45 protein-coding genes, 1 tRNA gene and 2 pseudogenes are annotated in these 49,001 nt (G+C 62.7%); 33 read left to right on the top strand and 15 right to left on the bottom strand.

The window, feature by feature from the left end; translation table 11 throughout:
* Positions 1 to 189, bottom strand: a pseudogene (locus tag NKJ06_RS18680) (hypothetical protein); the annotation flags it as partial.
* Between the two features lie 168 nt (positions 190 to 357).
* On the opposite strand from NKJ06_RS18680, the gene NKJ06_RS18685 reads away from it, so the two are divergent.
* Complete coding sequence (locus tag NKJ06_RS18685) at positions 358 to 1,230, top strand: S1C family serine protease (protein WP_352632326.1); 873 nt, start codon at positions 358 to 360, stop codon at positions 1,228 to 1,230.
* Positions 1,231 to 1,238: 8 nt separating this feature from the next.
* Positions 1,239 to 1,874 carry a helix-turn-helix transcriptional regulator gene (locus tag NKJ06_RS18690; protein WP_352632324.1) on the top strand — a complete coding sequence of 212 codons (636 nt, stop codon included), beginning with the start codon at positions 1,239 to 1,241 and terminating at the stop codon, positions 1,872 to 1,874.
* 6 nt (positions 1,875 to 1,880) lie between these two features.
* On the opposite strand, the gene NKJ06_RS18695 is transcribed toward NKJ06_RS18690, so the two are convergent.
* Both NKJ06_RS18695 and NKJ06_RS18700 read right to left on the bottom strand, forming a co-directional pair.
* Positions 1,881 to 2,270, bottom strand: a complete 390-nt coding sequence (locus tag NKJ06_RS18695; protein ID WP_352632323.1) for a type II toxin-antitoxin system VapC family toxin — start codon at positions 2,268 to 2,270, stop codon at positions 1,881 to 1,883.
* Positions 2,267 to 2,533: a type II toxin-antitoxin system VapB family antitoxin gene (locus tag NKJ06_RS18700; protein WP_352632321.1), complete on the bottom strand. Its 267-nt coding sequence runs from the start codon at positions 2,531 to 2,533 to the stop codon at positions 2,267 to 2,269. The genes NKJ06_RS18695 and NKJ06_RS18700 overlap by 4 nt, the downstream gene beginning before the upstream one ends.
* 178 nt (positions 2,534 to 2,711) lie before the next feature.
* Between NKJ06_RS18700 and NKJ06_RS18705 the strand changes: the two genes are divergently transcribed.
* Positions 2,712 to 3,578: an SDR family oxidoreductase gene (locus NKJ06_RS18705; protein ID WP_352632320.1), complete on the top strand. Its 867-nt coding sequence runs from the start codon at positions 2,712 to 2,714 to the stop codon at positions 3,576 to 3,578.
* A 112-nt stretch (positions 3,579 to 3,690) separates the two neighbouring features.
* Here NKJ06_RS18705 and NKJ06_RS18710 read toward each other — a convergent pair whose 3' ends face one another.
* Together NKJ06_RS18710 and NKJ06_RS35825 are read right to left on the bottom strand one after the other, a co-directional pair.
* On the bottom strand, positions 3,691 to 4,209 hold the full coding sequence (locus NKJ06_RS18710) for a TIGR00645 family protein (protein WP_352632318.1): 519 nt from the start codon (positions 4,207 to 4,209) through the stop codon (positions 3,691 to 3,693).
* A gap of 304 nt (positions 4,210 to 4,513) precedes the next feature.
* Entirely contained in the window at positions 4,514 to 6,574 is a 2,061-nt protein-coding gene (locus tag NKJ06_RS35825; protein WP_502905632.1) for an OmpA family protein, read from the bottom strand.
* Between the two features lie 196 nt (positions 6,575 to 6,770).
* Between NKJ06_RS35825 and NKJ06_RS18725 the strand changes: the two genes are divergently transcribed.
* Entirely contained in the window at positions 6,771 to 7,217 is a 447-nt protein-coding gene (locus NKJ06_RS18725; protein ID WP_183462112.1) for a YcgN family cysteine cluster protein, read from the top strand.
* A gap of 267 nt (positions 7,218 to 7,484) precedes the next feature.
* Entirely contained in the window at positions 7,485 to 7,865 is a 381-nt protein-coding gene (locus tag NKJ06_RS18730) for a hypothetical protein (RefSeq protein WP_352810360.1), read from the top strand.
* 169 nt (positions 7,866 to 8,034) lie between these two features.
* Here the strand turns inward: NKJ06_RS18730 and NKJ06_RS18735 are convergent, their stop codons facing one another.
* The gene (locus tag NKJ06_RS18735) at positions 8,035 to 8,745 is read right to left on the bottom strand and encodes an SIMPL domain-containing protein (protein ID WP_352810362.1); all 711 of its coding nucleotides are present in this window, start codon (positions 8,743 to 8,745) and stop codon (positions 8,035 to 8,037) included.
* Between the two features lie 134 nt (positions 8,746 to 8,879).
* On the opposite strand from NKJ06_RS18735, the gene NKJ06_RS18740 reads away from it, so the two are divergent.
* A tRNA-Ile gene (locus NKJ06_RS18740) sits at positions 8,880 to 8,955 on the top strand.
* Positions 8,956 to 9,322: 367 nt separating this feature from the next.
* Here the strand turns inward: NKJ06_RS18740 and NKJ06_RS18745 are convergent.
* Both NKJ06_RS18745 and NKJ06_RS18750 read right to left on the bottom strand, forming a co-directional pair.
* Positions 9,323 to 10,591 carry a D-tagatose-bisphosphate aldolase, class II, non-catalytic subunit gene (locus tag NKJ06_RS18745; RefSeq protein ID WP_352632309.1) on the bottom strand — a complete coding sequence of 423 codons (1,269 nt, stop codon included), beginning with the start codon at positions 10,589 to 10,591 and terminating at the stop codon, positions 9,323 to 9,325.
* Entirely contained in the window at positions 10,591 to 11,577 is a 987-nt protein-coding gene (locus NKJ06_RS18750; RefSeq protein WP_352632307.1) for a tagatose kinase, read from the bottom strand. Before NKJ06_RS18750 ends, NKJ06_RS18745 begins: the two co-directional genes overlap by 1 nt.
* A gap of 65 nt (positions 11,578 to 11,642) precedes the next feature.
* On the opposite strand from NKJ06_RS18750, the gene NKJ06_RS18755 reads away from it, so the two are divergent.
* The 7 genes from NKJ06_RS18755 to NKJ06_RS18785 all read left to right on the top strand — a co-directional run bounded on the left by NKJ06_RS18755 (position 11,643) and on the right by NKJ06_RS18785 (position 19,061).
* Entirely contained in the window at positions 11,643 to 12,089 is a 447-nt protein-coding gene (locus NKJ06_RS18755; protein WP_352632305.1) for a hypothetical protein, read from the top strand.
* Between the two features lie 12 nt (positions 12,090 to 12,101).
* Positions 12,102 to 13,028 (top strand): ArsR/SmtB family transcription factor, encoded by a 927-nt coding sequence (locus NKJ06_RS18760; RefSeq protein ID WP_352632304.1) that lies wholly within the window; start codon positions 12,102 to 12,104, stop codon positions 13,026 to 13,028.
* 183 nt (positions 13,029 to 13,211) lie between these two features.
* Positions 13,212 to 14,723 carry an arabinosylfuranosidase ArfA gene (arfA, locus tag NKJ06_RS18765; protein ID WP_352632302.1) on the top strand — a complete coding sequence of 504 codons (1,512 nt, stop codon included), beginning with the start codon at positions 13,212 to 13,214 and terminating at the stop codon, positions 14,721 to 14,723.
* Positions 14,724 to 14,768: 45 nt separating this feature from the next.
* A complete protein-coding gene (locus NKJ06_RS18770; protein WP_352632300.1) occupies positions 14,769 to 15,860 on the top strand; it encodes an ABC transporter ATP-binding protein in 1,092 nt (363 codons plus the stop codon).
* A 19-nt stretch (positions 15,861 to 15,879) separates the two neighbouring features.
* Positions 15,880 to 16,797 (top strand): carbohydrate ABC transporter permease, encoded by a 918-nt coding sequence (locus NKJ06_RS18775; RefSeq protein ID WP_502905633.1) that lies wholly within the window; start codon positions 15,880 to 15,882, stop codon positions 16,795 to 16,797.
* The gene (locus NKJ06_RS18780) at positions 16,794 to 17,642 is read left to right on the top strand and encodes a carbohydrate ABC transporter permease (RefSeq protein WP_352632298.1); all 849 of its coding nucleotides are present in this window, start codon (positions 16,794 to 16,796) and stop codon (positions 17,640 to 17,642) included. Before NKJ06_RS18775 ends, NKJ06_RS18780 begins: the two co-directional genes overlap by 4 nt.
* Before the next feature lie 105 nt (positions 17,643 to 17,747).
* A complete protein-coding gene (locus NKJ06_RS18785; protein ID WP_352632418.1) occupies positions 17,748 to 19,061 on the top strand; it encodes an extracellular solute-binding protein in 1,314 nt (437 codons plus the stop codon).
* Positions 19,062 to 19,361: 300 nt separating this feature from the next.
* On the opposite strand, the gene NKJ06_RS18790 is transcribed toward NKJ06_RS18785, so the two are convergent.
* The 6 genes from NKJ06_RS18790 to NKJ06_RS18815 all read right to left on the bottom strand — a co-directional run bounded on the left by NKJ06_RS18790 (position 19,362) and on the right by NKJ06_RS18815 (position 26,173).
* A complete protein-coding gene (locus NKJ06_RS18790; protein WP_352632296.1) occupies positions 19,362 to 20,981 on the bottom strand; it encodes a GMC family oxidoreductase in 1,620 nt (539 codons plus the stop codon).
* A 52-nt stretch (positions 20,982 to 21,033) separates the two neighbouring features.
* On the bottom strand, positions 21,034 to 22,071 hold the full coding sequence (locus NKJ06_RS18795; RefSeq protein ID WP_352632294.1) for an extracellular solute-binding protein: 1,038 nt from the start codon (positions 22,069 to 22,071) through the stop codon (positions 21,034 to 21,036).
* 104 nt (positions 22,072 to 22,175) lie between these two features.
* The gene (locus tag NKJ06_RS18800) at positions 22,176 to 22,964 is read right to left on the bottom strand and encodes an ABC transporter permease (protein WP_352632292.1); all 789 of its coding nucleotides are present in this window, start codon (positions 22,962 to 22,964) and stop codon (positions 22,176 to 22,178) included.
* Positions 22,961 to 23,860 carry an ABC transporter permease gene (locus tag NKJ06_RS18805; RefSeq protein ID WP_352632290.1) on the bottom strand — a complete coding sequence of 300 codons (900 nt, stop codon included), beginning with the start codon at positions 23,858 to 23,860 and terminating at the stop codon, positions 22,961 to 22,963. Before NKJ06_RS18805 ends, NKJ06_RS18800 begins: the two co-directional genes overlap by 4 nt.
* Positions 23,857 to 24,951, bottom strand: coding sequence for an ABC transporter ATP-binding protein (locus NKJ06_RS18810; RefSeq protein WP_352810363.1), 1,095 nt, complete (start codon positions 24,949 to 24,951; stop codon positions 23,857 to 23,859). Before NKJ06_RS18810 ends, NKJ06_RS18805 begins: the two co-directional genes overlap by 4 nt.
* 91 nt (positions 24,952 to 25,042) lie before the next feature.
* Positions 25,043 to 26,173, bottom strand: coding sequence for a branched-chain amino acid ABC transporter substrate-binding protein (locus NKJ06_RS18815; RefSeq protein ID WP_352632286.1), 1,131 nt, complete (start codon positions 26,171 to 26,173; stop codon positions 25,043 to 25,045).
* Between the two features lie 193 nt (positions 26,174 to 26,366).
* Here NKJ06_RS18815 and NKJ06_RS18820 point away from each other — a divergent pair, with 193 nt between their 5' ends.
* From NKJ06_RS18820 to NKJ06_RS18860, 9 genes are all read left to right on the top strand, one after another.
* Positions 26,367 to 27,281 (top strand): branched-chain amino acid ABC transporter permease, encoded by a 915-nt coding sequence (locus NKJ06_RS18820; protein WP_352632285.1) that lies wholly within the window; start codon positions 26,367 to 26,369, stop codon positions 27,279 to 27,281.
* Position 27,282: 1 nt separating this feature from the next.
* Positions 27,283 to 28,458: a branched-chain amino acid ABC transporter permease gene (locus tag NKJ06_RS18825; RefSeq protein WP_352632283.1), complete on the top strand. Its 1,176-nt coding sequence runs from the start codon at positions 27,283 to 27,285 to the stop codon at positions 28,456 to 28,458.
* Complete coding sequence (locus NKJ06_RS18830) at positions 28,455 to 29,240, top strand: ABC transporter ATP-binding protein (RefSeq protein WP_352632281.1); 786 nt, start codon at positions 28,455 to 28,457, stop codon at positions 29,238 to 29,240. The genes NKJ06_RS18825 and NKJ06_RS18830 overlap by 4 nt, the downstream gene beginning before the upstream one ends.
* Complete coding sequence (locus tag NKJ06_RS18835; RefSeq protein WP_352632279.1) at positions 29,233 to 29,934, top strand: ABC transporter ATP-binding protein; 702 nt, start codon at positions 29,233 to 29,235, stop codon at positions 29,932 to 29,934. The genes NKJ06_RS18830 and NKJ06_RS18835 overlap by 8 nt, the downstream gene beginning before the upstream one ends.
* A 202-nt stretch (positions 29,935 to 30,136) precedes the next feature.
* A complete protein-coding gene (locus tag NKJ06_RS18840; RefSeq protein WP_352632277.1) occupies positions 30,137 to 31,411 on the top strand; it encodes a flavin-containing monooxygenase in 1,275 nt (424 codons plus the stop codon).
* A gap of 50 nt (positions 31,412 to 31,461) precedes the next feature.
* Positions 31,462 to 31,902 (top strand): RidA family protein, encoded by a 441-nt coding sequence (locus NKJ06_RS18845; protein ID WP_352632274.1) that lies wholly within the window; start codon positions 31,462 to 31,464, stop codon positions 31,900 to 31,902.
* A gap of 5 nt (positions 31,903 to 31,907) precedes the next feature.
* Entirely contained in the window at positions 31,908 to 32,582 is a 675-nt protein-coding gene (locus NKJ06_RS18850; RefSeq protein ID WP_352632272.1) for a DUF1028 domain-containing protein, read from the top strand.
* Positions 32,583 to 32,603: 21 nt separating this feature from the next.
* The gene (locus NKJ06_RS18855; protein ID WP_352810365.1) at positions 32,604 to 34,094 is read left to right on the top strand and encodes an aldehyde dehydrogenase; all 1,491 of its coding nucleotides are present in this window, start codon (positions 32,604 to 32,606) and stop codon (positions 34,092 to 34,094) included.
* Positions 34,095 to 34,143: 49 nt separating this feature from the next.
* Positions 34,144 to 35,100, top strand: coding sequence for a LysR family transcriptional regulator (locus NKJ06_RS18860; protein ID WP_352632267.1), 957 nt, complete (start codon positions 34,144 to 34,146; stop codon positions 35,098 to 35,100).
* A gap of 39 nt (positions 35,101 to 35,139) precedes the next feature.
* On the opposite strand, the gene argE is transcribed toward NKJ06_RS18860, so the two are convergent.
* Positions 35,140 to 36,306: an acetylornithine deacetylase gene (gene argE, locus NKJ06_RS18865; RefSeq protein ID WP_352632264.1), complete on the bottom strand. Its 1,167-nt coding sequence runs from the start codon at positions 36,304 to 36,306 to the stop codon at positions 35,140 to 35,142.
* Between the two features lie 276 nt (positions 36,307 to 36,582).
* Here argE and NKJ06_RS18870 point away from each other — a divergent pair, with 276 nt between their 5' ends.
* From NKJ06_RS18870 to NKJ06_RS35830, 11 genes and pseudogenes are all read left to right on the top strand, one after another.
* Positions 36,583 to 38,652, top strand: a complete 2,070-nt coding sequence (locus NKJ06_RS18870; RefSeq protein WP_352632260.1) for an oxidoreductase — start codon at positions 36,583 to 36,585, stop codon at positions 38,650 to 38,652.
* Between the two features lie 83 nt (positions 38,653 to 38,735).
* Positions 38,736 to 39,338 carry an ANTAR domain-containing response regulator gene (locus NKJ06_RS18875; RefSeq protein ID WP_352632257.1) on the top strand — a complete coding sequence of 201 codons (603 nt, stop codon included), beginning with the start codon at positions 38,736 to 38,738 and terminating at the stop codon, positions 39,336 to 39,338.
* Between the two features lie 2 nt (positions 39,339 to 39,340).
* Positions 39,341 to 40,579 carry a CmpA/NrtA family ABC transporter substrate-binding protein gene (locus tag NKJ06_RS18880; RefSeq protein WP_352632416.1) on the top strand — a complete coding sequence of 413 codons (1,239 nt, stop codon included), beginning with the start codon at positions 39,341 to 39,343 and terminating at the stop codon, positions 40,577 to 40,579.
* A 359-nt stretch (positions 40,580 to 40,938) separates the two neighbouring features.
* Positions 40,939 to 42,255: a CmpA/NrtA family ABC transporter substrate-binding protein gene (locus NKJ06_RS18885; protein WP_352632255.1), complete on the top strand. Its 1,317-nt coding sequence runs from the start codon at positions 40,939 to 40,941 to the stop codon at positions 42,253 to 42,255.
* Positions 42,256 to 42,352: 97 nt separating this feature from the next.
* Complete coding sequence (gene ntrB / locus NKJ06_RS18890; RefSeq protein WP_352632253.1) at positions 42,353 to 43,243, top strand: nitrate ABC transporter permease; 891 nt, start codon at positions 42,353 to 42,355, stop codon at positions 43,241 to 43,243.
* Positions 43,244 to 43,254: 11 nt separating this feature from the next.
* On the top strand, positions 43,255 to 44,052 hold the full coding sequence (locus NKJ06_RS18895; RefSeq protein WP_136620067.1) for an ABC transporter ATP-binding protein: 798 nt from the start codon (positions 43,255 to 43,257) through the stop codon (positions 44,050 to 44,052).
* A 399-nt stretch (positions 44,053 to 44,451) separates the two neighbouring features.
* Entirely contained in the window at positions 44,452 to 44,643 is a 192-nt protein-coding gene (locus tag NKJ06_RS18900) for a hypothetical protein (RefSeq protein ID WP_352632251.1), read from the top strand.
* A 113-nt stretch (positions 44,644 to 44,756) separates the two neighbouring features.
* On the top strand, positions 44,757 to 45,998 hold the full coding sequence (locus NKJ06_RS18905) for an MFS transporter (protein ID WP_502905634.1): 1,242 nt from the start codon (positions 44,757 to 44,759) through the stop codon (positions 45,996 to 45,998).
* 20 nt (positions 45,999 to 46,018) lie between these two features.
* Positions 46,019 to 48,469 (top strand): nitrite reductase large subunit NirB, encoded by a 2,451-nt coding sequence (gene nirB, locus NKJ06_RS18910; RefSeq protein ID WP_352632247.1) that lies wholly within the window; start codon positions 46,019 to 46,021, stop codon positions 48,467 to 48,469.
* 5 nt (positions 48,470 to 48,474) lie between these two features.
* The gene (gene nirD, locus NKJ06_RS18915; RefSeq protein ID WP_352632414.1) at positions 48,475 to 48,804 is read left to right on the top strand and encodes a nitrite reductase small subunit NirD; all 330 of its coding nucleotides are present in this window, start codon (positions 48,475 to 48,477) and stop codon (positions 48,802 to 48,804) included.
* Between the two features lie 3 nt (positions 48,805 to 48,807).
* Positions 48,808 to 48,885 (top strand): annotated as a pseudogene (locus NKJ06_RS35830) (hypothetical protein); the annotation flags it as partial.
* Positions 48,886 to 49,001: the final 116 nt, after the last annotated feature.

Consider the following 49,001-nt stretch of genomic DNA (forward strand, 5'->3'; position numbering starts at 1 on the left):
GACAGGCAAATGGGGGCCCCCCTCCCCGGCGGGCGCGAGGACGACCCCGCACCCGGGGCCCCCCGCCCCGCCAGTCCGGGCGATGCGGCAGAGGGCCGGGCGGATGCGGGCGACCGCAGCGGCGACCGTCGTCGAATAGGCATCGAGCAGCGTATCATCGGTTTGGAATTTGGCGGCGGCGAGGGCCATGGAAGGGCTCCGTGTGTTCAGGCTTGATCGTGACTATATGTGCGGAGCGGCTGGAACCGCCGCGACCTGACCAGATGGCCAGTCAAACCACCGACTAGCCGTCAGGCGAGTATCTCTAGGCGCGCTATCGAGCGATATCTGGGGCATGGATGAACCCAGGAGACCAATATGAGCGATTTCAATCTGAGTGCGTTTTCGGAAGCCATCGCCGATCTCGCCGCCAAGGCGGCGCCGGCAACGGCGAGTTTCGCCACGCATCATCACCGCACGGCAAGCGCCTTTCATTGGCGTGACGGTTATTTCGTCACCGCCGAAGAGGCTGTCGAGGCCGGCGAGGAGATCGAGCTGGTGCTGGCCTCGGGTGAGACGGTGAAGGCCGAACTTATCGGCCGCGATCCTTCGACCGGCGTCGCCCTGCTGAAGCCGGCTACTGCCGTCAACGCCGAGCCATTGGCCAGGGCTGGTGCGGTGCGGCCCGGCAACATCGCAATCGCCATCGGCAACAGTGACGGTTCCGCTCTGGCCGTATCGGGCTCGGTCGGCGAGGTCGGCCCGGCTTGGCGTTCGATGCGCGGCGGCACCATCGACAGGCGCATCAATCTTGCCGTCGGCGCTGGCGGCCGCTTCGAGGGCGGCCCGGTGCTCGACGCCAAGGGTGCGCTGATCGGTATGCTGTTGTTCGGGCCGCGCCACCGGGCGCTGGTGATGCCTTACGAGACAATCGAGCGGGCGGTTGCGACGCTGCGCGAAAAAGGTCATGTCGCGCGCGGATATCTCGGCGCCGGCCTGCATCCGGTGCGCGACCGCGACGCGCATGGCGCGATGGTGATGAGCCTCGACGAGGATGGCCCGGCCAAGGCCGCCGGCCTCTCGCTCGGCGACATCATCGTGGCGTGGAACGGCGAGGCCGTGCATGGCCCGCGCGACCTGATCCGCAGGCTCGGGCCCGACAGCGCCGGCGCTTCGGTGACGCTCGGCGTCATACGCGGCGGCGAACAGCGTGATGTCGCGCTGACGATCGGCGAAAAGCCACTTTCCTGAGAGGAGTGATGGACACGCTCACCAGCGACCGGATCATGACTGACGGTGCCGTCTCGCGGCGGCTGGTGGTGCTGATTGCGCTTGGCGATGCGTCACGCGCCGAGCGCCTGGCGGCCTCGCTAGCGGCGAGCGATGACCTGCTGCCGGTCGTGGCCGGCGCCGGCAGAGCCGACGTCGCCATCGTCGACGACAGCAGTGGCGACGCCGTGTCGGCTTCCATTCCACGGGTGCTGCTGTCGGGACGCGCCAATATCGAGCGGCCTGCCGGCGAGGTGTTGGCCGTTATACCCGCTGGCGCGGACGATTTGCTGATCGCTGCCGCGGCGCGGCTGGCAGCGGCCGGCTATCGCGTATCTGGCGACGGCAGAGGCGGGCGCCACGAGGATTTCCATGCCGGCGAGGGCGAGCCGTTCGAGGATGAAGCCTCCGACGAGCATGCCGCCCGCCCAACGCTGTCGCCACGCGAGGCGGAAGTGCTGGCACTGCTGGCCGAGGGCGCGCCAAACAAGGTGATCGCGCGGCGGCTGAACATTTCCGTGCACACGGCGAAGTTCCACGTCGCCGCGATCCTGATCAAGCTGGGTGCCGCCAACCGCACCGATGCGATTGCCATTGCTATGCGGCAAGGGCTGGTGCTGGTCTGATATCGATCACACCGCCGCTTCAATATCGGTGAGGCGGAAATCCTCACCCTTGAACAGCAGCGGCATGGCTTCGAGACGCGCCGTGGCGTAGGCGATGCAGTCGCCAAAATTCAGCGCCGCCGGATGCCGGCCCTTGCCGTAGCGCAGGAAGGCCTGGCGTGCGACGGCGGCATGGTCGGCGGTAAAGGCAACGGTCTCGATCGAGGCGGTGCGCAGGAAGTCGTCGAGGCGATCAAGGATTTCATCCTGCCTGCCGCCGGCGAGCACCATCGTCGTTTCAAGAAAGGTTGGCGCCGCCAACAGCCGCCTTTTGGCCTGTGCGATCGCCAACACCAAACGCTCGTGACCAGGCTCGGCGCGCAGGATAGCGACCAGGGCCGAGGAATCGACGATCATTTCGTCGGGATCCCGAATTCGTCGTAGCCGAGGATTTCGTCATCGGTCATCGCATTCTCGCGCTTGGGAACTTTTCCGGCGCTGTCGGCAATCGCCATCAACCGCCGAAACAAGTCATCGGTTTCGTCGCGCGGCACCAGCCGCTCGCGCGCAACTTCACGCTCAAGGCTCTGGCGGATCGCCTCCGTCACCGACACGCGGCGGCGGCGGGCGAGTTCGCGCGCCAGTTTTTCGACTTCCATGTTTTTGATCGACAGTGCCATTCTATAGTCTGCCCATTTGTATAGAATATATATCAGCCGACCGGCAAATCCAATGGGTTTCCTATCGCCACGCATGCCAGCCTCCGCAGCGTCACCACGGCGTCGCACCGCAAGCTCTTGTATCCGTGACCGCCACAGGCAAGGATTATGCAAGGAAAAATACGCAGGCGGAGGAAAAATGTCGCTCAAGGGAAAGACGCTGTTCATCTCCGGCGGGTCGCGCGGCATCGGGCTGGCGATCGCGCTGCGCGCCGCGCGCGATGGCGCCAATGTGACGATCGCGGCCAAGACCGCCGAGCCGCACCCGAAATTGCCGGGCACGATCTACACAGCGGCTGAAGAGATCGAGCAGGCCGGCGGCAAGGCGCTGCCTGTGCTGTGCGATATCCGTGAAGAGGCGCAGGTGGCCGAGGCGGTTGCAAAGACCGTGGAAAAGTTCGGCGGCATCGACATCTGCGTCAACAATGCCAGCGCCATCCAGCTCACCGGCACGCTGGAGACCGACATGAAGCGCTACGATCTGATGCACCAGATCAATACGCGCGGCACCTTCCTGGTCTCCAAAATGTGCATTCCACACCTGAAGTTAGCCAGCAATCCTCATATCCTGAATCTGGCGCCGCCGCTCGATATGAAGGCCAAGTGGTTCAAGAACCACGTCGCCTACACGATGGCCAAGTTCGGCATGTCGATGTGCACGCTGGGCATGAGCGCCGAGTTCGCCAAGGATGGCATTGCGGTCAATTCGCTATGGCCGATCTCGACCATCGATACGGCGGCGGTGCGCAATCTGCTCGGCGGCGCGACGGTGGCGGCGATGAGCCGTTTGCCCGACATCATGGCCGATGCCGCGCATGCCATTTTCATGCGGCCATCGCGCGAGGCATCAGGCAATTTCTACATAGACGAGGAGGTGCTGCGCGCCGAGGGCGTCAGCGACTTTTCGGTCTATTCGCCAGATGCGACCGGGCCTTTGGCCGGCGACTTTTTTGTCCCCGATGAGGTATTTGCCCGCACAGACAGCAAGATCAGGAATATCTACTAGACCCCGGCGTCGAGCCAAGCCATCCGCCACTCGTTAAGTCGCAGGAAAGCCTGCTCAAACAGGCGATAGGCATCGATCCTGCTGGAATGATCAACGCCGGCCGGCGCCTGCCTCACTCCACCTCGCCCTTCTTGCCTTTGCTCAGACCCATCAGCCGGTCGATATAGGCGAGCATGAACGCCGAGATGACGAAGGCGAGATGGATGATGGTCAGCCACATCAGCTGATCGGTCGTGTAGGACGACGAGTTCAGGAACACCTGCAAAAGGTGGATGGAGGAGATGGCGACGATGGTCGAGGCGACCTTGACCTTCAGCGACCCGACATCGATCGTGCCCAGCCAGTGGACGCCACCGTCCTGGTCGTCGAAGCGGCTGACGAAATTCTCGTAGCCCGAGATGATGACCATCACCACCAGCGAGGCGACCAGTGCCGCGTCGATGAGACCGAGCATCTTCAGGATGGTGTCGGTGTCGCCGAGCGTAAAGGCCAAGGTGATGAACTCGTAGAGCTTCTTGCCGAACGACAGCCCATAAATGGCCAGCGCCACACCCAAACCGAGATAGAAGACGACCAGCAGCCAGCGCGAGGCAAGAATGATCGATTCGATGGCGAGTTCGAGACGCTTCATGAGGTGGTTCCGGTTGGTTCTCTAGTCGGTCGGTCGTATTTCGGTCAGGCCACCGCAGTTTGCAAGACAAAAAAACCCCGCCGGAGAGGGTCCGGCGGGGCTCACTGCGTCCCGCTGGAGTCGGGACGGGGCAGGGAACGCCCAGCCTGAATCTGGGGTAGGTGCACCTTCGATTCAATGAGCCCGGTTGCATACCGGTACAATTCTTGTTGAACCCGGCACGTCGATCCATCCCCGGCAGGGCCGGGGATGGATGCTTCTCGTGCCGATTCCACAAACCAGGTCATGGTTTTGAAATCATGGCCTAATTGTTGCTGGCCACAGGCGCCACCAGCGAGGTGATGCGGCGGATGGCAACGCGCCGGTTTTCGCGGTTGGGGGCCGCCGTGTTGACCTTCAGGTACTCCTCGCCATAGCCCTGCGTGGTCAGGTTCTCCGGCGGTATGCCGAAGGCGTTGGTCAGCGCCTCCGCCACCGATTCCGCGCGGCGATCGGACAGAGCGAGGTTCGCCTCCGGTGTGCCGACCGCGTCGGTGTGGCCTTCGATCAGGAAGGTCTCGGCCGGGTTCTTCTTCAACAGCTTCTCCATGGCGGTGGCGACGCCCTCGAGCTTCTGCACCTCGGTGTCGGAAATAGAGGCCGAGCCGAATTCGAAGTTGAGCGTGTCGAGATCGACGCGGCGTGCGATGTCGCGCACGCGGGCCGATCGCTTGACCTCGTCTATCGAGTAGAGCCGCTGCACCCGTTCCACCGGCGGTTGTTCGAGGAAGGTGTAGTAGTCGTCCGGATCCTCTACATCCTCGGAGTCCAGGATGTACTCTTCGCGCGGAATGGTGAGCCGTATCGGCGGCAAGTCGTCGCCCGGATCGCGCCAGTCGCTGTCATCCTCATAGTGCCGCTCGTCGACATAGCTCAGCACATACTCGCGTCCATCCGGCGCAATTCGCGAACGCTGGATGACATCGCCGTAGCGGTTGCGGATGGTGACGATCTGGACACCGTTGTCACGCTCGACAATTTCCCGGGTGCGATCGCCCGACAGATCCTCATAGTACACGTTCCTGGCGCCGCGGTGCATGCGCGGAGCGTCATTGCTTTCCACGATCGTCTGGTTGTTGAACTGGAGGATGACGCGGTCGCCGAGTTCCCTGACGACGTCGACGCCTTTCGGACGCCGGCGGTCGCGGACGTTCTCATCTGGTGCACGCTCGACGCGTTTGCCCTTTTCCTCCGTCACAGGGGCGATCTTCTCAGGCTGGATTGCCTGCTGGGCCGACCTGTCGTCGGTGGGTGGTGGTCCCTGGTCGACCGGGGCGGGCTTTGGAGTCTGCGCCTGCTCGCCATTCTGCTGGGCAGGCTGGTTGGCCTGCTCGCCACTCGCATTCTCGCCTCCCTGCGGACCGTTCTTGCCCTTGCGCTTGCGCAGGACATCCTTCTGGCTGTCGAGGATGGGGGCTGCATTCTTCTCGGCCGGGGCTTCACCCTGGGCCGCATTTCCACTCTGGGCCGGCTGTTCACCTTGGGCCGGCTGTTCGCCGGTCACGGGCTGCCGGCCATTGGCGGGTTGTTCGGCCGTCGACGGTTGTTCTCCGGTGGCCGGCTGCTCTCCCGTCACCGGCTGTTCGCCGACAGGCTTCCTGCCGCGCTTCTTCTTTTCCTGAGGCTGCTGTTCGCCCTCGGCGGGCGCCGCCTGCTGCTCGGGCTGAAGCGGTTCGGCTTGCGGAACCGGCTCGCCGGCGGGCGCTTGCTTCCTGGCCGGCGCCTGTTCGGCGGGTGCGGCTTCGATCTGCTGGTCCTGCTTGTGCTTCTTGCGCAGGGGCTGTGGGTTGTTGTCGTTTGCCGGGGCCGCCTGCTCGGCAGGTTGTTCGGCCGGCGCCTGCTCAGTCTGCTGCCGCTGATCGCGCTTCTTCCTGCGCGGCTGCTGTTCCTCGGCGGGTGCGGCTTGTTCGGCCGGTGCCTGTTCGGTCTGCTGCTGCTGATCGCGCTTCTTCCTGCGCGGTTGCTGTTCCTCGGCTGGAGCGGCCTGTTCGGCCGGTGCCTGTTCGGTCTGCTGCTGCTGCTCGCGCTTCTTCCTGCGTGGCTGCTGCTCCTCGGCGGGCTGCTCGCTCTGGGCAGGCGCTGCCTGCTGTTCAGGCGCGGCCCTCTTGCGCTCGCGCTTTTGTTCCGGCTCCGCCTGCTGCTTCTGGGCGCAGGCTTCGGCCGATTCGCCCTCGGCGCACGCCGCTTGCGCCAAAATGAACGGGGCTGACGTGCGCTGGGTAGGGCCGAACGCGGCACTTTCCCGAAGCGGGAACGCGCCCAACGGCGCGGATGCCATAAGCAGGCCAAGTGCGGTGCCGGCCAGAATCCGTGGTTGGCGTTTCATCGAAAACTCTCCTTGTGGGGTCCCATCCTTGCCGAAACCGATCTTGCGTCGATTGGTTCCGGTTTGGCGTGAATAGAGGCCGTGCAGGGCGATTGGCCGGCCTTTTGAAGGCAACTTCGTGTCTTTCACCCGGTGCCGCCGCATTCGGTCCGTTGCCCCGCTTGACCTTGCCGGCGGCTAGGGCCACATGCCGGGAATGGAAACGCCATTCTGGAAAACCAAGACGCTGGAGGCGATGAGCCCCGCCGAGTGGGAATCGCTCTGCGACGGCTGCGGCAAATGCTGCCTGTCGAAGCTCGAGGACGAGGATACCGGCGAAATCTACTGGACCAGCGTCGGCTGCCGGCTGTTCGACGCGCAGACCTGCCGCTGTTCGGACTATGCCAACCGGCTGGCGCGCGTTCCCGACTGCGTCGGGCTGACGCCGCAGAATGTGCGCACCATCAGCTGGCTGCCCAGCACCTGCGCCTACCGGCTAGTGGCCGAGGGCCGCGATCTCTACTGGTGGCACCGGCTGGTGTCGGGCAGCGCCGAGACCGTGCATGAAGCCGGCATCTCGATGCGCGGCCGGGTCAAGGCGAGCGAGACCGATCTTGCCGAGCCTGAAGACTATTTTGACTACATGCTGGACGACGAGCCCTGAGGCTCGCGCCGGGACGACGAGCCGCAGGGGTCGGGTTGGGGCAGCTGATCTTCAGCCAATCCGCTGGATCGGAACCGGGTGCCGTGCCAACTTTTTGGTGCTCACCCACAGGCTGTGGACGATGGCGAATGGTCGCCAATTTCCTTTTTCCCGCCACATGAACCAGAGATGAACGTCAGGTTCGCAAAGAGTTCAGACAGGCCAGTGCATTCTCCCTCCATCGGTTCACGAGGACGGGCGAAAGCCCGCAATGAAGGAGAGAAGACAATGTTCACCACCATCAAGACGGCAGCCCTTTCGGCCCTGGTCGGTCTCGGCACGCTGACGGCCATCCCCGCTCATGCCGACAGCCTCTATCTCGGCTTCGGCAACAACAACGACCCGCGTTTCGGCGTCTATACCGGCGACGATGGCTATCGCCATCGCCGTGATGAACGCCGCGAAGACTGGCGTGATGAACGCCGAGGTGGCTGGCGTCGTGGCTGTTCGCCGGACCGCGCCCTCGACAAGGCCGAACGCATGGGCCTCTACCGTGCCCGCATCGTCGACGTCAGCCGTCGTACGGTGAAGGTGATGGGCCGCCGGGACGGCGACCGCGTCGTGGTCGTGTTTGCCAACGAGCGCGGCTGCCCGGTTATCTATCGCTGAGGCCGGGTTCGGCTTAGGGGCATGATCTTCCCGAACCTGCGGTTCGGAAAAGATCAGCCTGGGGCTCGAAAAAACCCCGCGGGAGCAATCCCACGGGGTTTTTTCATGCACGCTATTGGCTGGTGATTGTATCCGTGGCCGGGCAAGGCCGCTGATCGTTCAGTGCCGGTTACTTCAACTCGAAGGTTACGGTGACCTGCACATTGTAGGAATTCTCGCCGGCCTGCACCGGAGCCGCGGCACCTGCGGCGTCGAAGGCCTTGGCATTGATCGGCATCGGCGTCGGCGCGATGTTCTGGTCGGTGATCTCGAGCACCTTGCCAAGGCTGACGCCGGCGGCCTCGGCAAGCGTCTTGGCCTTGGCCATCGCATTGGCGACCGCCTTCTTGCGCGCCTCGGTGACTGTTGCCGCCGGGTTGTCATTGGTGAAGGCGATGCCGCCGCCCTGGTTGACGCCCAGCGACACCGCCTTGTCGAGGATCTCGCCGGTCTTGTCGACGTCCCGCACCCGCACCGAAAGCGTGTTGGTCACCTGATAGGCGACGAGTTCGGCTTCCTGGCTGCCGTCCGGCTTGTTGGTGTAGTTGTAGCGCGGGTTGATCTGGATGCCTGCGGTCTGCAGGTCGCGGTCCTTGATGCCGGCCGACTTCATCGCCGCGATCACGGCGGCCATGGCATCATTGTTGGCGTCGAGCGCGGCGCGCGCGGTCTTGGCCTCGCGCATGACGCTCAGCGTCAGGACCGCCAGATCGGGGGCTACGGTTGCTTCGCCTTCACCTGACACAATGATGCGGGGCGGCGTCGGCAAATCGGTGGCTCCAGCCATCGCCGGAAAAACGATTGCAGCGGCGAGCGCGAGGGGCAAAAGGTGTCTGGTCATGAAAATCTCCTTGGTCTGCGATCAAGTCGCAAAGGTCGCGTAGGGCGCGATTATGGGTTGATTTGGGCGATCTGCGGAAGCCCGTCGGGAAAGCCTTGTGCCGCGATGGGAAAAACATTAATCCAGCCGGCGTGGGGCCTGTAGCTCAATGGTTAGAGCCGGCGGCTCATAACCGCTTGGTTGGGGGTTCGAGTCCCTCCGGGCCCACCATCGTCTTCTAGACTCCTTGGAAATCCTGCAAATCTGTGTTTGCAAAGCACTTTCCGCCCTGTATGGCTGCAACATTTGGGCGGTTTGGGTGGCAAAAGTCGCTGGTCTGATACGAAAGAAGAGCGCGTATTTTTACTGTGCGCTGTGGCGTCACGCGCGAACAGCTTTTCGATGCCGCCCGGCTGCACCTCTACAATCTTGAGCGACGCAGCACCGATTGGGGAGAGACCGATCTAGAAGCAACGAGGGCTATCATCCATGCGGACTTGGCGAACATCGGTTCGCCGCACGAAGAGGGCAAACGGCTGCTCATGATCTCGGCCCTGCGCTGGAGCAATGTCGACATATCGCCGTCCATCGCGAAGGTTCAGGTGCCGCAAGCCCGAGCGTAGACCTCGATGCTTCGTTGGACGTGATCGATCGCGATCTCCTCGCCGTCGCAGGCGCGGCCGGCCCATGTGATTGCCCGAGGCAGGTGCTGGAGAAACAGCGTCACCGGCACCTTCCGGCCCTTCAACGTATCGAAGAGTCGGTCGCAGGCGGCACGGGCTTGCGGGGTCGCCCAATAGTATCGGATGCGATCGGAATAGGAGTAGTGGCGCAGTGTCCGCTTGTCGGCATCGCCGCCAGAATAGTGGCTTGCCCAATTCTTGGGGGCGCCGAGCATCAGCTCTTCCATGGCGTGGTAAAGTGGCCGCTCGCCATAGCCAGGCACCAGATCGGAAGCGATCAGGTCGAGCGCGTACAGTGCTTCGCGCAGTTTAAAGGTCAGCTCGGGGCCGACCTTGAGGATGGCGAAACCGTCCTCGACGAGTTCACGCAACGGCCTCTCGCCCTGATAGTCGGTCGAATGGGCTTCGAAAACGAGCGACGGCAATGTGTTCAGAGTTGCCGCCAGATCGCGGGCCTTCGCCCGATCGTAGAAAATCACATTCTGGTTGCCGAACTCCACGCCTGGCTGCACCACAAGGCCGACGATGCGGGAAAACGCGCTTTCGAGCCCGGCGGCCTGGAATGCTTTGGCGTGAATGGCATGTGTTTGGCGAGCCGCCTCCGGACCGGTCGGGGTGATCGCATCCAAGGCGTGATCGGCACCGCCGGGCGGCGGCACCTCCGTGCCGATGATGTAGACCGGACTTGCCCCGCTGCCCTGCGCTGCCGCCTGTTCCGCGACGCCCGCCAGCCTTGCCGCGCGCTCGGCCACCGTGTGGTCGTCGAGCGCCGCCGGCTCACCCGCGCAGCCCATCGAGGCATCGAGGTGGATCTTGCGGAAGCCGGCGCGGACATAAGCATCGACCATTGTCCCGGCCTGCGCCATCGCCTCCTCGGCGGGCCGGTCTTTCCAGGGGTTGGGTCCGAGATGATCCCCGCCAAGTACGATCAGTTCCTTCGGGCACTGCTCGGTCGCCGCGAGCGCTTCCACCATCGCCGCGAAATCGGCCGGCGTCATGCCGGTATAACCGCCCAGATGGTTGACCTGGTTGCACGTCGCCTCGATCAGCACGGTGGTGCCGGTCTCCCGGCCGTGGCGCAGTGCAGCTTTCAGCACCAACGGATGTGCCGAACACACCGAGGTCACCCCGATCTTCTTCCCTTCCCTGTGCAGGGCCGGCAAATCTTCGATCGCCACACGCATCAGCTTCTTCTCGCGGTTCTTGCCATGAAATCTTCCAGTTCGGCACGCGTGCCGGCTCCCTCCATCGGACCGAGACGCGTGACGTTGCGCGCCCCCGCCGCGTTGGCGAATTCGAGCGCCGTCCGCAGCGGCATGCCCAGCCGCCGGCATGCGACATAGGCTCCCCCGAAACAGTCGCCGGCGCCGGTGGGGTCCGTTTCCTCGACCATGAGGCCGGGACAGTCGGCACGGGCGCCGGTGCGTTGACGGGTCGACGCGCCATGTTTGCCGCGCTTGACAGCGATCTCCTTAACCCCTCGTTTGAACAGCGCCTCAATCGCGCGTTCCTCGTCGTCCATGTCGGCAGCCAGGAACAATTCGTCGCCCGACGGCAGCAGCAGGTCCGCTTTGTCCACCAGACCTGCGAATTTCTCCTCGGTCTGGCCGTGGGCCAGCAATTCCTTGCGCAGGTTCGGATCGAGCGACAGCGTGCCTCCGCGTGCCTTGATCAGGCGGATCGCGCGTTCCGTGATCGCCCAGGCGGCGGGGCTCGCGAATACCGTTCCCATGACATGGATATGCCCGCAACGCGCGATCAGCGCCTCAACCTGCGGGGTCCATTCCAGTAGGGCGGCGGCGGATTTGGCGATGTTGTAGACGAAATCGCGGCTTCCATCCTCGCGGTAGCGAACAAAGGCGCTGCCCGTCGGATGATCCGGGGAAACAGCGATAGCGGAAATGTCTACGCCGTCTCGTTTCAGGCGCTCGATGTTGACGAAGCCGAAATCGTCGTCGCCGACCGTGCCGACCATCGCGGCTGCTCCGCCCATACGCGCGCATTGATCGATGAAGATGGCGGGCGCGCCACTCGGAAAGGGACCGATTAGGTCGAGAGGTTCCCGCAAGCCTGCGCCTGTCTCCCTCGCGACGATCTCTACCAATATTTCTCCAATTGTCACGGTTGGTCCGAGCGAGTCCGGTGCCAGCGTTTCGGGGGTGTCGTTCATCAAGCGTCCAATCCTGGGTGCGGTGTCGTTCGCGGGTTCACGAAGCTGAGTCGGAAACCGCGTCCTTGTTGAGTATCTGGTTGTCGAGCGGCATGAAGCGCTGGTGCATCGAGCGCATTCAGCGTCGCCACCGAATTGCTCTGGCGGATCCTGCGAGGCGAGCTGCTGGCGAAGATTGCATGGTTCATGGCGGACTCCGGATGTTCGTTCCCAGCCTATACTTCAACCGAGCTTGTTTTTCCTCCGGCAACGCAAAGTCCTCAAACAATGGTTCGCCTGATGTTCAAGGCAAGCCGTTCCCCGCTGCGCCGGACGGACAGGAGGATGCCGCGAGCGGCATCCTCACCGTTGCAGCATCAATTGCCGACAAGCACCCTTGTCGACATTCTCGGAGGTCACGCCCTGCCGATCAATCGCGCGTGGTCCGAACCGAACTCACGGGTTCGGTCAGCGCATTGATTAAATCAGATACTCAGATATACAAGGTAATTTCGGATATGAATTTCGAATAGACTGGCAATTCCATGAGTCGCAATTTTCTGGTGATCGAACCTGAGGAAGGCATTGCCGTGCTCAAGGGGCTGGCCTCTTTGGCGCGCATTTCCATGCTGAAACTGCTGCATGAGAAGGGACCGATGAATGTCAACGACGTCGCCGCCGTGCTGTCGCTGCCGCAATCGACGGTCTCGACCAATATCCAGGTGCTCGAGGATGCGGGTCTGATTCGCACCGAGAACCAGAAGGCGAAGAAAGGCAGCCAGAAGATCTGTTATCCGACCGCCGAAGAAGTGCTCGTGGTGTTCAGGAGCGAATATCGTGCGGTCAGGAACAATGCGATCGAAGTGTCGATGCCGATCGGACTTTACACTGATTTCGAGGTGACGGCGCCATGCGGTCTCTGTTCGCCGGATGGCATCATCGGTCTGCTCGATGTGCCGAACACTTTCCTCGACCCAGACCGTATGAAAGCCGGGCTGCTGTGGTTCACACGTGGCTTTGTCGAATACCAGTTCCCCAACAATGCAAAGCTCGCCAATGCCGAGATCACTGAACTCGAAGTGGCAATTGAACTATCCTCGGAGGTGCCCGGCACCAGCGCCGACTGGCCCTCCGACATTACGCTGACAATCAATGGCGTCGATGTCGGCACCTGGACGTCGCCTGGCGATTTCGGCGATAAGCGCGGCGTCTTCACGCCGTCCTGGTGGAAGCTCAAGGGCTCGCAATATGGCAAGCTGAAGAATTGGCGAATTTCCGCCGACGGCACCTATGTGGACGGCGTCAGGATTTCCGAAACCAGCCTCGCTGTCCTCGACCTGAAGGGCCATCATTCGATCCGCATCCGTATCGGCGTCAAGGACGACGCCAAGCGCCCTGGTGGGATCAATATTTTCGGCAAGGGATTTGGAAATTACGATCAGGACATCCTGCTCAGGATCAAAACCGGTTGATATCATCAAACCGGGTTTCAAAAATAATGCAGTAATTTCAGGGATTTGGACCAAAAAATGGTAGAAGCTTACGTTCAATTGTCAGACATATGGCTGTTTTTAGCTTGACGAATGGCCGCTGGTTCCCTTTGATATCGAACAAGGTGATTTAAATCATCATTTGTGATATCAATGGAGGAATGCATGAAGGCAGCCGTCACGGCGCATCCGCGCTATGTTGTCTCGAAAATCGATCCGAGGCTCTATGGATCCTTTATCGAGCATCTCGGGCGTGCGGTTTACACCGGCATCTATGAGCCGGGCCATCCGACGGCAGATGCCAATGGCATGCGTCAGGACGTCATCGATCTGGTCAGGGAACTCAATGTTCCGATCGTCCGCTATCCCGGCGGCAATTTCGTGTCCGCCTACAATTGGGAAGATGGGGTCGGCCCCAAGGAAGAGCGTCCGGTGCGCCTCGACCTCGCCTGGCACACCTCGGAAAGCAACGAAGTCGGGCTGCACGAATTTGCCGACTGGTGCGCCTCCGCCAACACCGAGATGATGCTTGCCGTCAATCTCGGCTCGCGTGGCCTCGATGAAGCCCGCAACTTTCTGGAATACACCAATCATCCCGGTGGCAGCGAGTGGAGCGACAGGCGCATCGCCAATGGCCGCAAGGAACCCTTCGACGTCAAGCTGTGGTGTCTTGGCAACGAAATGGACGGCCCTTGGCAGATCGGCCACAAGACCGCCGACGAGTATGGCCGCCTGGCCCATGAGACCGCCAAGGCAATGCGCGCCTTCTCCAAGTCGCTGGAACTCGTGGTCTGCGGCTCTTCGAATGCCAGGATGCCGACCTATCCCGAATGGGAAGCGACCGTTCTCGACCACACCTACAACGAGGTCGATTACATCTCGCTGCACATGTATTTCGACAACGAAGCCAATGACGCGCCGAACTATCTCGCCATGAACGAGAAGCTCGACGACTACATCGTCTCGGTCGCCGGCGTCATCGACTATATCAAGGCCAAGAAGCGCTCCAACAAGCAGGTCTACATCTCGTTCGATGAATGGAACGTCTGGTACCATTCCAAGGAGCAGGACAAGAAAATCCTTGGCGGCAATGACGGCTGGCCCTTCGCCCCGCCGCTGCTCGAAGATATCTACAATTTCGAGGACGTGTTGCAGGTCGGTCTGATCCTCAACACCTTCATTCGTCGCTCCGACGTGGTCAAGATCGCGTGCATGGCGCAACTGGTCAACGTCATCGCGCCGATCATGACGGTTCCCAATGGCCCGGCATGGCGTCAGACGATCTTCTATCCCTATCTCTTTGCTTCGATCTACGGCCGCGGCAATGCGCTGGATCTCAAGGTGGAATGCCCGACCTACAAGTCCACCGTCGCGGCTGACGTTTCCTATGTCGACGTCACCGGCGTGCATGACACGCAAACCGGGCATGTCACCTTCTTCGCCGTCAACCGCCATTCGAGCGAGGCTATCGAAACCGTGATCGACATCGGCGGTTTCGGTGCGGCTGACATCGTTGATCACCAGTTGATGGCACACGCGGATCTCAAAGCCGTCAATTCGGCCGAGAACCCCGGTAATGTCGGTCCCAGGAGGGGGACGGGCGCCTCGGTTGCGGACGGCAGGCTGAGCCTGTCACTGCCGGCCTATTCCTACCAGATGATCCGCCTGAAGCTCTGATTTCAGCGGATTGTCGAAAGTGCATGCGCGAGGAGGAGCGTAGACGTGACGGCCGATATCGAGATCAGGAATGTGAACAAGCACTTCGGTGCCATGACGGTGTTGGAGGATCTGTCGCTCTCCATCAAGGCACGCGAATTCATTGTGTTTCTTGGACCGTCCGGCTGCGGTAAATCGACGCTTCTGCGCATGATCGCCGGCCTCGAAACCGTCGACAGCGGCGAGATCGCCATCAACAACGAGCGTATCGACCATCTGCCGCCGGGCAAGCGCGGCATTGCCATGGTGTTCCAGTCCTATGCGCTCTATCCGCATATGAGCGTGCGCGACAACATGGCCTTCGGGCTTGAAAACATAGGCATGTCACGCGAGGTCGTCGACGCACGGATAAACGAAGCCGCCCGCATCCTCGAAATGCCGCATTTGCTCGAACGCAAGCCCGGCCAGCTCTCGGGCGGCCAGCGCCAGCGTGTCGCCATCGGCCGCGCGATCGTCAAAGAACCGAAGGCCTTCCTGTTCGACGAGCCGCTTTCCAATCTCGATGCGGCCTTGCGGACCCGCACCCGCATCGAACTCGCTCAGCTTCACCAGCGCCTGCAATCGACGATGATCTTCGTCACCCATGATCAGGTCGAGGCGATGACGCTCGCCGACCGCATCGTCGTCATGAACAACCGCAGGATCGAACAGATCGGCACTCCCATGGAGATCTACGAACGCCCCGCGACCAAATTCGTCGCGGGCTTCGTCGGTGCACCGGCGATGAATTTTGTCGAGGCGACACTCGACAGATCGGCCGAGAACGCCACGGCCAGGTTTGCGGACGGTATGTCGGTTCACACCGAGATCGCCTCCAACCAGTTGGCCGATGGCGAATACACATTCGGCATCCGTTCGGAAGATGTTCGCATCGTCGCCGCCGGACAGGGCAATGCTGATGGCATGGTCGATGTGCTCGAGCGGCTCGGCGAACGCACCCTGGTTTATGCCCGGCTCGGCGATGGCCAACAGATTGTCGGCTCGGATGTCGGCAACAGCCGCGTCGCCGTCGGCCACAAGGTCGGGCTCGCTTTCGACGGCCAGAAATCGCATCTGTTCAACAAGAACGGCCGCGCCTGGCACGCGGGGGAGGCCTGATATGGCCGACCGGCTGACGATGCCGCAAACCGCGACGCCGGCCGCGAGCGTCAGGGCGCCCAGCGTCGATATCTACGCGCCGCAATGGCGAAACTTCATTTTCGTCGCGCCATTCCTGTTCTTCTTCACGACCCTGCTCATCTTCCCGCTGCTCTGGGGGATGTGGCTGAGCTTCCATAAGGCCGACACGTTCTCGTCCGGAAATTTCGTCGGGCTCGGTAACTATGTCAGACTGTTCCACGACAAGGTCTTCCTGCAATCGGTCTGGAACACCTTCTACTTCGTGCTTCTGACAGTGCCGACGCTGGCGCTGATCGGCCTTTTTCTCGCGCTTTGCCTCAACCGCCGCACGCGCACTGCCGCCGTGCTGCGGACCCTGTTCTTTTCCTCCTCGGTGCTGTCGGTCACCATCGTCACACTGATTTGGCGCATCGTCTTCATTCCGAATGTCGGCCTGTTGTCGACGGTCTACGGATGGTTCGGCGCCACCGCCCCGGCTTTCATTTCCGATCCCAGCCTTGCGATGATCGGCATCGCCATTGCCACCGTCTGGTGGTGCATCGGTCTGCCGATGATGCTCTTTCTCTCGGCCCTGCAGCAGATCCCGCAAGATATTTATGAAGCAGCAGCGCTGGACAATGCCAATCGCTGGCAGACGCTGCGCTCGATCACGCTGCCGTCGATCAAGCGCACCTTCATCCTGGTGATCATCATCCAGATCGTGTTGCAATTTCAGCTGTTCGGCCAGGCCTGGCTGATGACACGTGGCGGCCCGAATAACCTGACCAAGCCGATCGTGCTCTACATCTACGACACCGCATTCCGGCGCTGGGATCTGGGCTTGGGTGCTGCCGCATCGGAAATCCTGTTCATCCTCATCCTGATCGCGGCCATGGCCCAATACCTCGTTACACGCAACAAGGCGGACCGGGCATGAGAGCTTCAGCCACTTCCATCAGGGGGCGGGTGTTTGGCGACCGCGTGTTGCTGGCCCTCGTCATCCTGCTTTCGATCGTCATGACCGCGCCGGTGCTGTGGGTCATCGGCCTGTCGCTGAAGGAAAATGCCGAGCTGATGGCCGATCCGAATTCGGTGTTTCACGCGCCCTATACGCTCAAGAACTACATCAACACCATCGGCACCTCGTCGGTATTCGTCTGGGTGTTCAACAGCATCATCGTCTCGGGCGGACTGACACTCGGCACGCTGATCCTGTCGTCGCTCGCCGGCTATGGCTTTGCACGGCTGAACTTCCCCGGCCGAAACATCCTGTTCGTCATCGTGCTCTTCGGTCTGGCGGTTCCGGAACAGGCCGTGCTTGTCGCCCGCCACCAGATCTTCAGCATACTGAAGTTCCACAACACCTATCACGGGCTCATCCTCCCGGGCCTGTCGGCTTCGTTCGGCGTCTTCCTGATGACCCAATATTTCAAGGCCATCCCGAAGGAGCTGGACGAAGCCGCCATGCTGGACAATGCCAGCCGGTTCAGGATTTTCTGGAAGGTGCTGCTGCCGCTCACGGTGCCCGCACAGGCAACGCTTGGCATCTTCACCTTCCTTGGCGCGTGGAATGACTATTTGTGGCCGCTGATCTCGGCAACCAGGAAGGACATGTACACGCTCACCGTCGGCATGGCCTCGACACAGACCAATTTCGCCCAGTCCGAAGGCATCGGCTTCCTGATGGCGCAGGCGGTGTTCGCCGGCGCACCGATCCTGATCGTCTACCTCTTTTTCCAGAAATACATCGTCACCGCCGTCTCTGGCGCCGCGGTCCGATAACGAAAATTAAAATTGCAGGGCGGGGGAGTGCGCCGCAGCGATGGAAAGCATGACGCCAATCCGGTGTGGAGTGGCGGAAACTCAGTAGGAGGAACTGACATGAGAATGAAGAAAATACTGTTTGCCGCGGTCTCCGCGGGGGTAATGATGATCGCCAGCCCAGGCTTTGCAGCAACGGACCTGACGGTACAGCGCTTTTTCGGTGCCTGCGATGCCGATTTCGGCACCAACACCGATGTCACCAAGGCAGTTGGTGAATGCGGTATCATCACCTCCCTCATCAACAAGTTCAACGCCGACAATCCCGACGTGCATGTCAGTGTCAGCACCGTGGAATGGCCGGGCTATGACCAGTTGACCGCGCAATTCGCTTCGGGCGATGCCCCGGACATCGTCACCATCCATGAATCGGCGCTTTCGGACTACCAGTCCAAGGGCCTGTTGATGCCGCTCGACGATCTCTTGAAGTCGGTTGGCGTGACGCCTGACGCCTTTACCGATGCAGCGCGTAACGGCGCCACCAAAGACGGCAAGATCTACGGCCTGCCGATCGATAGCTGGACGATGCTTTATCACATCAACATGGATCTCTTCAAACAGGCCGGGCTCGTCAATGCCGACGGCACGCCGATGCTTCCGAAGTCGCCCGAGGAATTGCTCGCTCAGGCCGAACAGTTCAAGCAGAAGACCGGCAAGCCCTACTTCGTTCAGAACCTGGCCAATGAGACGGCACTCTACACGCGCAATCTCTACACCTATCTCTTTCAACAGGATTCCGACTTCTTTGCCGATCCGAAGCACGTGAAGCTGAATACACCGGAAGCCAAGAAGGTCGTCGAGATGTACAAGGCGATCTTCGACAAGGATTACACCACCAAGGATCTCGATTACGGCGGCGCGATCAACGCCTTCCTTGCTGGTGACGGTGGCGTACAGCTTAACGGAACGTGGGTTGTCGGCGACAACAATGCCCAGTCCGAAACCGCGGGCACGGCGCTGAACAAAGGCGGCTATGCGGTCTACCCGTATCCGCAGTTGTTTGGCGGTGCCCACGTGCAATATGCCGACGGCCACACCTGGGCGGTCTCCCAAAAGGACCGCACGCCTGAACAGACGGCAGCGATCGGCAAGTTCCTGAAGTTCTTCGCGGACAACGACTTCGAATGGTCGCGCACCGGTCACCTGCCGGCATACAAGGCCATCATCACCTCGGCTGCGTTCAAGGCCCTGCCGCATCGCAACACGATTGCCGCGGTCGCCGATCTCGGCAGACCGCTGCCGTCCGCGGTGCAGCGCCAGTTTGCGATCCAGGACATTGTCGGCGAGGAAATGAGCGCCGCAATCACCGGCCAGAAGGACGTCGATGCCGCGCTCGCCGACATGGAAAGCCGCGTCAACGAATTGCTCGCCAACATTTGACCGCGGGCTTCCCGGGATTCTCCCGATGCCCCGCGGCTGGAAAACAGTCGTGGGGCATTTTCCGTCACGTGATGAAGTGAGACCGTCGAACGATCGCAGCGCCGACGTCCGCAACTGTAGTGAGAAGGCAGGAGATAGCCCGATCGCGGAAGCATACGGAGCGACGCGGGAAATTTCCGATTTGGCTCACGAAAAAGATAATGAAATCAATGCTCCGGCGCATCCTTTTTTCCAAACGTCTCCAATTCCTTGGCATGGGCTTTCGCCCGAAGGCCGCGACGCTCTTTTTCTTGAATTGCGCTACAGCGACGATCCTCGGCCCAGGATCATCTCCGCGGCTCGCTGTCCGATCATCATGCTGGGCGCATTTGTGTTGCCGCCGATCAGCTTCGGCATCACGGACGCATCCGCGACTCGCAAGCCACTGATGCCGCGCACCTTCAGCGTGGCCGGATCGACGACGGCCATCGCGTCCGTGCCCATCTTGCAGGTCCCGACCGGGTGATACACGGTCAGCGCTTCGGCGCGCAGATAGGCGAGGATCTCGTCATCGCTGCGGACATCCTTGCCCGGCAGCATCTCCTTGCCTCTGATATCGTCGAACTCGGATGCGGCAAGGATTTGACGCGCAATCTTGATGCCTTCGACAAGCACCTTGGCGTCCTCTTCGTTTGAGAAGAAGCGATGATCGATCAGCACATCCCGGCTCGATGCCTGGCCTGACAGTTTGAGTTCGCCGACGCTTTTGGGCCGGAGCACGCAGGTGTGGATTGCGTAGCCATGGCCGTACTCCACCAGTCTGCCGCGATGGCTGCGATAGCCGGGCACGAAATGGAACTGGATGTCGGGAATGCCGTTCGCATACTTCGTCCTGGCGAAGCCGCCGGCCTCGACATAGTTGGTGGTGAGCATGCCCTTGCGACCGGCAAAATACTGAAAGGGCGCCGCCAGCATTCGGGGCAAATTGGGCAGCGAGAGGCCGAGCGTCTTCGTGCTCGAGGAGCGCACCGTGATCATGCCGTCGACATGGTCCTGCAGGTTTTTGCCCACGCCCGGCAGATCGACAACCGGCTCTATGCCGATTGCCTGAAGCTCGTCGGCGGGGCCGATGCCGGACGCCAGCAGGATCTTCGGCGAATTGATGGCGCCGGCCGAGAGCACGATCTCGCGGCGGGCAGATAGCGTCTTCTGCTCGCCCTTGTGCCGCACCCGCACGCCGGTTGCGCGCCCTTCGGCGATCGCTAGGTCGATGACCTCGCATTCGCTGAGGATCGTGAGATTCTTGCGGTCAAGCACAGGGCGCATGAAGGCGGCAAAACTGCTGAAGCGCTGGCCGCGATCCTGCGTGACATTGTAGATGCCGAGGCCGAACTGGCTTTCGGCATTGAAATCGCTGTTGGCCGGAAGGCCGGCATTGTTGCCTGCCTTGACGAACATCGACGACAGCATGTTGGGATCGCGCGGGTTGTCGACCAGCAACTCACCGCTGGTGCCGTGGTAGCGCGGGTCCTGCCCAAGCAGGTTGCGCTCGAGCTTCTTGAAGACGGGAAGCACGTCGCCGAACGCCCAGCCTGTGCAGCCGAGCCGCTCCCACTCGTCATAGTCCTGCGCGGCGCCCCTGATGTAGACCATTGAGTTGATCGAACTGGAGCCGCCCAACGCCTTGCCGCGATTGACCGGAATCCTGCGGCCGTTGAGGTTCGGCTGAGGCACGCCGACGTAGCAGTAATCATAGTTCGGGTTGCCGTAGAGCGAGAGAATGCCGGCAGGCACCTTGACACGCAGGCTGTTGTCGCTGCCGCCAGCCTCGATCAGGCAGACATTGCTGGATGGGTTGGCGCTCAGACGATTGGCCAGGACGCAACCGGCCGAGCCGGCGCCGATGACAATGTAGTCGTAGTCAGGATTTTCGGTCTGCACGGCCAGCCCCATTGAAAACTGATGCCGGGGCGACTCGCCCCGGCTGAGTGGCTCACTGCAGAAGCTGCGTCCAGACCTTGGTGACGAGTTCCTGTGCCGCCGGCGAGCAGGCCTGACCCATCTTGACGGGAACGGTCGGGAACAGTTCCGGGGCGTTTTCCTTGTTGTAGAGCGCCTTGCTCTCGTCGATCTTCACTGGCGAGGAGTGGCCGTAATAGTTGTACTGTGCTGTCGCATTGTCGAGCTGGGCCATGAAATCGATGAACTTCTTGGCGTTTTCGATATTGGCCGCGCCCTTCGGCACGACATAGGAATCCAGCCAGCCGACCAAGCCCTCCTTCGGCATCGCGTATTCGACATTGGCCTTGTCGTTGCGGCGAAGCCGCATGGTGTTGCCGTCCCACCAGAAATGGGCGGCAACCTCGCCGCTGCCGATGCGGTTTTCAATGTTGTCGCTGGAATAGGCCGCAACGTATGGCTTCTGCGCCAGCAAAAGATCGAGCACGCGCTTCATCTCTTGCGCGTCTTCGCTGCAATATTTGATTCCGAGATAGTTCTCCGCTGCCGGAATGACTTCGTCGGGCTGCGCCAGGCTGGCGATCTTGCCGCGCAGTTCCGCCGGCGGTTCGAAATAAGTCTTCCAGCTGTCGATCGGACCCTTATAGAGATCCCGGTTGACTGTATAGCCGGCATTGCCGAAGGCAAGCGGGATTGAATAATTGCCTGTCGTATCCCACCACGGTTTCTGCCAGTCCGGCAGGACTTGGCTGTAGGCCGCCATCGAGCTGGCGCCGAAATCCTCGAGCAGCCCGCTGTCGATCATGATCTTCACGAAGTGCTGCGAAGGCGTGACGATGTCGTAGCCCGACGAACCGGCTTGCAGCTTGGTCAGTAGATCCTCGTTGGAGGAGAAGGCGTCGACCGTCACCTTGATGCCGGTTTCCTTCTCGAATTTCGCGACCATCTCGGGCGAGATGGAATCGGCCCAGGCGTAGATGGCCAGGTTGCCCTCGGCGAGAGCCGGAGCGCAGAAGGCGAGGCTCGCGGCGCCGGCCATGGCGAGCGCTGCAATTGTGGTTCTTGTCGACATGTCATTCCCCTGTTTGTTGTTCTCCCAGGGGCGACGATAACAAACCGTCGGGCTCGATAAATTCGAATTGCCCGACGCCCTGATTAGGAAAAACTTCGCCGCTGCTACTGCCGCCGCTGGAGCAGGAAGGCCACAGTCGCCAGCACGAGCGAAACAACCATGATCAGGGTCGAGATCGCGTTGAGCTGCGGCGACACGCCCTGCTTGATCAGCGAGAAAATATAGACCGGCAATGTGGTGGCGCCGCCGGAATTCAACAGGTTGCTGGTGATGAAATCATCCATCGAAATGACGAAGGCGAGCATCGCGCCGGCGAAGACGCCCGGCAGGATGAGCGGCAGCGTGACGCGACGAAAGGCGACCCAGCCGGTTGAATAGAGATCGCGGGCGGCTTCCTCCAGGTCGAGGTCCATGCCCTGCAGGCGCGCGCGTATCGGCAGGAAGGCGAACGGGATGCAGAAGGTGGTGTGCGCGATCATCAGCTTCACCATTCCGTTGGCGAGCCCGACCTCGGAGAAGAGGATCAGGACCGCGACGGCAACGACGATTTCGGGCAGGAGCAATGGAAGGTTCACCACCGCTTCGGAGATGCGGCGGAATCTGACATTGCGGCCCCGCACCAGGACCAACGCCGCCATCAACGCGACAAGCGTCGAAGCGACGGTGGCGACCGCGGCGACGAGCAAGGAGGTCTTCACTGCCGTCATCAGGTTCGCGTTGGACAGGGCAGTGGCGTACCACTGCAAGGAGAAGCCGCCCCAGTTGGAGACGATGCGGTTCGCATTGAAGGAATAGAACACCACGACGGCGATGGGCAAATAGAGATAGGCGAAGAAGATCGTGCTGAAGAGACCGAAGCCCGGATAGCGCCTGACATCATTGTCCGCGTTCATGACGCGCGCTCCAGCCCTTCGGTGCGCATCGAGCGCAGACCCTGGAAGATCAGGAACACCATGACCGTGGCCATCAGAACGATGGCGATGGCGGCGCCGAGCGGCCAGTTGCGGGCGCCACCAAACTGCAACTGGATGAGATTGCCCATCATCATCGTCTTGCCGCCGCCGAGCAGGGTCGGCTCCAGCACCGCGCCGAGGCTCGGAACGAACACCAGTATCGCTCCGGCGATCATGCCGGGCCGGGTAAGAGGCAGGATAACGCGGCGCAAAGTGGTAAGGCGGTTGCCGTATAGATCATGCGACGCCTCGATGAGTGCAGGGTCGAGTTTCTCGATCGAGGCGAAGATCGGCAGGATCATCAGGGGAATGTAGCTGTAGACGAGACCGAGCAGCATGGCGGTGTTGCCGAACAGCAGCGAGTCCATATTGTCGACGAGGCCGAGACCCCGAAGGGTCTTTTCGATGACACCATCCTTGCCGAGGATGATGATCCAAGAATAGACGCGCACGATCATCGAAACCCAGAACGGCAGCGTGACGACATAGATCAGCAGGACTTTGATCGTCGGTCGCTGCAGCGCGATAAAATAGGCAACCGGAAAGCTCAGAAGCAGGCAGATCGCGGTCGTCACGGCCGACAGGACCAGCGTCCGCCCAACCACGATGAGATATTGCGGATTGAACTCCAGCTCGCCGGTCCAGCCTTCGTTGACCAACAGCTGCTTGTAAGGCGCGGCGGTGAACACATATTCGAACCCGCCATAAGGTCCACGCGTCGAGAACGACACGACGATGATGATCCCGATCGGGATGATCAGCGTCAGCAGCATGATGAGATGGGCCGGCAGCAGACCGAGGAGGTTCCAGCTCGGACTTTTTGTATATGCCTTCATGCACCGAGAATCCGCACGGATTCGGCCGTAAAGCCGACTTTCACCGACTGCCCGATCTCGAACATCTGGCCGCGGCTGATACTGTTGCGCTTGGAAATACGAAGCTTGGTGCCGCCCGCTTCAACGAGATAGTACGTGTAGCCGCCCAGGTAGTTGGTGCTCATGATCGTGCCATCGATAGCAATCGGATTGTCCTGGGCGGGCAGGCTGATTTTCTCCGGACGTATCGAGAGGAAGGCCTTCTGGCCGGCGACCGCTTTCTTGTGAGAGGCCGTCAAGGTCATGCCGAGCGGGGTCTTCACGGTTGCCCGCTCGCCGTCCACGGCAATCACGTCGGCGTCGAGGAAGTTGGTCTCGCCGATGAAGTCGGCGACGAAGCGGTTCGACGGCTCCTCGTAAATTGCGGCAGGCGTCCCAAGCTGCTGGATCTCGCCATCGCCGAGAACGCAGATGCGATCCGACAAGTCGAGCGCTTCTTCCTGATCATGGGTAACGAAGACGAAGGTGATGCCGGTCTTGCGTTGCAGGATGCGCAGCTCGTCGCGCATGGCCTGGCGCAGCTTCAGGTCGAGTGCCGAGAGCGGTTCGTCGAGCAGCAGGACTTCCGGTTCCGGTGCCAAGGCGCGGGCGAGTGCGACGCGCTGGCGCTGGCCGCCTGACAATTGCTGCGGCTTGCGCCTGGCAAATGCCTCCATATGGACGAGACGAAGCATATCGGCGACGCGCGCATCGCGGCGGTCTTTTGACCAGCCGAGGTTTTCGAGCCCGAAGCCGATGTTCTGTTCGACGCTCATATGCGGGAACAGAGCATAGCTCTGGAAGACGGTGTTGACCCGCCTCTTGTGCGGCGGCAGCCCCTGTATGTTCGAGCCGTGCAGGAAAATCTGCCCCGTAGTCGGCTGCTCGAAGCCGGCCATCATGCGCAACAGGGTGGTCTTGCCGCAGCCGCTCGGGCCGAGCAGCGTGAAGAACTCGTTGTCGTAAATGTCGAAGGAGACCGGCTTCAACGCTTGGTAGGTCCCGAACACCTTCGAGACGCCCTTGATCTCGACAGCCTTTCGAGGTGCGCGGTGGCCGGCCTCGTCATTCATGGTCTGGGCGCTCCGGTCAGGACTTTGCGAACTCGGCGATGAAGGATTTCAACGCCGCGCCACCAAATAGGGCGCGGCGTTGATCAGGTGACTACATCTTCTCCCATTTGCCGCTGCGCACGACGAACATGTCGATGTCGATGGCCATGTTGGTCTGTCCGTTCGCATCGAAGGAGACGGTTCCCAGAATGCCGTCGTGATGGATGTCACGAACAGCCTTGCTCAGCGCTTCCTTGTCGTCGAGGCCCTTTTCCTTGATGACCTCGAGCAGGATCTGCGTCGCCTCATAGGCATATTTGGCATAGGACCCGGCAGGATCGGGATAGGCCTTGGTTTCGTAGGCCTTGTTGAACTCTTCCAGCTTCGGGTTCGACTGCACCGCCGGGGTTCCGGCAATTGTGCCCTCGGCGGCAGCCCCCGCGATCTCGATGAACTTCGGATCGTAGATGCCTGAAATTCCGTACATCGGCAGGTTGCCCATGCCGAGGTCGGCCATCTGGCTGCGCACCAGCGCTGCTTCGGTGACGACGCCACCGAAATAGACCGCGTCAGGCGCCGCTGCCTTCGCCGTGGTCAGCATGGCGCGGAAATCGGTCGTGCCGACAGCCGCGGCGTCCGCAGAAACGATCTCGCCGCCGGCAGCCTTGAAGAAATCGCCGAACCATTTGGTGTTGGCCGCGCCATAGTCGGTCGTGTCGGAGATGATGGCGATCTTCTTGATCTTGCCTTGCTTGGCGATGGCTTCGGCCAGCGGCTTGTTCTCGTTGACCAGCGTCGGGGTTACGCGGGTCACGTTCGGGAAATTCTGCTCGGTGATCTTCGGGCTGACCGCGCCCCAGACGATGAAGGGCATCTGCGAGCGGTTGAAGACCGGGATTGTCGCCAGCGCGACCGAGCTGTTCCAATGCCCGGTTGCCGCGACCACCGAGGGATCGTTGACCAGTTTCTGCGCCGCCGAGACGCCGACGGCCGGATCGGAGGCGTCATCGAGAACGACGCCTTCCACCTGGTGCGGGTAGCCGCTGGCATTGGCCTGTTCGATGGCGAGCAGGAAGCCGTTGCGGGCGCCGAGGCCCTGCTGGGCGTTGCCGCCTGAGAGCGGTCCGATAAAGCCGAGCTTGATCCGGTCGGCCTGGGCCTGGGCGGCGCCCAGTGCGATGGCAAACAGAGACCCGGCCAGAATTGACGATACGCGGATAAGCGCACTGCGCCTGTTTTGCATGGTTCCACCTCAAATGGAATTATCTGCCGCCGTCGTAGCGACCCGGCCGATCGTGATCGTCGGCTGATCATCAATGTACGGGCGCGTATTCAGCGACGAAATTCGGAAATTGTGACTCGTGAGTTCGGAGATTCGTTCTGTCCGCCCGGCACGGCGGTTGATACCTGTCGGCTTCAATCGAGAGACGGACCGCATGGCGGAACTGCTTGTCCAGCAACTGGTGAACTGGATAACCCTTGGCTGCATCTATGCCTTGCTGGCGATCGGATTCAGCTTGATCTTCGGTGTCTTGAACGTCATCCATTTCTCGCACGGCGATGTCGCGATGACGGCGCCGTTCATCACGCTGGGGCTCGCCCAGGCGTTGGCGACGGCCCTTGGAGCGTCGAGCCCCGCTTGGCTGGTCCTTGCGGTTCCGGTCGCCGTCGCCGTCGGGCTGATCGGCGTCGTGCTGGACAAGGTGGTCATCAGGCGCTTCCGCGACGCACCTGCCATGATGGCGCTGGTGGCGACGGTGGCGCTCGGCATCGTCATTCGCGAACTGATCCGCCATCTCTATCCGCAGGGATCGAACCCGCATGCTTTCCCACGTCTGGTGTCGGGCATGGCTTTCGAAATCTCCGGCGTGGCCATCAGCTGGTTCGCGCTGCTGGTGGTGGTGCTCACCGTCGCACTGGTTGCCATGCTGTTTGTCTTCCTGCGCATGACGCCGCTTGGCCTGCGCATCCGGGCGGCCTCGGAGGACCGAGTCGTGGCGCGCATGATGGGCATCCGCGATGCGCGCGTCTTCCGGGCGACGTTCTTCATTGCGTCAGCGATCGGCGCCATCGCCGGCCTTCTGTTCGCAAGCTATGCCGGCGTGACCCGGTTCGACTTCGGCGTCATGGCCGGCCTGCTCGGCTTTTCCGCCGCGGTGATCGGCGGCCTCGGCTCGATGCCGGGGGCCATACTGGGCGGATTGATCATCGCCGGCATCGAGGTGCTGGCGCAGACATTCGTGCCAGACGGCGCTTCCTACCGGCTGGTCTTCGTCTTCCTGCTGGTCATCGCCGTGCTCATCTTCCGCCCTGCCGGCCTGCTTGGGCGCACCGTCATGGAGAAAGTCTAGCATGCAGCGTCGTGCTTCATCTGACGCGCCGGGCATAGCGGCGGCCTCGGCCTTCGCCATCGCCTCGCAGCTCATCGGGGCGGCTTTCCTGTACGTCATCCTCAGGGTCGACGGCGGCTGGCAGGTGGTCGGTCTGCTGGCTTTGCTCGGCCTTGGCTTTTACCTCTTGCAGAGGCTGCCTTGGATTGCCGACTACGCGTTGGCGAGCTTTGCCCGCGTTCCCCTCGTGGCGATGGTCACCGCTGCGGTCATCGTCCTGGCGTTCCCGTTCTTCGTCGGCTCGAACACCTACATCCTGCATCTGCTGATCGTCGCCGAGCTCTATGCGGTGCTGGCGCTGGCGCTCAATTTCCAGCTCGGCAGCGCCAACATCCCGAACTTCGCTACCGGCGCTTCCTATGGCATCGGCGCCTATGTGTCGGCACTGCTGGCGATCAATTTCGGCGTCAGCTTCTGGCTGACGCTGCCGGTCGCGGCGCTGGCGGCAACCCTGTTCGGTTTCATCATCGGCATTCCGTCGATGCGCACGCGTGACACCTATCTGGCGCTTGTCACCATCGCCTTCGGTGTCGTGGTTCAGCAATTGTTGAACAATTTGAGCTGGACCGGCGGACCCAACGGACTGGTCGGCATTCCGGCGCCCAGTCTGTTCGGCCATTCCTTCGCCGATCCGCTGGTGATCTTCGGCTGGAAGCTGCCGAGCCAGGCGAACTTTTACTATCTGTCAGCCGCATTGGTCGTCGTCGCCATCGTCACGGCGCATCGGCTGCACGGCTCGCGTATCGGGCTGGCCTGGAACGCGCTGCGCGCCGACGAGATCGCGGCCAAGGCGCAAGGCATCAATGTGGCGTGGTTCAAGGTGCTGGCGTTCGCGGTCGACGCCTTTCTCGCCGCCTTCGCCGGCACGATCTACGCCTTCTACGTCTCCTACATTTCTCCCGACAATTTCACCTTCCTGGTCTCGGTCACCATCATGACCATGGTCATCGTCGGCGGCATGGACAATATTTTCGGCGTCATCGTCGGTGCGTTCCTGCTGACCATCCTGCCCGAAAAACTGCGCGCCTTCGCCGACTACCGCCTGCTGTTCTTCGGCGTCGTCATCATCGGCTTCCTGATGATCCGGCCGCAGGGTCTGTTCCCGCAACGCATGCGGCGCTACGGAGGCGAGTTGTGAGCGCGCTTCTCAAGGTCGAGAATTTGACGATGCGCTTCGGCGGCCTAGTCGCGCTCAACGATGTCAGCCTGTCGATCGACAAGGGCGCGGTGCTCGCCGTCATCGGTCCGAACGGCGCCGGCAAGTCGACGCTGTTCAATGTCGTGACCGGCGTCTACCGGCCGACCTCCGGCCGGGTGACCTTCGACGGCGCCGAGATCACCGGCCGCCCGTCCTACGAAGTCGTCGACCGCGGCATTGCCCGCACCTTCCAGTCGTCGCGGCTGTTCTCGGACCTCAGCGTCCTCGACAATGTCATCATCGGTATGCACACCCGCACCAGGACCGGCGTGCTGACCGCGCTGTTTCGGCCTGGCGCGTCGCGCCGCGAGATGGCGGCCTGCGTGGAAAAGGCCGAAACCCTGCTCAAGCTCGGTTCGGGCGACCTGTTCGAACAACGCTACCGGCCGGCGGGCACGCTGGCGCAGGCCGACAGGCGGCGGCTGGAAATCGCCCGCGCGCTCGCCTCGCAGCCAAAGCTGTTGCTGCTCGACGAGCCGTCGGTCGGCATGGACGACACGGAAACCGACGCGCTGGTGGCCGACATTGCGCGGCTGCGCGCGCAGAACCCCGAATTGTCGGTGGTGCTGATTGAGCACGACATGCGGGTGGTTGAGGCTTTCCCGCACCATGTCACTTGCATCGACTATGGCAGCAAGATTGCCGAGGGCGACTTCGCGGCGGTGCGCGCCGACCCACGCGTCCAGGAAGCCTATCTCGGGAAGGCGGTCGCCCATGCTTGAGCTGAAGGGTGTCGATACCTCCTATGGTGCCGTGCCGATGCTGCGCGGTGTGGCGATGAGCGTGCATGCCGGCGAACTGGTCTGCCTGCTCGGGCCGAATGGCGCCGGCAAGACGACCACCTTCATGACCGTCTGCGGCGTCGTGCGGGCGCAGCGCGGCAAGGTCGAGGTGATGGGCCGGGACATGGCGACGTTAGGCACGGAAAACCTGGCGTCGCTCGGTGTCGGCCTTGTTCCGGAAGGGCGCCGGCTGTTCCCCGGCCTGACCGTGAGCGAGAATTTGCGCCTGGGCTATGACGCGGTGTCGGGCCGAGGGCCCAACTTCGCGGAGCAGCTGGACAAGATGTGCAAACTGTTCCCGCGCATCCAGGAGCGCCTGCGCCAGGTCGCCGGCACTCTGTCGGGCGGCGAACAGGCGATGGTCGCACTGGCGCGCGCGCTGATCGGCGAACCAAAGCTGGTAATCATGGACGAACCCTCGCTCGGTCTCTCGCCCAAGCTCATCGGCGAGTATTTCGAGATCACCCGGGAGATTCACCGCCGCGGCACGACCATCCTGTTGATCGAACAGAACGCGGAAATGGGGCTGGGCATCGCCGATCGCGGCTATGTCCTGGTCAAGGGCAAGGTCGCTCAGGAGGGGCCGGCAAAGGAGCTGCTCTCATCCAAGGCGGCCAGAAGCCTTTATCTCTGAACCGCCCCATTGCGTCTCTCCGACTGCGATATCCATGCCCTGCGCTCCACATCTTCGGTCATGCTTCCCGGCATTTAGGGACAAGCTAACCACTGCCACATGAAATCGTAATTTTCGCTGTCCGGTCCCTCCAGTAAACCAACGATCAGAACTCCGCCGCATCCGCAGAAACTCTCGGGGAGAGCCAGAAAGGGCCGCTGAAATGCCAGTCGAAACAGTAGACACGCTTGTTGTTGGCGGCGGCCAGGCTGGGTTGGCCATGAGCGAGCATCTGAGCAAGTGCGGCGTGCCCCATCTCGTGCTCGAGCGGAGCCGCATTGCCGAACGCTGGCGCTCCGAAAGATGGGACTCGCTGGTTGCCAATGGTCCGGCCTGGCATGACCGGTTTCCGGGCATGGAATTTCCGGATGCCGGTCCCGACACCTTTGTCGCCAAGGAGAAGGTCGCGGATTATTTTGTCGCTTACGCCGACATGATTGCTGCCCCCATCCGTTGCGGCGTGGAGGTCAGGAAAGTACAAAGACTTGTCGGCCGTCCCGGCTTCCAGGTCGAAACCTCGGATGGCACGATCGAGGCCAGGAGCGTGGTTGCCGCCACCGGCGCTTTCCAGCATCCCGTCATCCCGGCGGTCGTTCCCGGGGATGCCGGACCGATGCAGATCCATTCCAGCGCCTATCGCAATCCCGGCCAGCTGCCCGAAGGGGCAGTGCTGGTGGTCGGTTCGGGGTCTTCGGGGGTGCAGATCGCCGACGAACTCCAGCGGGCCGGACGGCGTGTCTTTCTCTCGGTCGGGCCGCACGATCGACCGCCGCGGGCCTATCGCGAGCGTGACTTCTGCTGGTGGCTGGGGGTTTTGGGCAAGTGGGACGCCCAGGCGCCTGCACCCGGCACCGAACATGTCACCATTGCTGTCAGCGGTGCGCGTGGCGGCCAGACGATCGACTTCCGGCGCCTTGCAGGGCAAGGGATGACGCTGGTCGGCCGGACGGAATCCTACAAGGACGGTGTCATGGCCTTCGCACCCGATCTGGCCAAAAATATCGCTCGCGGCGATGCAAACTACATTTCGGTGCTGGACGAGGCCGACGCCTATGTCGCCCGCAACGGCCTCGACCTTCCCGAAGAGCCCGAGGCCCGCAAGATCGGGCCGGACCCACAATGCATGACCGATCCCATTCTCAAGCTGAACCTGGCTGAAGCCGGAATAGGTTCGATCATCTGGGCGACGGGATTCACCGTCGACTACAACTGGCTGAAGGTCGATGTGTTCGACGAAAAGGGCAAGCCCAGGCACCAGCGCGGCGTGTCGACCGAGCCCGGTATCTATTTCCTCGGACTGCCGTGGCAATCGCGCAGGGGATCGAGCTTCATCTGGGGCGTCTGGCACGACGCCCAACATGTCGCCGACCATATTTCCACGCAGCGCAAGTATCTCGCCTACCATGCGTCCGCGAAGCGCGAGACCAAGGTGGCATAGAAACGGCAACTGAGCCGGATGTCCTCGAGCCTGATCCGACGGAGACCAAGATGGCGCATACAAGAATTCGCAAGTTCAACACCAAAGACACCTATCCCGAGCAGAAACTCGACAATGATCTGTGCCAGGCGGTTGTTACGCGTGGCGGCAGGACCGTCTATCTGCGTGGCCAGTGTCCGCAGGATCTCGACACGGCCAGGAATATCGACAGCCACGATCCCGTCGAGCAGACGCACAAGGTCATGCAGAACATCCGCCAGCTGATCGAGGAGTGCGGCGGCACCATGGAGCACCTAGTCAAGGTGGTCGTCTACATCACCGATGTGCGCCATCGCGAGGCGGTTTACCGCACCATGGGCGAATACATCAAAGGCGTGTATCCGGTCTCGACCGGTCTCGTGGTGCAGGCCCTGGCGCGGCCGGACTGGCTGGTCGAGATCGACGGCACCGCCGTCATTCCGGACGATCATAACTCGATCATCCAGGATTAAAGGCGATGACCTTTTCCATTGTCGCACGGTGCGCGCGCACCGGCATGTTCGGGGTCGCGGTATCCTCTTCGTCGCCGGCTGTGGCGGCGCGCTGCGCCTATGCGCAGGCAGGCGTCGGCGCTATTGCCAGCCAGAACGTCACCGATCCGAGGCTGGGGCTGCGGGGCCTCGAATTGCTGGCGCGCGGCGCTTCGGCCGCCGAAGCGGTTGCCATCCTGAAGCGCACCGGCGCTTATCCCGAATACCGGCAGGTGCTGGCGGTCGATGCCGCCGGAACGACCGCGATTCATTCCGGGCCGAAGGCACTTGGCATCTGGGCGGAGGCGCGTGCGGAAAATGTCGCCTGCGGCGGCAACATGCTGGCCCATGACGGCGTGCCGCAAACCATGGTCGAGGCCTTCCTGGCATCGGAAGGGCATCTGGGCGACCGCCTCATCGCGACCATGCGCGCCGCGCTGAAAGCCGGCGGCGAGGCCGGCCCTGTCCATTCCGCCGGTTTGAAGCTGGTGCGCGAGGTTGCGTGGCCGGTCGCCGATCTGCGCTGCGACTGGACCGACGACTGCCCGATCGAGCAATTGGCTGCGCTGTGGGAACTCTACAAGCCTCAGCTCGACGCCTATGTGACCCGCGCGATCAATCCATCCGATGCGCCGAGCTACGGCGTGCCGGGCGATGAATAGTCAAGACAGGGATCACCTGAGATGAGCGAGCTCAGCCACAAGGACTGGATCGGCAAGGCGTCCGCGCTCCGGTTTCGCGACAAGGCGTTCATCGACGGCAAGACGGTTGCGGCGCGCTCGGGCCGAACCTTCGCCAGCGTCAATCCGGCAACCGGCGAGGTGCTGGCCGAGGTGGCGTCCTGTGGCGAGGAAGATATCGACCTGGCGGTTGCCGCCGCACGGCGCAGCTTCAATGCCGGTGTCTGGTCGCGGACCAGCCCGGCGCACCGCAAGGAAGTCTTGCTGCGGCTGGCGCAATTGCTGCGCGAAAGCCTGCATGAGCTGGCCCTGCTTGAATCGCTCGACATGGGCAAACTCGTCAAGGATGCAGCCTCGGTCGACGTGCCCGGATCGGCCGCGATCTTCCAATGGTATGGCGAGGCCATCGACAAGATCTATGGCGAAGTGGCGCCGACCGGCGAGGGCGATCTGGTGCTGGTTCGGCGCGAGCCGCTTGGCGTGGTCGGCGCGGTGGTGCCGTGGAATTTTCCGCTCGACATGGCGACATGGAAGTGCGCGCCGGCGCTGGCGGCGGGCAATTCGGTGGTGCTGAAACCCGCCGAGCAGTCGCCTCTGTCGGCCCTGCTTCTGGCGGAACTGGCTGTTGAAGCGGGCCTGCCGGCTGGCGTGCTCAATGTGGTGCCGGGCCTTGGCGAAACCGCCGGCCAGGCGCTTGGCCGCCACATGGATGTCGATTGCCTCGCTTTCACCGGCTCGACCGCCGTCGGCAAGATGTTCCTGCAGTACTCCGGGCAGTCGAACATGAAGCAGGTCTGGCTGGAGACCGGCGGCAAGAGTCCCAATCTCGTCTTTGCCGACTGCAACGATCTCGATGCGGCGGCCGATATGACGGCCTTCGGCATCTTCTTCAACCAGGGCGAGGTCTGTTCGGCCAATTCCCGCCTGCTCGTAGAACGCGGCATCAAGGATGCCCTGATGGAGAAACTGGTGCAGCGTGCGGCGGCCATGCAGCCCGGCGATCCGCTCGATCCGGCTTCGAAAATGGGCGCGATGGTCGATAACCGCCATGCGGCCAATGTCATGCGGTTCGTCGAGGCCGGCAAGAAGACCGCGCGCCTGGTCGCGGGCGGCGATCTGGTCACGGTCAACGGGCGCGGCAGCTTTGTCCAGCCCACCATCTTAGACGATGTCGCGCCTGCCGATCCGATTGCCCGCGACGAGATCTTCGGGCCGGTGCTTTCGGTCGTCGCCTTCGACGACGAGGCGGAGGCGATCCGTATTGCCAATGACAGCCCATACGGGCTGGCCGCATCGCTGTGGACCGACAGCCTGTCGCGGGCGCATCGCATCGCCAGCCGCCTCCATGCCGGCACGGTTTCCGTCAACACGGTCGACGCGCTGAGCCCGATGACGCCGTTCGGCGGCTTCAAGCAATCCGGCTTCGGCCGCGACCTGTCGCTGCATGCGCTCGACAAGTACACCGCGCTCAAGACGACGTGGATCAAATACTGATGGGTGCCAAGGCTTGATCGAAGCACCCAAACCGGCAACATAGCCAGCCATGCCGCTACGCTTCACGCTCAGACAGCTGGAATATTTCGTCGCCGTGGGCGAGGCGGGTTCCATCGCCAAAGCGGCCGAACAGGTCAATGTATCGCCGCCATCGATTTCAGCCTCCATCGCCCAGCTGGAAACCGAGTTCGGCGTCCAGCTTTTTGTCCGCAAGCATTCGCATGGCCTCTCGCTCACGGCTGGCGGCCGCGTCTTCCTGAAGGAAGCCGCCCGGCTGCTGAACGATGCCGACGCCCTGCATGACGTCGCCGGCGATTTTGCCGAAAAGGTGCGCGGCCCGCTGGCGGTAGGCTGCCTGCTGACGTTCGCGCAAATTGTCCTGCCGGCTTTGCGCATGCGGTTCGAGCGCGCCTATCCCGATGTGCGCGTGCGGCAGTTCGAGCGCAATCAGGGGCAGTTGCTGGAGATGCTGCAACGCGGCGAAATCGACCTGGCCCTGACCTACGATCTCGAACTGTCGCAGGACATGACCTTCGAGCCGCTGATGCTGGTGCCGGCCTATGTCATGCTGCCGGCGGGGCATCGCTTCGCGGCAAAGGCGTCGATCACGACCGAGGAACTAGCAGACGAGCCGATGGTGCTGCTCGACCTGCCGTTCAGCCGCGAATATTTCCTGTCGGCGTTCCACCAGCGCGGAATCCGGCCCAACATTGCCGAGCGCACCGGCGACATCGCCGTCATGCGTTCCATGGTGGCGAACGGCTTCGGCTACGGCATCGCCAATATGCGGCCGCTCAACACGCTGGCGCCGGATGGCAAGCCGCTCGTCTTCGTGCCGCTGGACGGCGACCTCAGGCCCCTGACCATGGGCGTCGCCTTGCCCAGCTCCGAACATCGCACGCAAACCGTCCAGGCGTTCATCGACCACTGCCGGCATTTTGTCGTCGAGCAAGGCGTGTTCGGCGCCGAGCGGGCCGTCGGCCAGGCGGCATTTCCCCAGAAGTAGCGCTCAGTTCGGCGATTCAGCGGAACCCACAGCTGTCCGTCACGCCAGATGAAGCTGCTGGCCGGCAAGCCGCTGCAGCAATTTCTCCAGCATGTCGTCGCAGCGGTGCATCTGCTCGACGCTGACGAATTCGTCCGGCTTATGCCCTTGCGCCATCGATCCCGGTCCGCAGACGACCGTCGGCGTGCCGAGATCGCGGCTGAACAGGCCGCCCTCCGTGCCGAAGGCAACCTTGATGGTGTTGTTGGCGCCGGTCAGCGATTTGACGAAAGCGACGGCCTGCGAACTGGTTGGCGTGTCCAGACCGGGATAGGTGTTGGTGATGTCGATGTCGATCGCCGCCTCGGGCGCGATGGTCGAGGCTTCGAGGGCAATGCGCGCGGCCTGCGCCCGCAGGCGGTCGAGAATCTCGTGCGGATCATCAGCCGCGACATTGCGGATCTCGAAGTCGACCTGGCAGAGGTTCGGTACGATGTTCAGCGCCACGCCGGCGTTGATCTTGCCCGCGTGGACCGTTGTGTAGGCAATGTCGTAGTCGCCGTCGCTGGCGCCATCGCGCACCAGCCGGTCCTGCTCGTGGCGCAGGGCAGCGACGAAGTCGCAGCCGAGATGGATGGCGTTGAGCGCCAGCGGGGCGAGCGCCGAATGTCCCTCGCGGCCCTTGCAGATGGCGCGTGCGGCAAGCTTGCCCTTGTGCCCCGTCGCCACTTGCATGTCGGTCGGCTCGCCGACAATGCATAGCAACGGCCGTTGCGGGGCCGCTCGCAGCATGTCGATCAGGCTGCGCACACCGATGCAGCCTATCTCCTCGTCGTAGGACAGTGCCAGGTGCAGCGGCGTGCGTAGCGTCATTGTCGAGGCCTTGAGACATGCGGCGAGCGCGCAGGCCACAAAACCCTTCATGTCTGCCGCACCGCGTCCGTAAAGCTTGCCGTCGCGTTTCGTCATCTCGAAGGGCGGCAGCGTCCAGGCCTGGCCGTCGATGGGAACGACGTCGGTGTGGCCCGACAGCATGATGCCGGAAGCGTCGGCCGGCCCGATGGTGGCAAAGAGGTTGGCCATATGGCCGTCCTCGCTTCGGATGATCTGGCACGCAATGCCATGCGCGTCCAACAGGTCCGCCACGTAGCCGATGAGGTCGAGGTTCGAGTCGCGGCTCACTGTCGGGAATGCGATCAGCCTTTCAAGGATCTGGATGCTGTCCATGCGTCTTATGTCTCGTTAGCCGTCGGCACTTCTAGCATCGCGTGGCGGCGGCCTTGAAGTCGCATTTGGCTCAGCCGGGATTCACCGGATGCTAATCCAGGCAGATGCGATTAGGCGCGGCCTAATCGACACACAAGAAATCTGTTGTTTTCCAGCGCTTGCCGCAACCTATGAGTAGCTACACGGAATCAACCCACTGGGCTGGCTGGCTTGCGCTTTGGCTCGAAACCATTGTCGGGCATGCTGCAATGCCAAGCTGGAAGGAAGGCAAGTTCCATGCGCGATCCTCGCTACGACATTCTGTTCGAGCCCGTGAAGATCGGTCCTGTGACCGCCAAGAACCGCTTCTATCAGGTTCCGCATTGCAATGGCGGCGGCTATCGCGATCCGTCCGCGGCGGCCGAGATGCGCCGCATCAAATCGGAAGGCGGCTGGGGCGTCATCTTCACCGAGCAGACCGAGATGCACCATACGTCGGAGATCACACCCTTCATCGAACTCAGGCTGTGGGACGACGCCGATATCCCGGCCCTGGCGAAGATGGCCAAGGCCATGCACCAGCATGGCGCTCTGGCCGGCATCCAGCTGGCCTATTCAGGCATCAACGGTCCCAACCTCTACACCAAGGAAGTGCCGCGCGGGCCGTCGGCCATGCCGATCCGCACCTTCACCAACGATCCGGTGCAGGCGCGCGCCATGGACAAGCAGGATATCCGCGATCTGCGCCGCTGGCACCGCAATGCCTTCAAGCGTGCCAAACTGGCGGGCTTCGACCTAGTCTGCCTCTACGGCGCGCATGGCTTCGGCATCATCCAGCACTTCCTGTCCACCGCCACCAACCAGCGCAGTGACGAATATGGCGGCTCGCTGGAAAACCGCTCGCGGCTGATGCGCGAGCTGATCGAAGAGGGCAGGGATGCCATCGGCGACACCTGCGGCCTGACGCTGCGGCTGTCGCTGGACGAGATGATCGGCAAGCTTGGCTTCGCCAATTCCGAAGTGCGCGACATGATCGAGATGCATGCCGACCTGCCCGACCTCTGGGACCTGGCGCATGGCGCTTGGGAGGACTGCTCCGGGCCGTCGCGGTTCAAGGAGGAGGGCGCGCAGGAGAGCCTGGTGTCCGGCATCAAGAAGCTGACCTCGAAGCCGGTCGTCGGCGTCGGGCGCTTCACGTCGCCGGACGTGATGGTGAAGATGATCAAGTCCGGCACGCTTGATTTCATCGGCTGCGCGCGTCCGTCGATAGCCGATCCCTTCCTGCCGAAGAAGGTGGAGGAGGGCAGAATTGAAGACATTCGCGAATGCATCGGCTGCAACATCTGCATCACCGGCGACATGACCATGTCGATCTCGCGCTGCACGCAGAATCCGACTTTCATGGAGGAGTGGCGCAAGGGCTGGCATCCCGAACGCATGCAGCCCAAGGGCGACAGCGACAGCGTGCTGATCGTCGGCGCCGGCCCCGCCGGGCTGGAGGCCGCCCGCGCGCTCGGCCTGCGCGGCTATCAGGTGGCCGTCGCCGAAGCCGGCACCGAGCTCGGCGGCCGCGTGGCGCGCGAATGCCGCTTGCCTGGTCTCTCGGCATGGGGCCGCGTGCGCGACTATCGCCAGTACCAGCTCAGCCAGATGTCCAATGTCGACGTCTATTTCGAAAGCCGGCTGTCGGCGCAGGACATCCTCGCCTTCGGCTTTCAAAACATTGCCATCGCCACCGGCTCGACATGGCGCCGTGACGGCGTGGCGCGCGCGCATGTCGTGCCGATGCCGGTGGACCCGGCCATGCCGGTCTACACGCCGGACGATTTGATGGGTGGCAATGTGCCGATCGGCAGCGTCGTGCTGTTCGACGACGACCACTATTATATGGGTGGCGTTCTGGCCGAGCTGATGGCGCGCCAGGGCGCGAAGGTGACGCTGGTGACGCCATCGGCCTATGTCTCCGACTGGACCCGCAACACGCTGGAGCAGGGTGCCATCCATCGCCGGCTGGCCGAGCTCGGCGTCGAGATCGTGCTGAACCGGACCGTGACGCGCATCGTGCCGGGCGGCGTTGCCACGGCCTGCGCTTATACGGGCAACCAACGTGACATCGCCGCGGACGCTGTGGTGCTGGTGGCGTCGCGCCAACAGGACGATGGCGTCTGGCACGAGCTGAAGGCGCGGCGGGACGAATGGGCCGACAGCGGCATCCGCTCGATCAAGGTCATCGGCGATGCCGAGGCGCCGGGCCCGATCGCCTGGGCTACCTACGCCGGCCACCGCTTCGCCCGCGAGCTGGATGAAGCCGATATCGGCGACGCACTGCCCTTCCGTCGCGAGGTCACGGCGCTGGCGGCGGAATAGGCGCCTGCGTCGCGATCAGCGAATGTCGCGATTGTTCAACTATACCGCATTGCACAATTCTTTCGCTTGGTCACAATACAGGCATGGTCCGAACCGCACTCGCCGTCCTGGTGATCGACGAAAACCGCATCCGCGCCGCGATCATCGAGGCGGGGTTGCGCGAGGCCGGCCATGAGCGGGTCACCGTCATCCATGACGTGACCGGCATTGCGCGGCGGATCGCCGAGATCGAGCCTGACGTCATCGTCATCGATCTTGAAAATCCGAACCGCGACATGCTGGAAAACATGTTCCAGCTGTCGCGCGCGGTGAAGCGGCCGATCGCCATGTTCGTCGACCGCTCCGACCAGGCCTCGATCGAGGCGGCGGTCGATGCCGGCGTTTCGGCCTATGTCGTCGACGGGCTGCGGCAAGAGCGCGTCAAGCCGATCCTCGACATGGCGGTGAGCCGCTTCAACGCCTTTTCACGCATGGCGCGCGAACTGGAAGAGGTTCGTGGCGAACTCGAGAGCCGCAAGGTGATCGATCGCGCCAAGGGCATCCTGATGAAGTCGCGTGGCCTCTCCGAAGAGGCCGCCTACACGCTGCTGCGCAAGACGGCGATGAACCAGAACCGCAAGATCGGCGATATCGCCCAGAGCCTGGTGACCGCCGCCGGGCTGCTGGGATCGGCGGAGGACGAATGACGATGGGCGCCGAGCACCAGATCACCGCCGGCTTCATGCCGCTTTTCGACAGCGCCGTGCTGGTCGCGGCCGGCGAGCTTGGCTTTGCCGAACGGGAAGGCGTCGATCTCACGCTGCACCGAGAGACATCCTGGGCCAACATCCGCGACCGCATCGCCATCGGCCACTTCCATCTCGCGCACATGCTGGGACCGATGCCGCTCGCCTGCAATCTCGGGCTGACGCCGCTTGCTTCTGAGACCATCGTGCCGTTCTCGCTCGGCCTCGGTGGCAATTGCGTCACCATCTCCAACGCTGTCTGGGCCGGCATGATGGCGCACGGCGCGGAACCCGATCTCGACCCGGCGCGCGCAGGTGCCGCACTTGGCGCGCTTATCCGCGAGCGGGCGGTGGCCGGTCACGACCCGCTGCGCTTCGCAGTCGTGCATCCCCATTCCGGGCACAATTACGAACTGCGCTACTGGCTCGCGGCTTGCGGCATCGACCCCAGCCGCGGGATCGAGATCGTTATCGTGCCGCCGCCCTTCATGGCCGATGCGCTGGCCACTGGGCGGATCGACGGCTATTGCGTCGGCGAACCCTGGAACAGCGCCTCGGTTGTCGCCGGCACCGGTCATATCGTCACCGTCAAGGCGCAGATATGGCGCAACAGCCCGGAGAAGGTGATCGGCGTGCGCAAGGCCTGGGCGGACGAGAACCCCGAGGCATTGGCGGCACTGCTGCGCGCGCTGCATCACTCGGCGCGCTGGTGCCAGGATCCGGCCAACCATGGCGAGTTGGCCGCCGTGATGGCGCAGGCCGGCTTCCTCGGCCTGCCGCCTGCGATGCAGATGCCGATCCTGACCGGCCATCTGCAATTGGGTGGCGTGGCGGAGTTGGATATCGACGACTTCTTCCTGCCTTTCGACAAGGCGGCGAACTTTCCGTGGAAGAGCCATGCGCTGTGGTTCTACACGCAGATGGTGCGCTGGGGGCATGTGGCGCACACGCCGGAAAACCTTGCCATCGCCCGCGACTGCTACCGTCCCGACCTCTACCGCTCGGCGCTGAAGCCGCTTGGCGTGGCACTTCCCGGCGCCAATTCGAAGGTCGAGGGCGCGCTCAAGGCAGCGACCGCGGTCGGCGCGACAGGTGCCGGCCTGGTGCTCGGCCCAGACGGGTTCTTCGACGGCCAAATCTTCGATCCCGTCGAGATCGACGCCTACATTGCCAATCAGAAATTGGCGCGCACCGAAGCCTGATCATTTCCGCGCCATTCTTGTGCATTGCACAAAAGTTGTGCGTGCACCTGCGCTGATGAACAATCTTTGGCTTGCTCGCCCGGCGGGCCGGCGCGCCGACGATTGTGTCATCTGCTTGATCTCATTGATGTTTGTCATTCATTCCAAAACTGGCATGGTTCCTGCTTTGCAATAAGCAGACTCTTCTCGGGGTCACGGAACAGGCGTCCAATGGCGGGCGCTACAGGCAAAGCTGCCGCTTAGGTCAACACGCGATCCCGGATGGACGGACGCGCGCGGCCTGGCCGGCGGCTTTTTTGTTTTGATCGAACACGCAATCGACGGCGCTGAACCCAAGCAGTGCCCAACGGGAGACGATGATGACGAAACGCATCAAGACCGAAGCCCCTCTCGAGGGAATGACTCGCCGCAATTTCCTGATGGCAAGTGCTGCCACCGCGGCAACCCTGGTGGCCGCGCGTGCTCTGCTGCCCTCCGGCGCCTATGCGGCGACCGCCACTCCGGAGGTCACCGGCGCCAAGCTCGGCTTCATCGCGCTGACCGATGCAGCACCGCTGATGATCGCCAAGGAGAAAGGATTGTTCGCCAAGTTCGGCATGCCCGATGTCGAGGTGCTCAAACAAGCCTCCTGGGGCGCGACGCGCGACAATCTGATGCTCGGCGGTGCGGCCAATGGCATCGACGGCGCCCATATCCTGACGCCGCTGCCCTACCTCATGCACACCGGCAAGGTGACGCAGAACAACCAGCCGATGCCGATGGCGATCGTGGCGCGGCTTAATTACGACTGCCAGGGCATTTCGGTCGCGCAGGAATATGCCGGCACCGGTGTCGGCCTCGATGCCTCGAAGCTGAAGGACGCCTTCGCCGCCAAGAAGGCCGCCGGCAAGGAGATCAAGGCCGCCATGACCTTCCCGGGCGGTACCCATGATTTGTGGCTGCGCTACTGGCTGGCCGCCGGCGGCATCGATCCCGACAAGGACGTTTCGACCATCGTGGTGCCGCCGCCGCAGATGGTGGCCAACATGAAGGTCGGCAATATGGACGTGTTCTGCGTCGGCGAGCCGTGGAACGAGCAACTGGTCCATCAGGGCGTCGGCTTCACCGCGGCCACCACGGGCGAACTGTGGAAGGGCCATCCGGAAAAGGCGCTCGGCCTGCGCGCCGAATTCATCGAGAAATACCCGAACGCCACCAAGGCGATCCTGATGGCCGTTATGGAAGCCCAGCAATGGTGCGAGGCCAAGGAAAACAAGAACGAGATGGCCGCCATCATCGGCAAGCGGCAATGGATGAACGTGCCTGTCGCCGACATCATCGGTCGCCTCAAGGGCGATATCAACTACGGCAATGGCCGCGTCGCCAACGGCACCGACCTCTACATGAAGTTCTGGAAGGGCGGCGTCTCCTATCCGTTCAAGAGCCACGATTCATGGTTCCTCGCCGAGAACATACGTTGGGGCAAGTTCGCGCCGACCACCGACATCAAGGCGCTGGTCGATCAGGTCAACCGCGAGGATCTATGGCGCGAGGCGGCCAAGGATCTTGGTGTGGCGGCAGCCGACATCCCGGCGTCGTCGTCGCGCGGCGTCGAGACCTTCTTCGACGGCAAGATCTTCGATCCGGCCAACCCGTCCGCCTATCTCGACAGCCTGAAGATCAAGGCCTCGGCTTGACCGCCGCAGACGGCGCATTGCGCCGTTTGTCGCCTCCCTGCGCAAGCGGCGCTCTCGCCGCTTGTCGCAAATCCCGACCACGGAGTTTTTCCCAGACATGTCGATCCAGACTATCGAGGACACAAAGGTGAAGGCGTTCCCCGCGAAACCGGCGGAGGTCATCGCCTTCACCGCCAAGGCGCGGCGGCGCTTCGATCTGCTCGCCATCGCTGGCAAGCTGGCCAGCGCTCTGGTGCCGCCGGCCATCGTCATCGCCCTCATGCTGGTCGTCTGGCAGATCGCCTGCTCGTCACCGACATCGAGCCTGCCGCCGCCGAGCCAGGTGTGGAACGAGGCCTACGATTTGATCGCGCATCCGTTCTTCGACAATGGCCCGCAGGATATCGGGCTCGCCTGGCGCGTGCTGATCTCGCTGCAGCGCGTTGCCATCGGCTTCGGCATGGCGGCGATTGTCGGGGTGGCGCTCGGCGCGCTGGTCGGCCAGTCGATCTGGGCGATGCGCGGCCTCGACCCGGTGTTCCAGATTCTGCGCACGGTGCCGCCGCTGGCCTGGCTGCCGCTGTCGCTGGCCGCGTTTCGCGATTCCAGCCCGTCGGCGATCTTCGTCATCTTCATCACCTCGATCTGGCCGATCATCATCAACACCGCCGTCGGCGTGCGCAACATCCCCGAGGACTACCGCAACGTCTCGCGCATCCTGCGGCTCAACCAGTTCGAATTCTTCATCAAGATCATGGTGCCGGCCGCTGCGCCCTACATCTTCACCGGCCTAAGGATCGGCATCGGCCTGTCCTGGCTCGCCATCGTCGCCGCCGAAATGCTGACGGGCGGCGTCGGCATCGGCTTCTTCATTTGGGACGCGTGGAACTCGTCGCGGCTGCCCGACATCATCGTCGCGCTCGCCTATATCGGCGTCACCGGCTTCTGCCTCGACCGCCTGGTCGCGGCGGTCGGCGCCTTCGTCACCCGCGGCACAACGGCAAAGTGAGGAGAGGGGCGATGACTGCCTATCTGAAACTCGACCATATCGACAAATCCTTTGCCCGTGGCAACCAGGTCAGCGAGGTGTTGAAGGACATCAGGCTGACCATCGACAAGGGCGAATTCGTCTCCATCATCGGCCATTCCGGTTGCGGCAAGTCGACCTTGCTGAACCTGATCGCCGGGTTGACCAAGGTGTCCGCCGGCGCCGTGCTGCTCGAGGACAAGGAGGTCGACAGCCCCGGACCCGAACGCGCGGTTGTGTTCCAGAACCACAGCCTGCTGCCATGGCTGACCGTCTACGAAAACATCAATCTGGCGGTATCGAAGGTCTTCGGCCGTTCGAAGAGCAAGGCCGAGCGGCATGACTGGATCATGCGCAATCTCGACCTCGTGCAGATGGCGCATGCCAAGGACAAGCGTCCGGCGGAAATCTCCGGAGGCATGAAGCAGCGCGTCGGCATCGCCCGGGCGCTGGCCATGGAGCCGAAGATCCTGCTGCTCGACGAGCCGTTCGGCGCGCTGGATGCGCTCACGCGCGCCCATCTGCAGGACGCGGTGATGGACATCCATTCCAGGCTCGGCTCGACGACGATCATGATCACCCATGATGTCGACGAGGCGGTGCTGCTCTCCGACCGCATCGTCATGATGACCAACGGCCCGGCGGCGACCATCGGCGAGGTGCTTGCCGTGCCGCTGGCGCGGCCGCGCCGCCGAGTCGAACTGTCTTCCGACCGCACCTTCCTGCGCTGCCGCGAGGCGGTGCTGAAGTTCCTCTATGAACGCCACCGCTTCGTCGAAGCCGCGGAGTAAGGCCATGACCGAAAAACGCGTCGTCATCGGCAACTGGCAATCTGCATCGGCAATGGGCAATCTACCGCATTGCACAAATATTATGCTGCTGTGCAAGGCATTCTGACTAATCTTTGATCCGCTGCCAGGCTTGGTCAAAAGTCGCGCGGCTGCGATCCACATTGATTTCATTCGATAATCTAGAGCGCTGTCGAATTGGCACGCTTCCTGCTTTTCAGAATACAGGTCCGCAAGGGCCAAGTGACACGGCGTCCAATGGCGGGCGCCACAGGCAAAGCTGCCGCTCAGGTTAATACGCGATCCCGGATGGACGGGCGCGCGAAGACCTGACCGGCGGCTTTTTTTGTTTTGACGCAATCGACGGCGCTGGTCCCACACGGCGCCCAACCGGAGACGACGATGACGAAACGGATCGGAACTGGCGCGTCCCTCGCGGACTTCACGCGCCGCGATTTTCTGGCCAGCAGTGCGCTGACGGCGGCGCTGTTCACCGCGGCACTCCTGCTGTTTCCCGTCGGCGCCAAGATCGAAAGCAGGAACCTGACCGTGGCGCCCCCGGTCTCGTTGCACGCACCGATGCCGCATCGCTGATTCACCCACAAAATATCCGCGGTGCCTCCCACGCCGCAAACCGGAGCCAGACATTGACCGCAAATCTCCCAGCCGCGCCCAGCCAGGACAGTGCTCCCCGGCAGGCGCTTGTGATGTCCACCATCGCCTTCACCGTCTGCTTCGCGGTGTGGACGATCTTTTCAATCATCGGCGTGCGCATAAAGCAGGAACTCGGGCTGAACGAGACGGAGTTCGGCCTGCTGGTCGGCACGCCTATCCTCACCGGCTCGCTCGTGCGGATGGTGCTTGGTGTCTGGACGGACCGTTTTGGCGGACGGCTGGTCTACACCGCGACCATGCTTGCGGCGGCGGTCGCGACGTTCCTGCTGGCTTTCGCGCACACCTACGGGCAGATGCTGATCGCCGCGCTCGGTGTCGGGCTCGCCGGCGGCTCCTTCGCAGTCGGCGTCGCCTATGTTTCGCGCTTCTTCCCCGCCGGCAAACAGGGGACGGCGCTCGGCATTTTCGGTGTCGGCAATGTCGGGGCCGCGGTCACCAAGTTCCTGGCACCGTTCGTGCTTCTCTCCTGGGGCTGGCAGTCGGTCGCGCTGATTTGGGCGGCCGCACTCGTCGTCATGGCTGCCGTCTTCTGGTTTACCACCGGCGACGATCCGGTCATCCGCGAGCGCCGCGCCGGCAAGGCGGCACCGGCGAGAAGCTTCTGGGAGGAATTCGCGCCGCTGAAGAACGTGCAAGTCTGGCGCTTCGCCTTCTACTACTTCTTCGTCTTTGGCGGGTTCGTAGCACTGTCGCTGTGGTTGCCGCGCTACCTGATCGGTGTCTACGGCTTCGGCATCGCGACCACCGGCATGATCGGCGCAGCCTATTCGATCCCGGCAAGTGTCTTCCGCGCCTATGGCGGCGTGCTTTCCGATCGGATCGGCGCTCGCACCGTGCTCTATTGGACCTTCGCGGTGTCGTCCATCGCCACGTTGATCCTGTCGCTGCCGCCCACGGATTATATCGTGCACGGCATTACCGGGCCGATCGCCTTCCACTTCGCCATCGGGCCGGTTGCCTTCATCGCCGTCGCAAGCGTGCTCGGCTTCTTCATGAGCCTCGGCAAGGCAGCCGTCTACAAGCACATACCGGCCTACTATCCAGGCAGCGTTGGCGCAGTCGGCGGTGTTGTCGGGATGATCGGCGGGCTCGGCGGTTTCGTCCTGCCGATTGCCTTCGGCGCGCTCAACGATCTCACGGGCGTCTGGTCGAGCTGCTTCATGCTGCTATTTGTCATCGTCGTCGCTTGCTTTGCCTGGATGCAGTTCAGCATTCGGCGGATGGAGCGCGCGGCATCTTCCGAAGCCCCAGCCCTTTCCTACGCGGCTGAGTGAGACCGGAGCGGATCAGGAATATGACCGAAAAACTCGTCATCATCGGCAACGGCATGGCCCCCGGGCGCATGCTGGAGCATCTCCTGGAAAAGGCGCCCGACCGCTACCAGGTCACCATCTTCAACGCCGAGCCGCGCGTCAATTACGACCGCATCATGCTGTCGCCCGTTCTGTCGGGCGAGAAGGCTTATGAGGAGATCATCATCCACGGCGATGGCTGGTACATCGCCAACAACATCACCCTCTACAAGGGCCACAAGATCGTTGCTATCGACCGGGAGGCCAAGACCGTCACGTCCGATCATGGCGTTACCGAGCCCTACGACAAGCTCGTCATCGCCACCGGCTCGGTGCCGTTCATCATCCCGGTGCCCGGCCACAATCTGCCGGGCGTGCTGACCTATCGTGATCTGGACGACGTCCGGGCGATGATGCTTGCCGCCCAGTCGCGGGCCAAGGCCGTTGTCATCGGCGGCGGTCTGCTCGGCCTGGAGGCGGCAGCAGGGCTGAATGCGCAAGGCATGGACGTCACCGTGCTGCATGTCATGCCGACGCTGATGGAGCGGCAGCTCGATCCCGCCGCCGGATATCTCCTGCAGCGCGCCGTCGAGCAGCGAGGCATCAAGGTCATCACCAAGGCCAACACGCAGGCGATCACCGGCAACGGCAAAGTCGAGCAGGTGGAACTTGCCGACGGCACCATCATTCCGGCGACGCTGGTGGTCATGGCGGTCGGCATCCGGCCGAACGCGGCAATCGCCAAGGAAGCCGGCATTGCCGTCAATCGCGGCATCGTCGTCGATGCCGGCATGCGCAGCAACGATCCCGACATCTATGCGCTCGGTGAGTGCGCCGAGGTCAGTGGCCAGGTCTATGGCCTGGTCGCGCCGCTCTATGAGATGGCACGCGTCACCGCCAGCCAATTGGCCGGCGACGAGGCTGCTGCCTTCGTCCATTCGGACACGCCGACCAAGCTCAAGGTCACCGGCATCGAGTTGTTCTCGCTCGGCGATTTCGCCGACGGCGACGACCGCCAGGAAATCGTGCTGCGCGATGCTTCGGCCGGCGTCTACAAGCGGCTGGTGCTGAAGGACGACCGCATCATCGGCACCGTACTCTATGGCGAGACGGCCGACGGTGCCTGGTTCAACGACCTCAAGAAGAAGCAGACCGACATATCGGAGATGCGCGATACGCTCATCTTCGGCCAGTCCTACCAAGGGGGTGCCCCGCTGGACCCTATGGCGGCCGTTGCAGCCTTGCCGGATGATGCGGAAATCTGCGGCTGCAACGGCGTTTGCAAGGGAAAGATCACGGGCGCGATCACGGCCAAGGGCCTGACCTCGCTCGACGACGTGCGCGCTCATACCAAGGCATCTGCCTCCTGCGGCTCCTGCACCGGCCTGGTCGAGAAGCTGATGGTGCTGACCATCGGCGACAAATACAATCCGGCGGCGGTGCAGCCGATGTGCGGCTGCACGACGCTTGGCCATGACGAGGTGCGCCGGCTGATCAAGGCCAAGAGCCTGAAGACCATTCCGGCGGTCATGCAGGAACTGGAATGGAAGACCTCTTGCGGCTGCGCCAAATGCCGGCCGGCGCTCAACTACTATCTCGTCTGCGACTGGCCGGACGACTATGCCGACGACTACCAGTCGCGCTTCATCAACGAGCGCGTCCATGCCAACATCCAGAAGGACGGCACCTATTCGGTGGTGCCGCGCATGTGGGGCGGGGTGACAAACGCCGCCGAACTGCGCGCCATCGCCGACGTCGTCGACAAGTTCGAGATCCCGATGGTCAAGGTCACCGGCGGCCAGCGCATCGACATGCTCGGCATCCGCAAGGAGGACCTGCCGGCCGTGTGGGCCGATCTCGGCCAGGCCGGCTTCGTCTCCGGCCACGCCTATGCCAAGGGCCTGCGCACCGTGAAGACTTGTGTCGGCTCCGACTGGTGCCGCTTCGGCACGCAGGATTCGACGGGGTTTGGCGTCCGCATCGAAAAATTCATGTGGGGCTCGTGGACCCCGGCCAAGGTCAAGATGGCGGTGTCGGGCTGTCCGCGCAACTGCGCCGAGGCGACCTGCAAGGATGTCGGCGTCATCTGCGTCGACAGTGGCTACGAGATCCATTTTGCCGGTGCTGCCGGCCTCGACATCAAGGGCACCGAAGTGCTCGGCCTGGTCAAGACCGAGGACGAGGCGCTGGAGCATATCGTGGCGCTGACACAGATGTACCGCGAGCAGGGCCGTTACCTCGAGCGCATCTACAAATGGGCCAAGCGCGTCGGCATTCCCGAGATCAAGCGCCAGATCATGGACGATGGGGAGAAGCGCAAGGCCTATTACGACCGCTTCGTCTTCAGCCAGAAATTCGCCCAGGTCGATCCATGGTCGGAGCGCGTGTCCGGCAAGGACAAGCACGAGTTCCGGCCGATGGCCTCGGTCGGCTTTGCGCAGGCGGCGGAGTGATCATGATGAATTGGGTATCGATAGGCTCCCTCACGGACATTCCGCGCCGCGGCGCTCGCTGCGTCGCTACGCCCGAGGGGAAAATCGCTGTCTTCCGCACCGCCGACGATCAGGTCTACGCCATCGAAGACCATTGCCCGCACAAGGGCGGACCGCTCAGCCAGGGCATCGTGCATGGCACGGCCGTGACCTGTCCCTTGCACAATTGGGTGATTTCGCTGGAGACGGGCAAGGCGCTCGGCGCTGACGAGGGCGCGGTGCGGACCATTCCAGTGCGGGTCGAGGGCGAGCATCTGTTCATTGCGCTGGAAGCGCTGGCGAGCCGCGCGGCCTGACACATGGAAATTGAAGAAGCGCGCGAGGTGAGGACCACCTGCCCCTATTGCGGGGTGGGCTGCGGCGTGCTGGCGAAGGTCCGCCCCGGCCGGGGACGGTTGCGCCCCCCGGCCCCCCCACCAACCGCCACCATTGGGCGGCGGGGGGGGAACCTGGGGTGGGGGGGCGGGCCCCAGGCCCCGTAAGGGCGGGCGGG

The sequence above is a fragment of the Mesorhizobium sp. M0293 genome (assembly GCF_040321735.1).
Taxonomy (GTDB): Bacteria; Pseudomonadota; Alphaproteobacteria; order Rhizobiales; family Rhizobiaceae; genus Mesorhizobium.

Coding starts and splice junctions, on each gene's coding strand:
- NKJ06_RS18685 (WP_352632326.1), top strand. CDS start 358: ATGAGCGATTTCAATCTGAGTGCGTTTTCGGAAGCCATCGCCGATCTC.
- NKJ06_RS18690 (WP_352632324.1), top strand. CDS start 1,239: ATGGACACGCTCACCAGCGACCGGATCATGACTGACGGTGCCGTCTCG.
- NKJ06_RS18695 (WP_352632323.1), bottom strand. CDS start 2,270: ATGATCGTCGATTCCTCGGCCCTGGTCGCTATCCTGCGCGCCGAGCCT.
- NKJ06_RS18700 (WP_352632321.1), bottom strand. CDS start 2,533: ATGGCACTGTCGATCAAAAACATGGAAGTCGAAAAACTGGCGCGCGAA.
- NKJ06_RS18705 (WP_352632320.1), top strand. CDS start 2,712: ATGTCGCTCAAGGGAAAGACGCTGTTCATCTCCGGCGGGTCGCGCGGC.
- NKJ06_RS18710 (WP_352632318.1), bottom strand. CDS start 4,209: ATGAAGCGTCTCGAACTCGCCATCGAATCGATCATTCTTGCCTCGCGC.
- NKJ06_RS35825 (WP_502905632.1), bottom strand. CDS start 6,574: ATGAAACGCCAACCACGGATTCTGGCCGGCACCGCACTTGGCCTGCTT.
- NKJ06_RS18725 (WP_183462112.1), top strand. CDS start 6,771: ATGGAAACGCCATTCTGGAAAACCAAGACGCTGGAGGCGATGAGCCCC.
- NKJ06_RS18730 (WP_352810360.1), top strand. CDS start 7,485: ATGTTCACCACCATCAAGACGGCAGCCCTTTCGGCCCTGGTCGGTCTC.
- NKJ06_RS18735 (WP_352810362.1), bottom strand. CDS start 8,745: ATGACCAGACACCTTTTGCCCCTCGCGCTCGCCGCTGCAATCGTTTTT.
- NKJ06_RS18745 (WP_352632309.1), bottom strand. CDS start 10,591: ATGCGTGTGGCGATCGAAGATTTGCCGGCCCTGCACAGGGAAGGGAAG.
- NKJ06_RS18750 (WP_352632307.1), bottom strand. CDS start 11,577: ATGAACGACACCCCCGAAACGCTGGCACCGGACTCGCTCGGACCAACC.
- NKJ06_RS18760 (WP_352632304.1), top strand. CDS start 12,102: ATGAGTCGCAATTTTCTGGTGATCGAACCTGAGGAAGGCATTGCCGTG.
- arfA (WP_352632302.1), top strand. CDS start 13,212: ATGAAGGCAGCCGTCACGGCGCATCCGCGCTATGTTGTCTCGAAAATC.
- NKJ06_RS18775 (WP_502905633.1), top strand. CDS start 15,880: ATGCCGCAAACCGCGACGCCGGCCGCGAGCGTCAGGGCGCCCAGCGTC.
- NKJ06_RS18780 (WP_352632298.1), top strand. CDS start 16,794: ATGAGAGCTTCAGCCACTTCCATCAGGGGGCGGGTGTTTGGCGACCGC.
- NKJ06_RS18785 (WP_352632418.1), top strand. CDS start 17,748: ATGAAGAAAATACTGTTTGCCGCGGTCTCCGCGGGGGTAATGATGATC.
- NKJ06_RS18795 (WP_352632294.1), bottom strand. CDS start 22,071: ATGTCGACAAGAACCACAATTGCAGCGCTCGCCATGGCCGGCGCCGCG.
- NKJ06_RS18800 (WP_352632292.1), bottom strand. CDS start 22,964: ATGAACGCGGACAATGATGTCAGGCGCTATCCGGGCTTCGGTCTCTTC.
- NKJ06_RS18805 (WP_352632290.1), bottom strand. CDS start 23,860: ATGAAGGCATATACAAAAAGTCCGAGCTGGAACCTCCTCGGTCTGCTG.
- NKJ06_RS18810 (WP_352810363.1), bottom strand. CDS start 24,951: ATGAATGACGAGGCCGGCCACCGCGCACCTCGAAAGGCTGTCGAGATC.
- NKJ06_RS18815 (WP_352632286.1), bottom strand. CDS start 26,173: ATGCAAAACAGGCGCAGTGCGCTTATCCGCGTATCGTCAATTCTGGCC.
- NKJ06_RS18820 (WP_352632285.1), top strand. CDS start 26,367: ATGGCGGAACTGCTTGTCCAGCAACTGGTGAACTGGATAACCCTTGGC.
- NKJ06_RS18825 (WP_352632283.1), top strand. CDS start 27,283: ATGCAGCGTCGTGCTTCATCTGACGCGCCGGGCATAGCGGCGGCCTCG.
- NKJ06_RS18835 (WP_352632279.1), top strand. CDS start 29,233: ATGCTTGAGCTGAAGGGTGTCGATACCTCCTATGGTGCCGTGCCGATG.
- NKJ06_RS18840 (WP_352632277.1), top strand. CDS start 30,137: ATGCCAGTCGAAACAGTAGACACGCTTGTTGTTGGCGGCGGCCAGGCT.
- NKJ06_RS18845 (WP_352632274.1), top strand. CDS start 31,462: ATGGCGCATACAAGAATTCGCAAGTTCAACACCAAAGACACCTATCCC.
- NKJ06_RS18850 (WP_352632272.1), top strand. CDS start 31,908: ATGACCTTTTCCATTGTCGCACGGTGCGCGCGCACCGGCATGTTCGGG.
- NKJ06_RS18855 (WP_352810365.1), top strand. CDS start 32,604: ATGAGCGAGCTCAGCCACAAGGACTGGATCGGCAAGGCGTCCGCGCTC.
- NKJ06_RS18860 (WP_352632267.1), top strand. CDS start 34,144: ATGCCGCTACGCTTCACGCTCAGACAGCTGGAATATTTCGTCGCCGTG.
- argE (WP_352632264.1), bottom strand. CDS start 36,306: ATGGACAGCATCCAGATCCTTGAAAGGCTGATCGCATTCCCGACAGTG.
- NKJ06_RS18870 (WP_352632260.1), top strand. CDS start 36,583: ATGCGCGATCCTCGCTACGACATTCTGTTCGAGCCCGTGAAGATCGGT.
- NKJ06_RS18875 (WP_352632257.1), top strand. CDS start 38,736: ATGGTCCGAACCGCACTCGCCGTCCTGGTGATCGACGAAAACCGCATC.
- NKJ06_RS18880 (WP_352632416.1), top strand. CDS start 39,341: ATGGGCGCCGAGCACCAGATCACCGCCGGCTTCATGCCGCTTTTCGAC.
- NKJ06_RS18885 (WP_352632255.1), top strand. CDS start 40,939: ATGACGAAACGCATCAAGACCGAAGCCCCTCTCGAGGGAATGACTCGC.
- ntrB (WP_352632253.1), top strand. CDS start 42,353: ATGTCGATCCAGACTATCGAGGACACAAAGGTGAAGGCGTTCCCCGCG.
- NKJ06_RS18895 (WP_136620067.1), top strand. CDS start 43,255: ATGACTGCCTATCTGAAACTCGACCATATCGACAAATCCTTTGCCCGT.
- NKJ06_RS18900 (WP_352632251.1), top strand. CDS start 44,452: ATGACGAAACGGATCGGAACTGGCGCGTCCCTCGCGGACTTCACGCGC.
- NKJ06_RS18905 (WP_502905634.1), top strand. CDS start 44,757: ATGTCCACCATCGCCTTCACCGTCTGCTTCGCGGTGTGGACGATCTTT.
- nirB (WP_352632247.1), top strand. CDS start 46,019: ATGACCGAAAAACTCGTCATCATCGGCAACGGCATGGCCCCCGGGCGC.
- nirD (WP_352632414.1), top strand. CDS start 48,475: ATGAATTGGGTATCGATAGGCTCCCTCACGGACATTCCGCGCCGCGGC.